The sequence below is a fragment of the uncultured Fluviicola sp. genome, from assembly GCF_902168135.1.
GTDB lineage: Bacteria > Bacteroidota > Bacteroidia > Flavobacteriales_D > Crocinitomicaceae > Fluviicola.
This window is the reverse complement of sequence record NZ_CABHOL010000021.1, coordinates 1-57,671: the sequence shown is the minus strand read 5'-3', so window position 1 is coordinate 57,671 and position 57,671 is coordinate 1. Positions and strand designations below refer to the sequence as shown.

Below are 57,671 nucleotides of genomic sequence, written 5' to 3'. Positions count from 1 at the left end.
GTTCTTTCCATTTCCCAGTAAGAAATTATTGTTCTTCGTTCGGAAAATCTGAAGGATCAAATTGTCTTCGAAGATGGGGCTTAATTTGACTTTTGTAAATGGTTCGATACTGATTTTAGTGATTCCCTGCGAAGTATTCATCCAATAATCACCCGAATTGTCAATGAACAAATGGTAAATTACTCCAAGTTCTTTATTGTAATTGGGAGCAATCCGTTTCAGGTTATCTCCTTCAATGGAAAAAAGCAGCTTGTCCGAATGGCTGAAAAAAATACGATTGTTCCTGGAGGCAACATTATCAATCGGAGCCTTGGAAAATTCAAAACCAGTTGCTTCAACGGTTTGCCTGAAAATGCTTCCGTTATTCGAAAAGTAATAAGTGTATTTGTTTTTCCCGCTTTCATCGTAAAGTATCAATTTCTTTTGGTGATAGCAAGCTATTCGAAAGTTCACACCAGGTGAATTGACCCATTTGTTCAAAGGAATTATTTCACTGGCACTGATGAAATAAGAATCTTTATCTGTAACCAGGATGTTTCCATAAGGAGTTTCCAATAACTGGACACATTTAGTAATGTATCTCGACAGATAAGGTTTTTTCAGGATTAGTTTTCCGTTGAGATCGGTTACGAGGATATAATTGTTGGTAATAATGGACAACCTGTTCTGGCATTTCGAGATGTTTAAAGCTGATCCTTCTGCAACCGGGTTTATTTTATAGAACGAATGGATTCCGTTATTATAATAATTCAGTATTCCTGCATAAAGGGTGGAAAAGTAGATCTCCCCGTTGACAAGTGAAATTCCCGTTACATGATATGGACGGTCAAGGCCTCTGGCGGTATGCATGGATTCAAAGGTGGTCCCGTTAAATCGGACTATCCCGTTTCCATCTGTTCCTATCAGTAAATGTCCTAGTTCATCCTGTGTGGCTGTAAGGGTAGTGGTTATTTTTAGTCCGTCCTGGTGGTTAAACTCCTGAAATGTATACAACTGGGCATTAAGTTGCTGACTCAATACAAATAGTGAGATTACAAAAATAAGTGTGCGCAGTTTCAATTGTTCTTAAATGGGGGTTAAAGGTAGTAATTAAAGCGAAATAATTTTATTTAAGCTTTGATTTTTAATTCTTTAGCAACCATTCTCCCGGTTGTTTTTAATTCGTCCAGGGTAGGTCCGTAAATCGTTACATGCCCCATTTTTCGGAAAGGTTTGGTGGTCTGTTTTCCGTAAAGATGCACACTCACGCCTTCCAGTGCGATTACTTTTTCCAGGTTTTCGTATTTAGCAATCCCTTCATATTCGGGTTCTCCAAGCAAATTGATCATTACTCCCGGAGTAATCAGTTTGGTGGATCCCAAAGGAGCATTAACGATACTTCTCAAATGTTGTTCGAACTGGGAAGTATAACAGCATTCTATGGTGTGATGTCCGCTGTTGTGCGGGCGCGGAGCAATTTCATTGATCAGGATCTCATTGTCGGCAGTCAGGAAAAGCTCTACAGCCAAAATCCCTACCATCTGGAGTGAATCGATTACTTTCAATGCGATCTCACGCGCTTTATTCTCCACTTCTTCCGAAATTTCTGCCGGAGAGAACAGGAACTCGACCAGGTTTGCAACCGGACTGAACTCGCATTCTACTGTAGGATAAACGACGCTTTCACCAGCTTCATTCCTGGAAACTATCACAGAGAGTTCTTTGGTAAAAGGAACTAATTGCTCGATTACATAGGGAGTATCTTTCAACTGCTCGAAATCAGCAGCAGATTTCATGATTTGGACACCTTTTCCATCATATCCCCCCTTACGCCATTTAAGTACATAAGGGAACGGAATATTCTTTGACAGCAATTCTTCTTTTCCGTCTACCAGTGTAAATTCCGCTGTTGGCAGGTCGTGCTGCAGGTAAAACTGCTTTTGGAGGCCTTTATCCTGAACAATTGCCAGTACATTGGGCTGAGGAAATACTTTAACCCCCCTGTTTTCAAGCTCGCGTAATGCTTCCACATTGACATGCTCTATCTCAACGGTAATTACATCCTTGTCATTCCCGAAATTCACGACAGTCTCGAAATCCAGCAAAGAACCATGTTGAAAAGAGGTGGCCAGGTGTCTGCAGGGTGCATCTGCATCCGGGTCCAAACAATGTACATGGACATCATAATTTAAAGCTTCTTGTATAAACATGCGTCCCAATTGACCGCCGCCGAGCATTCCGACCTTATATGAATTTCCGTTCCATTGTTTTTTCATACTGCAAAGATAGTTCGTTTAGAGATATCTGATTTCACCGGCGGTGTGATTTAACGGGATCTATGGTGGATCATTTGTGTAAGATTCAACGAAATAATCCAAATAGCAGGATTTCTTTACCTTCAAAACCAATAATTGGCGTAAAAATCTTACTTTTGCACATAAAATTAGACGACAAAGTGCTTCAACTCAACGATAAAACATTTGAGATTTTTATCCGAAATGAAAAAATCCAGTCAGAGATTTCGGCTTTAGCTGCACGGTTGGAGCGAGATTATGCAGGAAAGGACCTGGTTTTTATTGCGGTGCTGAACGGCGCGTTTATGTTTGCCGCTGATTTGATGAAACAATTCCGTTCCCCTTGCGAAATTACCTTTGTAAAAATGAGCAGCTATCAGGGAATGCATTCTTCCGGAAGAGTGGATGAGGTAATCGGGTTGACAACATCTGTCAAAGGTAAACACGTGGTTATTTTGGAAGATATTGTAGATACCGGGATTACGATGGAGAAGTTATTTACCTTGTTATCGGTTGAGAAACCGGCAAGTTTGGAGATAGCGACTTTATTATTCAAGCCGGAAGCATTTAAAGGAACACATACCCCAACATATATTGGTTTTTCGATACCGAATAAATTTGTAGTAGGTTACGGCCTTGATTACAATGAACTGGGAAGAAATACCGAACACATTTATCAACTAAAGGGAGAAGAATCCCATTAAAAGAAAACGTATGTTGAACATCGTACTATTTGGCCCTCCCGGAGCAGGGAAAGGAACGCAGTCGGAAAGATTGATCGGCAGATATAACCTGGTGCACCTATCAACAGGTGATATTTTCCGCGCAAATATTAAAGGTGAAACCGAATTGGGTCTATTGGCAAAAAGTTACATGGATCGGGGAAACCTGGTTCCGGATGAGGTGACAATCAATATGTTGAAAAGCGAAGTGTTAAAGCATAAAGATGCAAAAGGCTTCATTTTTGACGGATTTCCAAGAACCAACGCACAAGCACAGGCTTTGGACTCATTCCTGAGCACGATCAATACAGAGATCACGATGATGGTTGGATTGGAAGTAGCTGAAGACGAATTGCGCGAACGTTTGAAAAAACGCGCTGAAGTAAGCGGAAGACCGGACGACGCAAACCCGGAAGTAATCCAGAACCGTATCAATGTTTACAAGAATGAAACAGCGCCGGTAAAAGATTATTACGAAAAACAAGGAAAATACATTGCAGTAGATGGAATCGGAAGTATCGATGATATTTCACAAAGATTGTATACTGCAATAGACAATAATTAATAGAAGAACCAATTGGAACGTTAACCGCATTCGAACAGAGTGCGGTTTTCAAGTCTTAGGGAGGATCGAAAAGTTCAAAAAGTTCAAAAGTTCAAAAACGGTTTTAGTATTAAACTCTATTGAACCTTTTTAACCCTTTGAACCTTTTTAACTAAAGGAAAATTATGGCATCAGATAATTTCGTTGATTATGTAAAAATTCACTGTACTTCCGGAAATGGAGGCGGCGGCTCTGCGCATTTTCGACGTGAAAAGTATATTCCGCAGGGTGGACCTGACGGTGGTGACGGAGGACGTGGCGGCCATATTATCCTTCGCGGAAACAAACAATTGTGGACACTGCTTCATTTGAAGTACCAAAAACATTCGAAAGCAGGCCATGGAGAACATGGTTCCGGCCAATTGCAGAAAGGAGCGCAGGGAGAAGATAAGTACATCGAAGTTCCGCTTGGAACACTTGCTAAAGATGCTGAGACCGGAGAAACCCTTTTTGAAATCACAGAAGACGGGGAGGAAAAGATCCTGGTTCCGGGAGGTCGTGGTGGTTTGGGAAATGATCATTTTAAATCATCAACTTACCAGACACCGCGTTTTGCTCAACCCGGTGAACCGGGGCAGGAACGCTGGATGATCCTTGAAATGAAGATCCTGGCAGATGTCGGCCTTGTAGGAAAACCAAATGCAGGAAAAAGTACTTTGCTTTCCGTGCTTTCCTCGGCTAAACCGGAAATTGCAGACTATCCGTTTACAACGCTCAGGCCAAACCTTGGAATCGTTAAATACCGCGATTACCGCTCGTTCGTAATGGCAGATATTCCCGGAATTATCGAAGGCGCTCACGAGGGAAAAGGATTGGGACTTCGCTTCTTGCGTCATATTGAACGCAATGCCTGCTTGCTTTTCATGGTTCCGGCTGATGCAGATGACATTCATGAGGAATACAAATTGCTTTTGAACGAATTGAAGCAGTACAATCCGGAATTACTGCACAAAGAACGCTTGCTGGCGATCACAAAATCAGATATGCTGGATGATGAGCTGAAGGAAGCTATTAGCAAGGATTTGCCTAAAATCCCATATGTATTCATTTCTTCTGTTGCCCAGCAAGGCCTTGTGGAATTGAAAGATTTGATCTGGAAGCATTTGAACCATGTTTGAGTACCTGGAATCCATTGACAGAAGTATTGTTCTGACAATTAACGGTTGGAATACGCCGTTTTTGGATCAGTTTTTTTGGTATGTTACCAAAACTGCAACCTGGATTCCTTTTTATCTGCTCCTTATTTTCTTTATTTGGAAAAAATACGGGATAAAAACAGCGGGAATTTTCCTGGTTATGGCCATGGTGATGGTTGCAATCGTAGACAGTTCAACGACTTTCCTTTTCAAGGATACGATTATGCGTTACCGTCCTTCACACAATTTGATACTGGAAAAACACCTGCATTACTTTATGGAAGATGGGCATACATACCTGGGAGGAAAGTATGGGTTCTTTTCCTCTCATGCTTCTAACAATGCTGCAGTAGCATTGCTGGGCTGGTTCTTTTTGCGCAAGTTTTATCCGAACTTAAAATGGGTGCTGATTTTCTGTGTTGCATTGATAGGACTAAGCAGGATTTACCTGACGATGCACTATTTATCCGATGTGATTTGCGGAGTTATTTGGGGAATCTTGTGGGCTTTTGTATTTTGGAAGCTGTATCAGCGATTTTTCGCCGCTAAAACAGTGTCTGAATGAATGTGTTTTATGTCTTTCTGGGAGGAGGTATAGGCTCCTTGGTGCGTTTTGGGATAAGTCAGTTAATTCTCAAATTCCCAAAATCTGTTTTCCCGGTTGCAACATTGGTATCTAATCTGCTGGCTTCTTTGTTGCTTGGTATTTTGCTTGTATGGATGATGCGGATGAAACCGACAAGTGCAGAAGCTTTCCAGGCATTTTGGATTATTGGAATTTGTGGTGGATTCAGTACCTTTTCAACTTTTGCAAAAGAAAACCTGGAATTGATGGAAAAAGGACAGTGGATCATTGCCATTTTGAATGTCCTGGTATCGATTGGTTTCTGTATCGGAATGGTGTATTTGGGCAGAAAGCTAGCTTAAAGCATTACTTGAAGTTAAGTATTAGCTATAAATGTTAACTGCATATAATTCAGAATCTTAACATCAAATCTGTTCACAAATTTATGAAGAAATAAATTCATGAATTCTCAAATTTAAATCTCTAAAATCTAGTTTAAAAAATGCAGGTATGCGAGTAGTCAAATAACTGCATTTTTTAATTGTTAAGCAACCGGAATCAGTTTTTTGATGCGTTCTTCCAATTCTGCGCGCTTCTCAACAAATTTGGAAAGATCCACAGATTTCATTTTTCGTTTGATCTGTATCTCTTTGAATTGCTGTGCATATTCATAACTCAAACGCCACAATACCGGGATCATGAAATAATACAAAATACCCAAAGACCAATGAGGAAGATACCACCTGGTAACCAAAATAATAATCGGAATGTTGTAGATAGAACCGGTGATTTTAGCTATCATCATTTTTACGGAACCCCAGAAAACTTTACGTCGCATGATCTTTTCCGTTAGTTTTTTGGAAATAATATACGGGATAAAACCATGGATTGCCCCTGCAATAGCAAAAGGCCACATCAGGATTAAATAGAGCCAGTTATTCAGCGTATTCACTAATTCCGGGCGTTGTTTGGCAACCACAAAACGATCCTGCACCTTCATGCGTTTTTCCAGGTTGAAATACCCGTCCAAATCCTTTTGAAGTGCCAGTATCTCTTCACTTTCATCGGTCACATTTTCGTTGATCCACTTTGCCAGGTTTTTAGAATATTCCCAGCGTTTAACCAATGGAATACGGTCATCGTGATTGGCGTGATTATATCCTTTGCGGGTAATTTGCATAATCCCTTCCAACAGGGAATAACGAGCAGGTTTCGCGATATAAATAATACAATCCTGCATGTCTTTTTCAACGCGTTTGGTCACTTCGTTGATGACTTTATTGGGATTTTCCGCATAAGCTTCTTTATAATCGTTCAGACAGATCTTCGGGCCATTGTCCAATACGAACTCCGATCCGATCGTATTTCTATCTGTATAGCTTATGCCAATTCCGGCAATGTAGATCTTTTTACTCCAGTTAATGGCTTCCAGGGCACCGAATGCCATACGAGCCGGACCTTTCTTTACCGGTTTTAAACCTCTTATCGGTGTGTCGTCTGTAAATCCTTCTCCAAAAATGAGAATGTTACGCCCCATTTTCAGGGATTGGTTGACTTTTTTGAAAACATCCGTGTTTTTCCCTTTCATATCTCCGCCGTCGTGCTGGCGGTAGATCGGAGTCATGTGTGCCGACCACAAAATGGGTTTCAGCCACCAAACGAATACATCTGATCGCGTCATAAAGTGCACAATGGGATGATTTAGGGCTCCGATCATTATCGGGTCCATGAATGAGTTCGGGTGATTACTGACATAGACTGTACTGCCGAATAGCTTTTTGTGTTTACGCAGTACAATGAAACGTTTGTAGAAGAGTCTGAATGAAATATTTAATGAGACCTTTAATAAGAAATAAAACGGACGCATAGTATGTAAATTTTGTACAAAATTAGCAATACTTGAAAATTAACATTTATTCTTCCGGCTTAACTTCTGCCGGAGGAGCCGGATTTACCTTTTCGTCCTGTTTAAACTCTTTTTCCAGATTCCTTTTGTGCCCGAAAATGAAGCCCAAACGGATTTCGTGCGAAGTATTCCCGAATTTTTCAGTTACCCCGTTCCCGAATTCAAAAGAATAAGAAACATTGAAGCGTGCCAGTAAATTAATCCCGAAACCAACCCCGATAGCAGATTGTCTTCTGTAAGAAAGGCTGACCCATCCCATACGCATGTAATGAAGACGCATGGCAACATCATAACTGATTGGAGCGTTTTTCACAGATTTGAACTGAACGATCGGTTCCAATCCGTAGTTTTTCCCCAAATCGAACCGGTAACTTCCCAAAACGAATAAATGAGGCTGGAAGTTACTTGCTGTGTTCACATCGCTCAAACGTGTTTTGTTATTAAAGATCTGGCTTCCGCTGATACTTACTAATAACCGGTCATTATAGACAATCAGTCCGGCCTGGGCATCCAGGTAATTTTGTGAGGCAGAAATACCGATATAATTGGTGTATGCTTTATCGTTTGCAGTTCCGAGAGTCACTTTGGAATTATCTATTCCGAAATTAGACCAGCCAACTCCCAATCCGATACCTGCATTCAATTTTTGGGACAATGGAATATGCACTCCGAAGTTTGCCTTTACATTGGTGCGGGTAAAAGGTCCGATAACGTCGTTAATGAAAGTCAATCCCGCGATTTGTTTGTACGAAACTGTCCGCTGTGGAGTGCTGTAAAATGTTTGACCGATGGAAGAAAGTTCACTCAATAAAGCTTTTGACTTACGTTTTTTGAAACGAACCATGCTTTGGATTCCTGCAAAAGTGGTCATTGGTCTTCCTTCAATTCCCGCATATTGCAGGCGGTTTCCAACTACAACTTCGGCAACATTCATTAATCCGCCCGCTGCAGGATTGATCAAAAATGGAGAAGAAGCTGTTTGGGTAAATTGAATGTCCTGTTGTCCGAATGCTAATCCTGCAACTGAAACAAATGCTGTAAATACGAATTTTTTCATGACTAATGGGATTAACGGATAATACTGATTGAACCTTTGATTGCTTTAAAATCATTGTTCGGTGAAACGACTTCATAGAAATAAGTCCCGAACGGAAGATCATCTCCTTTAAAAGTTCCGTCCCACGGCTCATCATATCCCGTTGATTCAAAAACTTTAGATCCCCAGCGGTTGATAATGGTGACTTTACAGTCAGGATATGTCTCATGCAGGTTCGGAATGAGGAACAAATCGTTGTCCCCGTCATGGTTCGGTGTAAACACCGTTGGAACATTAAATTCAACTTCCCCGCAAATCGTCAATTGAATTCGCAGCGTATCCTGGGTTGCCCCGCAAAAATCATGTACGTGCCGGTAAAGAAGAATCAATTCTCCGGGAGCACCGCCCGTCAATTGCGTATTCGGATTGTATTTATTGGTTATAGTACCTGTCCCGCCCAATTCAATCCAATAAGTAGCCTGATCGCTGCCCGGTTGGTTTCCGTAGATATTAAACGGTAACTGGTTCAGGCAGATAGATGTGTCCGGAGTAAGGACCTGTGCTGCAATCGGAGCATAAATGATACTGCTGTCAACCGTACTCGGACATCCGTTTGTAGAAATTGTCCAATAGATGGTGTGGTATCCATCCGGAATAGACAGGACAGTTGCTACGGGTGCATGAATATTATTGAAAGTAATGCCTGAATTACTGGACCATGTTCCCTGCGCACCGGTTCCCGGGTTATTTCCCTGGATGATAAAGTTGGTTGTAGCACAAGCATACATTGAATCCTGGAGAACCGCCTGCGGAGGAGGCATATTTACCACAATTCTTACCGTATCTCTCCTGGAACCACAAGTCGGTGAAGTTACCACCCATTCAAACGTATTTGATCCCAAAGAAAGGTTCTGTACAGTCGTCTGCAATGCATTCGGGTTACTAATCGTTCCACCTCCCGTCAGCATGTTCCAGGAGCCTGTTCCTGATTGGATTGCCTGTGCCTCAATGTTTGTAGTATAAGTATCGCATAAATAGATCAGGCTGTTCGGAATGAATGCTGTATCCGGGTATTGCAGTACCTGAACGGTAAAAGAGCAGCTATTGGTATTTCCGGAAGAATCTTCGATCTGGTAAGTTTGTGTCGTGGTTCCAATCGGGAAAATATCACCGGAAGAAAATCCGGAAACGTCCGTTTGGGAAATCGTGAAATAACAATTATCCGTTCCAACAGGCATTCCGTAATTCACCAACGGGTTACAGGTCGAAATATTTCCCGGACAAGTAATCGAAGGAGCCTGAGTTTCGATGATCGTGAAAGTGGTGTTGCAGGAAGAGCTGTTACCTGCAAGGTCTGTTACTGTAATTGTTACTACATGTGTTCCGGAGATCAGGTTTGTTCCCGGAGCCGGCTGTTGGGTTAAGGAATACCCGGTACAGTTATCGGTCACTGTAGCAAGCGAAGTAAGGTTCGGAATCAATGCATAGCAAGTTACACCATTGTTTACAGATTGCCCGGAAGGACAGGTAATTGTCGGGTTAACCGATTCGATTGGAATGGGTTGCGTGATACAAGTACCGATATTTCCGGAAGTGTCGGTGTACGAAATGACAATCGCTACCGGGCTTGTAACAACCGTTCCTGCAGGCGGATTTTGCGAGAAAGTAAGCAAGTTGGAAGGTGAACAATTATCCACGGCGCTGTGTGTACCGGCAAGGTTTGGAATAGTCATGGAACAGGTTCCGGAAGTTGAAAGGCTGGTGTCGCTCAGACAAGTTACAATTGGGTCTAATGTGTCAACAGCAGTAACGAAAATAGAACAGCTTCCGATATTGCCGCTTAAGTCGACAGCTGTCATCAAAACAGTAATAGAATCTGAAAACAACAAGGTCTCCGGCTTGTCCTGGGCAAATACCAATTGGCTGCTTGCAGTGCAGTTGTCGGTTGCAGAAACCAATGGAACCAGGTTTCCAACCAATGCCAGGCACTGATTGTTTACCGGAACAGAAACGGTAGCCGGACAATTGATAACAGGCAGCGTACCGTCCTGGACTGTTAAGTTGAATTGGCAGACCTCTGCATTTCCTTCCTGGTCAATAGCCTGGATCGTAATACTTGTTATACCGGTTGGCAGGGAATTTCCAACTGCCGGACTTTGATTTAATAAGAAAACGGTTGAACAGTTGTCCGTAACGGTAGCTTGAGAAGTGAAACTTGCCACATCGTAAGTACATCCGTTGTTGGTGGAAACAGTTTGGTTGGCCGGACAGGTTATCTGGGGTGAAATGGTATCAAAAAGAATAACATGCGTGAAACAAGTGCCTGAATTTCCTGCCAGATCGGTCACGGTCACAAATACGTTTTGAGTAGCTGTGATGGTTGTTCCGGCTGCCGGATTTTGACTGAAGACCAATGAAGGTGCAGGTGTGCATGCTTCGTTTACAGTAACTGCAGGAACAAGGTTCGGCACAATCGCATTACAGGATGCTGTTGCATAAACGCTGTCTAAGGCCGGACACGTTGGTTTTGGGATAACGGTATCCAATACCGTTAGTAAAAAGTTACAGCTTGCAGTGTTTCCGGAAGGATCCACCGCCTGGATGGTGATGGTCGTATTGGCGCTGACTGGTGTTCCCGGCGCAGGACTTTGAATAGTTGAGACCATTCCGCAGTTGTCATTGACAGTTGCAAGAGCCCCGAAATTTGCCAAAGTCAGCTGGCATAAAAATTCATCGGTGTAATCGGTAGAAGGTGAAGGGCAGGTAATTGTTGGAGGTGTTACATCGTTTGAAGTTCCCTGGATACGGAAGTTGTCGACAGCCGGAGCTTTGTTCCCGATATTTGAGTTGTTGTAGGTAAAACGAAAGCCAAGCCAGAAAGTCGTATTATCATAAGCTCCCGGAAGTAATTGGCTAAACCCGGAATAGGAAGCATTTGCAACGAACTGTGTAGAAACAGGGATCCATGTTGCACCAAAATCCGAACTATGAACCAATTCCAGGTAATCCAGTCCGCTTTCCCCTTCAATCTGAATATCTGCAAGTACAGTCATCGCGCTGTAGCAGGATGCGTCGATTTCCCTGTAAACAATAGCTGTTTCCGTTCCGGTACCTGCATTCGCATAGCCGTAATGGGTAATTCCTGTCGGAGTACAATCATTGGTCGTACCGCCTGAAGTGATATATAAAGCTGAATTTCCACCATTATTGGTGCAGGAACCTTGAATCCACTGGTTTGGACCGGAGGTACTTACCGTATTCCAGGAAAAAGGTCCTTCAAAATTATCAGTTATAAAAGTGGTTTGAGCCAGTAGCAGCGAACTCCATTGAACAAGAATGGCGCACACAAAAATGGGTATTAGTTTATTCATAGATGTATGTTGGACGAGGCCCGAAATTAAGAGAAAATTCAATAAAAACAGGTGAAAGTACTTCACATTAGACGAATAGTTTTCAACGATTGTCGAATATTCGTTAGATTTGCAGACAAAATTGAAAGAAATGGTTGGGATTATCATGGGCAGCACTTCAGACCTGCCGATTATGCAAGATGCGGCGGATATTTTAAAGGAATTTGGAGTACCTTATGAACTGACCATTGTTTCGGCTCACCGAACTCCGGAACGCATGTTCGAATATGCCAAAACAGCTTCCGAAAGAGGAATCCAGGTGATCATTGCCGGTGCAGGAGGAGCGGCTCATTTACCTGGAATGACTGCAAGTCTGACACCGCTTCCGGTTGTAGGAGTTCCCATCAAATCCAGCAATTCCATCGACGGATGGGATAGTTTGTTGTCCATCGTTCAAATGCCCAATGGTATTCCGGTTGCAACGGTAGCTATCAATGCTGCAAAAAATGCCGGAATCTTAGCTGCAAAAATTCTTGGGGCAACCAATCCGGAGCTTCAGAAAAAACTGAGTGCCTACATGGAATCGATGAAAGAGACCGTATTGGAAGGTGCTAAGAAGGTGGAGCAGAGCAGCAAATAATTGTTCTCCCCCTTGCGTCCCCCTCCAAAGAGCGATTTCCTATTATAAGGCACACTTGTTTTCACAATTGAAAGAGGATCAGAATAAAGGGCCCTTACGCGAAGAATCGTAGCAAACAAGGGAATGGAGCGAAAAAAGCATTCTTTGTTTGAAGTCCGAACCGTCTTAGCGGTCGGACAAGTTTCGAATGCTTTCGTGTAAAGACCCGTAGTTTGCAGATTCTTTAGTACTACTTGTCCCGATATTTCGGGAGGCCTAGACCTTTTTGTTACTTTTTGGGGCGATGCCAAAAAGTAAGATTGATCAAGTAAATGAGCTTTGTGCTGTTTACTAGTCAATGGCCCTCCGAAGGGGGAATTGACTCGAATCCTCCCCTAAGCAGAGTTTATCGAACAATAGTTCTAAAAGTTAGGTTAACCCTTGGTTTATGAGTTGTTTTGGTTGGTGGAAGCCGGTGCAGCCAATGCGTCTGGGTTTCATCTTTCATAACCAGTAAACTTCCGTGTTCCAGAATCAGCGAAACAGTTTCTTTGGTTTCTTTGTGTTTGAAGGCGAATTTGCGTTCGGCACCGAAACTCAGGGATCCGATGGCGCCATTCTTTTTCAAATCCTTTTCCGCATCACTGTGCCAGGCCATTCCCTCATTGCCGGAATGGTACAGGTTTAGCAGGCAGGAATTGAATGTTTCACCCGTTTTTTCTTCGATGATTTGCTTCAAATCCAACAATTCTTTGGTCCAGGGAAGCGCCTTTTTGGTCCTGTTTGAGTAAGTGTACTCGAATTCCCGGTCGCCATACCAGGCCACTTTTCGTTTGGTTAAAATCAATTTTCCGAATATAACCGCTTCGTCGTTTTTCCATTCGATGGTATTTAACAGAACATCCCGGTAAAAATCGGCTTCTTTCCTTGAAAAAATTGCTCCATAGTAGTTAACCGTCCCGTCTTTGGGGAGCAGGTTTGTCGATTCGTTTGTTTTGTTAAATAAATCCATTTTTCCAATTGAGGTATTGGGTTTTCATACAGTGTCCGCAAGGCCGGAAACCGTTTTGTAAAGCTTCATCTTCTGAAAAAAAGAAGACCCGGTTTTCTCGTTTCATGCTCTTTCCGGATGAGCAGTTTAACGTTCCGTAGATCTTTAGTTTTCGATTACCGCCCAAACAAATTTCGCCGTTTTTTAGTTTGGTTCGCAGTTCAGTGTCCGATATTTTTTGATGCTGGATCATAGTTGCTTTTAAATTTAGATTCATCTGCGGGCAATAAAAACAGAATGGGCTTCACGCACCATCTGCTCAGATCAATCCATAAAGCACTAACTCAAAGCGTCATGAAAAATGATTCCCAGTGTATACCTTTCACCGGAGAGCACTTCACTGACACCGTGTTTCATGTTGACCCGGTAATATCCTTTCGAGCCTTTTACAGGTCGGAAGTTCGTTGTAAAAATCAGAGCATCGCCTTTCCTTGGTTTCAACACAATTGCTTTCGATTGGGCACGCGGGGTTTGCTGAGTCAAAACAAATTCACCTCCCGTAAAATCTTCGTCCGGCTCGTTTAGGAAAAGTACCAGTTGAATGGGGAAATATATGTCTCCGTACAAATCCTGGTGCAGGGTGTTGAATCCGCCCTCTCCATATTTTAAAATCAAAACGGTTGCTTTGAGCTGATTATTGTTACTGCATTTTTCCAATAATTCTGCGTGAGTTTCCGGAAAAACCAAAGGAATATGGAGTGCTTTCATCCAGGTATTGGCAATCGGTGCCAGTTTCGGATAAATCGCTGTTCGAATGTCCTGAATGAGATCCGGAAGCGGATATCGGAAGTATTTATATTCACCCAGTCCAAAACGATGACGTTCCATAACAACGGTTTTGCGGTACAAACTTTCAGTAGGATATTCAGACTTTAATTGTTCGCATTGTGCGTCGGTTAAAAGGTTTGAAATGACCGAGAATCCGTTTTCGTGCATAGACTCGGTAATGCTTTCCCAATTTTGAGAAGCAATTTTAGATTGGATATTTTGCATGAATGTGTGTTTGTATCAGTGATTTGTCTGCGCACCTTCCCAACCGATAATAGCGGTTTTACGGGTATTTCCCCACATATAACCTCCCGGCATTCCGGAAGACCGGATTACGCGGTGGCATGGAATCAGGAAGGCAACAGGATTGCTTCCGATTGCAGTTCCAACAGCACGTGATGCATTGGGTTTTGCAATTTGATGTGCGATAGAACCGTAAGTGGAAAGCTGTCCCATCGGAATTTTCAATAGTGCTTCCCAAACTTTCAGTTGAAAATCAGTTCCTTTTAAATGGAGTTTTATTTCGGATAATTTATTCCAGTCGTTCTGAAAAATAAATAAGGCATTTTGCTGCAGCAAATCCAGTTTTCTTGAAAAACGGGCATTTGGAAATTTCTCGTGCAGTGCCCGAAAACCGGCTTCGTCATCCTCTGCGAAAGCCATAAAACAAACTCCTTTTTGGGTAGATGCTACAATCATATTCCCAAACGGACTTTCGGCAAAGCTATAATTGACCGCAAGGTTCTTTCCTCCGTTTTTGTATTCGGCAGGCGTCATCCCTTCAATAGTTACAAACAGATCATGCAAACGGCTGGTTCCCGAAAGTCCTGTTTCAAAGGCCGTTTCTGAAATAGTTGCCTGATTTTCTTTGAGTAATTTTTTAGCGTGTTCCAAACTGATATATTGCAGAAATTTCTTCGGGCTTGTGCCGGCCCATTCACTGAAAAGCCGCTGAAAATGAAACGGGCTCAAATGCACTTTTTCAGCAACTTCATCCAGGTTGGGCTGGTCTTTAAAATGATCCCTGATATATTCAATAGCCTCAGCGATACGGTTGTAATTGATGGTTTCCTGTGTGTTCATCGTCCTTCCATTTTATACTGCAAATATCAATCGGTTCTTAAAGGTATAAAATCCGAAACTTGCTGAATTGGTTTAGTAGTATCTGACTTCCGGAAATTGTAACTTTGTACTATGGAAAACCTGCAGCAAATCTCTGAATTTCATTCTTCGCCTGAATTGGTGAAGAAACTGAACGAACATGGTATCACCAAAAGCTACAAAGCCGGGGAGATCATCCTGAATGAAAACTCCTATATCCGTTCCATACCAATCGTCATGAAAGGAATGATCAAGGTCATCCGGACGGAAGAAGACGGAAGGGAAATCCTGCTGTATTATATCAAAGCGGGCGAAAGCTGTATCATGTCTTTCCTGGGAGGAATGCACCGGGAAACCAGTAAAGTGAAAGCTGAAGTGGAAGAAGATGCCGAGATCCTGTTTCTGCCTGTCGACAAAGTTTCCCTGTTTATCAAAGAATACCCGGAATGGCTTGATTACATTTTTCGCTTGTACCACAAACGATTCGAAGAGCTGTTGGAGATCATTAATGCAATTGCTTTTAAAAAGGTAGATGAACGCCTGATGACCTTGTTGCGTAAAAAGGCAGAACTGACCGATAATCCGGTGATTTCCATTACACATGAACAGTTGGCAAATGAATTGGGAACCGCACGTGTGGTAGTCTCAAGGCTGCTGAAGCAGTTGGAAGAAAACGGAGCTGTTCACCTGGGGAGACACAAAATCACACTTGTGTAACCAAAGTAACTGTATCCTGAATTGATTAAGTGCATTTTTGCAGAATCAATAGCAGCATCAATGGACATCGCAGGATATTTGGCATCCGTATTTATCGGGATATTTTTAGGGTTAATCGGAGGCGGAGGAAGCATTCTTACAGTTCCTGTACTCGTTTACCTCTTTCAGATAGATACGATTCTATCAACCACTTACTCGCTTTTCGTGGTTGGAATTACCAGCCTCATCGGTGCTTTTTTTTATTTCAAACGCGGACAGGTCAACCTTAATACTGTTGCTGCATTTGGTCTTCCCTCCATAGCAGCCGTTTTTTTAACAAGGATTTTCCTCATACCGGTAATCCCCGAAACACTCTTTCAGATCGGTTCATTTGTGCTCACTAAAAATGTTTTTTTCATGATATTGTTCGGAGCTTTGATGATAGCTGCGGCATATAGCATGATACGCAAAGGAGCTGCTGAAGGATCGGAAGAAAAAACAGGGAAGCCTAAAAACATACTTCTGGTTCTGCAGGGAATGTTTGTTGGATTAGTTACCGGATTAGTTGGGGCCGGAGGTGGCTTTTTAATCATACCTGCACTGGTAAATTTCCTGAAACTTCCCATGAAAACGGCCATCGGAACGTCCCTGGCAATTATCAGCATCAATTCGCTGACGGGTTTTTTGTTTTCACTGAAAGCTTCCGATATTCATTGGAATTTCCTGTTGTCAATAACTGGTTTGTCTGTTGCGGGATTGTTCATAGGAATGGTACTCTCCAGGCGAATCAACGGCTCAAAGCTTAAACCGGTTTTCGGATGGTTTGTATTGATAATGGGCGTTTACATCCTCTTTCGGGAAATTAGTTAAGACCAAGCTAAAACCAGTTCCTTGTGTAACCAAAGTAGCTGTAGGAACGAAAAGAGTGATGCAATTTTGTATCATCAGACACAGTAAAAAAACAGACACATGAAAGTAGAACAAATTTATACCGGATGCCTGGCTCAGGGAGCTTATTATATCACATCAAACGGAGAGGCGGCAATCATTGATCCGCTCCGTGAAACTCAACCCTACATAGACCGGATGGAACAAGACGGGGTGAAGTTGAAATATATTTTTGAAACACATTTCCATGCGGATTTTGTAAGCGGGCATCTCGATCTGAGCCAAAAGACGCAGGCACCGATTGTATACGGACCTACGGCACAACCGGCTTTCGAAGCAATCGTTGCGGAAGACAACCAGGTCTTTTCATTGGGGAACGTATCGATCAAAGTACTGCACACGCCGGGACATACGCTGGAAAGCTCTTGTTTTCTATTGATAGATGAAAATGGAAAGGAAACAGCACTTTTTAGCGGAGATACCCTGTTTTTGGGGGATGTAGGAAGACCTGACCTGGCACAAAAAGCGGCTCATATGACACAGGATGAATTAGCCGGCTTGCTTTATGAAAGCCTGTATACTAAAATTCTTCCGCTTGCAGATGACATTACCGTTTATCCGGCTCATGGTGCAGGCTCAGCTTGCGGAAAGCATATGATGGAAGAAACGGTAGACAGCCTTGGAAACCAGAAGAAAATAAATTATGCGCTGAATCAGCCGAATAAAGAGTCTTTCGTGAAAGCGGTTACAGATGGTCTGCTTCCGCCTCCGGCTTATTTCGGGATGAATGTTGCCATGAATAAACAAGGATACGAGCGGTTTGAAGAAGTGCTTACTCATGGAATGCGGGCATTGTCACCGGAAGCATTTGAAGCACTGGCGGAAAGTGCTCACGCCCTGATATTAGATACCAGAAGTAATACCGATTTTGCCCTGGAATTTATCCCGCAATCCATTAACATCGGTTTGGATGGGGATTTTGCGCCATGGGTCGGAGCATTGGTTGTAGATGTTAAGCAGCCTATTTTGTTGGTAACTGAACCCGGAAGGGAAGAAGAAGCTGTTACGCGTTTGAGCCGCGTGGGATTTGATCAGGTTCTGGGGCATTTGGAAGGTGGATTTGATGCCTGGAAAAAGTCCGGTAAAGAGACCGACCATGTAAATCGTATCTCAGCCGAACAATTTGCTGTCGAAGTAAAAATGGGTACAGATAAAGTCATCGATATCCGCAAAGAAGGTGAATACGCAAGCGAACATATAGAAGATGCGTATAGCCGTCCGTTGGCTTATATCAACAATTGGATGAAAGACATTAACCCGCAGGAACATTTTTACCTGCATTGTGCCGGAGGTTACAGAAGCATGATCGCAGCCAGTATTCTGCAGGCAAGAGGTTATCGCAATTTTACCGAAATCGAAGGTGGATTCAATGCGATTGCTAAAACCGGAATTCCTAAAACGGATTTTGTTTGTCAGAGTAAATTATAAAATGGATTGACCGCTTTGGACACCTGAGGAAAAGGTAGCGGCAGCAATTGCAATAAACAATTAAAGACAATAGGTCATGGTCATTATAGAAGCTCTTTATTCGATGTTCACAAATAAATGTACACGATGCCACAAAGGAGATATCTTTGAAGAAAAGAACCCGTATAAGCTGGGAAAAATGTTTAAAATGCATGAAACCTGCAATCATTGTCATTTGAAGTACGATAGAGAACCCGGATTTTTCTACGGGGCGATGTATGTTTCCTATGCATTGACAGTGGGATGGTTCATCATTTGGTTTGCCTTACAGAGTTACGTTTTTCAATGGAGTACAACGGTCTTTTTGACTGCATTTATAAGCTTTTTGGTTTTGAGTTCTCCTCTAACACTGCGTTGGTCGCGAATCATTTGGCTGAATATATTTTTTCGGTATCACAAAGAGTATGACCGGAAGGATGCTGCTTATTCCGATGATTTAAAGGAGACTTGTAAATGAAATTTTTTGCAAAAAACTGGCTATGGCTGGCAGGAGGAATAGCAGGTGCTTTCGCCGGATTTCTTTACTGGAAATATGTTGGATGTAGTTCGGGAAGTTGCCCGATTACATCCAAGCCTCTAAACAGTAGTATTTACGGCTCTCTGTTAGGAGCACTTTTCTTTTCCCTTTTTAAAACAGGTAAACGTTAACAGGTAAACCTGTTTTCTAAAGCAGTTAAAGTTTACCGGTATATCAAATACTTCTGACGTGTCTTCAAAAACGACTGGATTCCTGTTTTCCAGGTTTCCTTGATCTCTTTGGCACTTAACCCGGCTTTTAGTTGTGAACGAAGTTGCGTTGTTCCTGCAAGACGGTCGAAAAAGTTGCGTTGATTGATGAAATCAATACTATCGCTCAGTTGATCCCGTGCATTGATCAGCCAGTTCAGGTTGATCTCATACATGCGTTTATTCTGACTTGCTCCCAGGTTGTAACCATTACAGGTGCGGTTCTGCCACAGCGGATCTTTAGCCCCGGTTGTAGGCATCGGTACAAAAGTAAAACCGGTATTGCGGAAACTCGGATGGCCATACATTTCAAATGGTCGTTCGGTACCTCTTCCGACACTAACTGTTGTTGCTTCGAAAAAACACAAACTCGGATACAGGTTAATTGCCTGATCTGTGCGTAAGTTTGGTGATGGCGGGATTGCAATCTCAAATTTCGTTTTGTGCGTATAATTGCGGCAGGGAACAATATACATCTGACAGGTCACATTGTTGTGCAGCCAAAATTCTCCGTTAACCATCAAAGCATATTCGCCGATTGTCATTCCGTAAACAATTGGAACCGGGTGCATCCCGATGAATGAAGTTTGGTCTTTTTCCAAAATCGGTCCGTCTACATAATGAGCATTCGGATTCGGTCGGTCAAGCACGATCAATGGTTTGTTGTTTTCAGCACATGCTTCCATCACGTAGTGAAGGGTGGAGATATAAGTATAAAATCGAACACCAACATCCTGAATGTCGAACAATACGATGTCTACGTCGTATAATTGGTCGGCACGTGGTTTCTTATTACTCCCATAAAGTGAAACAATCGGAAGGCCGGTCACCGGATCATTGTGGCTCCATACTTTTTCACCGGCATCTGCAGTTCCTCTGAAACCGTGTTCCGGTGCGAAAACCTTTTGGATCTGAATTCCCAAAGACAATAAAGTATCCACCAAATGATCTTCACCAAGAATGGAAGACTGATTGGCTACAACAGCTACTCTTTTTCCCCGCAATGAATCCAGGTAAAGGTCCATTCGTGCATTGCCAAGCTGCAGGTTCGGCAGTTTTTCCATGCCATAAGCATCGTATTTGATTTCGTCATCAATGGGCTGGATTACCGGATATTCTTTCGGTTTATCGGGATTCTGGTCAACAGGAGGATGCTTGAGCAATTTTTTATTTGTGACACATGAAGCCAGGAAAAGCAAAATAATACTTTTCAACGCCAAAAGCTTTATGTACTTTCGTATTCGCATGAGCAATAATTGGAATTATATCTATTTCATCGCTAAAAAACTTCAACGTAAGCAATCGGTTACGGATGATTCATTGCAAGGCAATAAAAAAGCAGCAAAACCAATTACTAGAATTGCTATTTTGAGTATTTCGCTGGCAATGATCGTAAACATTGTTACAATTGCAGTGGTTGAAGGATTCCAACAAGAAGTGAGCCGTAAAGTTATAGGTTTTGGTTCACATATCTCCATTCAGAAGTCGGGAGAAATTTCTTTAATGGAATCTGCACCTTTAATGAAGAGCCCGAAGCTGGAAAATGCCCTGTCCCGCATTGAGGGTGTAACTCATGTTCAATCAGTGGCTTATAAACCCGCATTGCTTCAGTCGAGGGGAGATGTTACCCAAAAAGAAATCCTGGGCGTTGTTTTAAAAGGTGTTGATAAAAATTACGACTGGTCCTTTTTTAAAACATACCTGAAGGAAGGAAAACTTCCTGATTTTAAAGATCCTGCTTCAACCGAAGTGCTTATTTCAAAACGTATTGCTTCCGATCTTCACTACCAGCTGGGAGATACTGTGAATGCTTATTTTGTAAAACAAAAACCTATTCAGAGACAGTTCCATATTGTTGGGATTTATGAAACCGGACTGGAAGATTTTGATAAAGAATTGGTGTTTTGTTACCTGCCCCAGGTACAGCAGTTAAATGATTGGGGAATCAGTGCAGAACTGGTTGTGGAAGATTCGCTTTATTTCGGAAATTTAATCCTGCGGGCCCAGGTCTCGGGAGGAAATGGTAATTACCGTTACGATTGGGGCGAGGGGTACGAAAACACTCCTGTCATAGCGATCTATCCGCAAAAAGATACCACTATCCGGCTGATTGTTGCAGATTACTGGACGTTCATGGATGAACCGACAGGAAGTCCCGATAATCCGAAAAGTGAAACGGCTATTCCGGATACAACCTGGTTGAAAATCAAGGTAACCGGAGATAAAGCGGGAACAAGTCCTTTCATACTGGATTCGGAAGGAAACCTGAAAAAACGTTTCTTGAGCAGTGATGGGCTTCATTACGAAGTAAAAGCCGGGGCAAAAACCGTTGACCTGGAATTTTTCCCGGGACATGGCTCCTTCCGCGAGTACGTCGGATCCTATGAATTGAGTGTAGTGGATTTTTCAGACATTGAGAACCAAAAGAAAAAGATTGAGAAAGCGGTGGAATTCAACCCGGATTTCAGGCAGCAGGTAAAGGTGAACAGCATCAGGGACAACCAGCGCGACCTGTTTATGTGGCTGAGCTTCCTGGATGTTAATTTGGCTATCGTCCTGATCCTGATGTTAGTCATCGGAATTGTAAATATGGGTTCGGCACTGCTTGTTCTCATTTTGGTAAGGACCAATTTTATAGGGATTTTGAAGGCGATGGGTGCAAATAATTTATTTGTCCGGAAAGTTTTCCTGGTCCACACCGGACAACTCATTCTCAAAGGAATGATTTGGGGAAATCTGATCGGGATTGGTTTTTGCTGGCTTCAGTACCAGTTCCACATCATTCCGCTCGATCCGAAAGTATACTACCTGAATACTGTTCCGATCGAATTCAGTATCTGGAAAATAGGCGCTCTGAATATTATTACCCTGGGTGTTTGTTTGCTGGCACTTTTTATTCCTTCGCTTCTGATAAGCAGGATCAATCCGGCCAAGTCGATCCGGTTCAAATAATCCGTTTAATCGATAATTCACCCATTTCCCGATAATTTGACGTTAGAGCGGGGATAATTCCTTATTTTTGAGTGACTATAAAAACATGAGAAATTCTTTTTTAATTGCTTTTTTGATCGGTTTCAGTTTTCTGGGATTCGGGCAGAGAAATGTTCGCGACAGCGCAATCGCGACTCCATGGATTGCAATTCACTACGGATTGAATGCACCCGGAGGAGATCTGAAAGAGCGCTTCGGGGTAATTAATCATGTGGGAGCAATGGCCGGATATAAAACTTCCAGGAATTGGGTTTACGGACTGGATGGCAATTTCATGTTCGGGAACAAGGTGAAAACCCCGGATATGTTTGCAGCTATAACCAATTCATACGGCTATATTCACGATGCAAACGGAGATGTGGCGATAGTCGTTGTAAATATGCGCGGGTTCAATGTCAATGCCATGGTTGGTAAAGTATTCCCGGTACTTAGTCCCAATAAAAATTCAGGGTTGTATGTTCATGCCGGATTGGGTTATGTGCAACACAAAATACGCGTTGAAACACAAGACCAGGTTGTTCCCACATTGGAATTAAAATACCGCAAGGGATACGACCGTTACACAACCGGATTGAATTTTCATCAATTTGCCGGCTATGCTTTTATGGCTAACCAGGGATTTGTGAACTTCTATGCCGGGTTTTACATCCAGGAAGGTTTAACCTATAATCGAAGAGATATCTTTTTTGATCAGCCGGATGTGCCGGTTTCTAAAGCACAAAGATTAGATTTACAATATGGATTTAAAGTCGGATGGTTTGTTCCTGTTTACAAGCGCAAACCGAAAGACTATTACTTTGAGTAAATGAGAATATTCTACGGATTTGGGATTCGGGCTTTTTATGCCGTCATGTGGCTTGCATCCTGGTTCCATCCCAAAGCAAAAAAATGGATTCTTGGCCGGCGTATTCCGCTTAGCAGCTACAAGGTTCCGGACAATAAACAAGTTGTTTGGTTTCATTGCGCTTCATTGGGGGAATTCGATCAGGGACTTCCGGTTATGAATGCTTATAAAAAAGCCTTTCCCGAATCATTCCTTATTGTGACTTTTTTCAGTCCTTCGGGAATGGAATTTTACAACAAAAGAGATCACCGGGTTGATCTGGCGCTTTATTTACCGCTCGACACAAAAATTAAGGCCCGCAAATTCGTTGACCATTTTAATCCCCGGATGGTGTTTTTTGTCAAGTACGAATTTTGGTACAACCATTTGAAATGTGCCAGAAGAAATGGGGCTGGAATTTATGGGGTAAGCAGTTTGTTCAGACCCGGTCACCGCTTCTTTAAATGGTACGGTGGTTTTTTCCGGAAAGCACTTCGTTTGTTCGATCATTTTTATGCACAGGACCAACGCTCAAAAGATTTGCTGAACAGCATCGGGATAGATCAGGTAACAGTAACCGGAGATACGCGTTATGACCGGATGATCGCTGTGAAGGAACGTAGTACCGATAATGAGATCATTCGCACCTTTGCGGAAGAGAAACCGGTACTTATTCTCGGAAGTTCCTGGACAATTGACGAAGAGATCCTGGTGCCCGCATTGTTTGAACTGCGCCGGAAATTCAAGATTATTATCGCTCCACACGATATTTCGGAAAAACATATCGAACAAATTGCCGCGGAGTTTGACAATGATGTGGAGCGTTATACAAACTTTCTGAACCTGGGAAAAGACATTCTCATCCTGGACACAATAGGTCAGTTGACCAATGCATATCAATATGCAGATTTGGCTTATATTGGTGGAGGATTTACGGGAAAACTCCACAACATCCTGGAACCCGGAGCTTTTGGTATTCCAATCTTTTTCGGTCCCAAATTTTCAAGATTCCCGGAGGCTCAATTGTTCCTCGACCACGAAGTAGCATACACCATTGAGGACAGTTTCAGCTTTGAAAAAGCAGTCGAAGAAGCTCTTGGAAGGAGAGCCCAGATCAATGAACGATTATCACAGATCTTTGCCAGGAACCAGGGAGCAGCTAAGAAAATTATTAGTTCTTTGAGCTGATTCTATAGTTTCTTAGAAGTCCTCCCGGGAGGATACAAAATCAGTTAGAAGTTCGGGCTCAGATCGTGTGTTTTGTAGAAATCTTCAATATACTTTACAGCCTCATCCGACGTATCAACGATCGTTAAGAAACGCATGTCATCCGGAGAGATGTTATGCTCCTTTTCAAGCATTACCTTCTGTACCCATTCTACCAGTCCTGTCCAATAATCCCTTCCGACAAGTACTACCGGTCGTTTGGTAATTTTCTTGGTCTGGATCAGGGTAATGGCTTCGAATAATTCATCCATGGTTCCAAATCCACCAGGAAGGACGACAAAACCTTGAGAATATTTGACAAAAATGACTTTTCGGACAAAGAAGTAGTCAAAATTCATGAGACTTCCTCTGTCTACATATTTGTTGTGGAATTGTTCGAAGGGCAGATCAATATTCAATCCGACAGACTTCCCGCCTCCCTGGTGTGCACCCTTGTTTCCGGCTTCCATGATTCCCGGTCCGCCGCCTGTTATCACACCATAACCGGATTTCGCCAGTTTTTCACCGATTTCAACACTTAATTGGTAGTATTTGTTATCTTCTTTAGTTCTGGCTGATCCGAAAATGGAGATACACGGCCCGATTCGTGCCATGCGTTCGTAGCCTTCCACGAATTCAGACATAATCTTGAAAATTGCCCAGCTGTCATTTGTTTTTATCTCGTTCCAGTCCTTCCGTAATGCATTCATTTGATTCGTTTAAGTGAGCGAAATTGCTATTTCAGTAAAAATAAAGCTCTTCAGCTAGTATACCGTCCGTAATTCTATTTAATTATGAACGAAGGGTCGTTTATAAGGGTTTTGGAGATGTAAATCGCAAATAAAAACAGTCATATTTTTTTCAAACTATTTTTAACAGTCAAAAAATTGATTTTCAATAATTTAAATATCTAACAACATCGTTTTATATTCACAAAAAATCGACGAATCATTAAATTTAATCGTTAAAAATTTGGATCGTGTTAAATTTTTTCATAAAGTTGGATAACCTTATTACGACTATTTACATCTTCTGAATCTTACCACGTGCCGTTTAGGAGTGCGAACGGCTAATAGGCTTAAAACTATTTATTATGACCGTTATTTACTCGAATCGAGCTAGGATTCTTATGTCCATCGTGTTCAGTTCCCTTTTCGTTGCAAATTCCACTGCGCAATGTCCGGGAACAACAACCGGATATATCAATCCTCAAGTTAGCTTAAACAATGCAGCGGGAGGAACCGATCCATGGAACAATCCCGGAAATGCAGTAACTGACAACAACAGTTACGCAACTATGTCGAACGCAGCCCTGCTTATCGGAGGAACAGTCAGGAGCTCCAATTTCCTGGTTCTCAGGAATCTCAATTTAAACATCCCGATAAATGCCCAGATTTGCGGTGTACAGGTGGAAATCCGAAAGGCAAGTTCTGACAATACTAGTTCAAACTGGACCCGGGATTTGGATATCCGGTTGTTGAAAAATAACCAGATTACAGGTACAAACCATGCAAATACCGGAGTTAACTGGCCTACTACTGAAACGGCATTTACGTATGGTACAAATGCGGATCTTTGGGGAACAACCTTAAATGGAATGGACGTAAGCAGCAATGGTTTTGGAGTAGCAATTGCCATTGAATCACGTGCTGCCGGCTTACTCTTGCCAACAGTTATTTCCTACATCGATGCGGTTCGTATCAGGGTTTACTACTATGTTCCGACTACCGATTCGGATAATGACGGTATCCCGGATGTTTCCGATATTGACTGGGACGGTGACGGAGTGGCAAACAATGCTGAATTGCTGCCTTGTACAGCAACTGCAACGCTGCCTTTAACTGCTCAGACCGATCCGACACTTTACTATCCTTCTGTCTCAGGAATTACAGCAAATGTAATCACACGCAGTACAACAGGTGCCGGGGTGGTTAATTTCAATATTTCCGAAAATTTCTCAGCCGTTACCGGATTGGAGATTTACACCGAACAAGATGTCGTTGCAGCCATTGATCAATCCATACAGGTAATGCGTTTCAGTCAGCCGGTTAGTGATTTATCTTTCAAATTACAGGATGTGGACATTGCGGCAGGGCAATTCCAGGATCGGATTGCCGTGAATGCATACTCTTTTGGTCAATTGTACCAGCTTACAGCTGCAGATTATACCATTGGCAGCGGAAACTTCAATTCATTCATCGGCAGTAACCGCTTCCAGGGATTGGTCGCTATGGACAATGTCGAACTGAATGGGACGATTACAGTAAATATTCCTGTTTTGGTAGATTCTGTGCGTTTTGTATACGATAACGTAGATGCAGGTCTTGGAAACCAGGGCTATGGAATCGGTGAAATCAAATTCTGCTCTCCGCTTGCATCGTCACAGGATTTTGATAACGATGGAAAAGTAGACTGGAAGGACCAGGATTCCGATAATGACGGAATTATGGACTTGTATGAATATCAAACTTCAGCCGGATTTATTCCTCCTGCTGGAGCGGATTCTGACGGTGATGGACTGGATAATGCTTACGACGTCAGCACGGGAGGTACAACAATTACCCCGGTCAATACAGATGGTGCGGACAACCCGGATTATATCGACCTGGATTCCGATAATGACGGGTTTTCGGACCAGCTGGAAGGAAATGATGCCAATTACAATTGTGTGGCTGATTTCAATTTGTTGAATATTGATACCGACAATGACGGACTGGATAATGCATACGATCCGAATAATGGGGGAACGCTTGCCCCAAGACAAGATGCTGACGGAAACGGTCTTCCGGATTGGAGGCAAAATACGACTCCAACCACCGCAAATGCCGGAAACGACCAAAGCGGTTGTGGGACAACATATACAATGGCAGCAAATGTACCGGTTATTGGTATGGGATACTGGACTGTTACTTCAGGTGCCGGAACTTTCTCGAACATCAATATGGCAAATGCAACAGTTTCAGCATTGAACAATGGAACGAATACATACGCCTGGACTATCTACACGGACGGCTGTCATGCTTCTTCGGACCAAATTTCGATCAATCAAAGTACTCCGATCTCTACCCCAAGTGCCATGAGCAACGGACCTTTATGCGAAGGAGCTACTTTGAATTTAACAACACCGACTGTTTCGGGGGCAACTTATTCCTGGACCGGCCCTAACGGTTTCACAAGTACCCTGCAAAACCCATCGATCTCAAATATTACAAGCGCTGGCGGGGGAACATATGACGTCACCGTTTCGATTTCCGGATGCAGCTCTGCTGCAGGGAGCACAAATGTGGTTGTGAATCCGGCTCCGATTGCACCGGCTGTTTCAAGCAATTCTCCGGTGTGCGAGGGAGCTCCGATCAACTTAACTGCTCCTCTGGTTTCGGGGGCAACTTACCAGTGGTCAGGACCGGCAAGTTTTAGTTCTACAGTACAAAACCCAACAATTGCTTCTGCAGCTTTAAGCAATGCAGGAACTTATTCGCTCCAAATCACGGTAGGTGGTTGTGCGTCTACAGTTGCCGGGACAACCAATGTGATTGTAAATCCAACACCTACCGCTGCAACGGCATCGAGTAACACACCGGTTTGTCAGAATGCTGCCATTAATTTATCAGCGACAACCGTTTCCGGTGCCACTTATTCCTGGACAGGGCCAAATTCATTCTCGAGTACGGACCAAAACCCGATTATTCCGAATGCACAGGCAGCAGATGCAGGTTCTTATTCGGTGACAACGATTGTAAACGGATGTTCTTCAACGGCAAATTCCACTTCAGTTGTCATTAATCCGAGTCCTGTAATTGCTGTTGGAACTGTTGCAAATCCGACAACTTGTTCTTCAACGGATGGAAGCATCCAGGTAACAGGTGCTGCGACTGGTAATTTATCCTGGTCGGGCACTGCTTCGGGTACTCAGATGGGAGTCACACTTCCTGCTACGATACCGAATTTGGGTTCCGGAGCTTACAACATTACTTTGACTCTTGCTTCCGGCTGTACCTCGAATACTTTAGTACAAACTCTTACGGGACCAAGTGCACCGGCAACTCCGATCATTACTCCGGGTGGACCAACGACTTTCTGCTCGGGTGGTTCGGTTACTTTGACTTCATCCGCTGCCAGTACTTATTTATGGTCCACTGGTGAAACAACACAGTCCATTTCGGTTTCTGCCGGCGGATTTTATTCCGTAACAGTTGGAAATGGTTCAGGGTGCGTTGCGGCATCGGCTCCAACAACTGTTACAGTGAATCCTTCACCGGGTGTACCGGTAATTGTGACAAACGGACCAACTACTTTCTGTACAGGCGGATCCGTAACATTGACTTCTTCAGCTCCTACAGGAAATACCTGGTCTACAGCTGAAACAACTCAATCAATCACTGTTTCTACATCAGGAACCTATACCGTAACTGTTTCAAACGGAACGTGCAGTTCAACAAGTGCAGGTACAATAGTTACTGTAACTGCTCCGCCGGCAACTCCGACGATTGCGCCAGGCGGGCCAACGACTTTCTGTACGGGCGGTTCGGTAACATTAACATCTTCAGCTCCAACAGGTAATACCTGGTCAACCGGAGAAACAACGAATTCAATAACAGTCTCAACTTCCGGTTCTTATACAGTAAGTGTGGGTGGTGGAAGCTGTATGGCCACCAGTGCACCGACTATAATTACCGTAAATCCGACTCCGACAGCAACAATTACCCCAGGCGGCCCAACTTCATTCTGTGCGGGTGGCTCGGTTACCTTAACAGCTTCTGCAGGAGGAAGTTATTTGTGGTCAACCGGAGAAACTACGCAATCAATTACTGCTTCCACTTCGGGTTCATATACAGTGACGGTAACAACCAGTGGCTGCAGCGCAACCAGTGCACCAACCACAGTTACGGTGAGTACAATTCCGTCACCACCGACAATTACTCCGGGCGGACCAACAACGTTCTGCTTGGGCGGTTCGGTAACATTGACCTCTTCTACCGGAGGATCTTATTTGTGGTCAACCGGAGAAACAACTCAAGCTATTAGCGTAACGGGCTCCGGTTCTTATACAGTAACAATTACGACTACCGGCTGTTCGGCTACCAGTACACCGACTACTGTTACAGTAAATCCTACTCCGGCAACACCAACAATAACAGTAGCAGGTCCGACGAACTTCTGTGCGGGTGATTCCGTTGAGTTGATAGCTTCTGCCGCAGCGGGATACTTATGGTCGAATTCAGCGACTACCCAATCCATTTGGGTGAGCAATACCGGAACATTTACAGTAAGTGTTTCCAATGGAAGTTGTTCTTCACAACCTTCTGCACCGGTGAACATGACCATGATTGATTGTAACCTGGATTCGGATGGTGACGGATTATCTGATTTTGATGAGGTGAATAATTACGGAACTGATCCGAATAACCCGGACACTGATGGTGACGGTTACAACGATGGAAATGAAGTGACAATCGGTTCGGATCCTTTAAATCCATGTGATCCGAATCCAATGAATCCGGTTTGTGACCAGGATGGCGACGGATTAACGAATGCCGACGAAGCTACTAACGGAACGAATCCGACCAATCCGGATACCGATGGTGATGGAGTATTGGACGGAGAAGAGGTTCTCGGGACAGATGATCCTTCCACCCCTTACGTTCCAACAGGTACTTCAGATCCGCTGGATGCCTGTGATCCGATCAATACAAGTCTTGCTTGTGATACGGACGGTGACGGCTTAAATAACGGTGATGAAGCTACGAACGGAACTGATCCGAATAACCCGGATACCGATGGCGACGGATTTAATGATGGTTATGAAGTCACGAATGGTACTGATCCGCTTGACCCATGCGATCCGAATATGATGAGCATCTCATGCGACATGGACGGGGATGGTTTGTCGAATGGAGAAGAAGCAACAACCGGAACAAACCCTAACAACCCGGATACCGATGGTGACGGAGTTTTGGACGGAGAAGAAGTTCTTGGAGTGGATGATCCTTCTACACCTTATGTTCCAACCGGAACTTCTAATCCGCTTGATCCGTGTGATCCGCTGCCAACCAGTCCTGCTTGTGACGGTGATGGTGACGGAGTTTCTGATGGGGATGAAGCTACCAATGGTACGAATCCGAATAACCCGGATACCGACGGTGATGGAGTACTGGACGGAGAAGAAGTGTATGGAACGGATAACCCTTCTACACCTTATGTTCCAACGGGAACTTCCGATCCGCTTGATCCGTGTGATCCACTGCCAACCAGCCCTGCTTGTGACGGTGACGGTGATGGAGTCTCGGATGACGATGAAGCTACGAACGGAACAAATCCAAACGACCCGGACACGGATGGTGACGGTGTAAATGACGGAGAAGAAGTATATGGAACGGATGACCCTTCTACACCGTATGTTCCAACAGGAACTTCCGATCCGCTTGATCCGTGTGATCCGCTTCCGAATTCAGCTGCTTGTAACGGTGGCGGAACAGGAGTTGAAAGTATTGATGTTCCGGAAGGATTCTCTCCGAATGGCGACGGATCCAATGAAACACTCGTCATACCGAACCTGGATAATTTCCCGGAAAACGAATTGAAAGTATTTAATCGCTGGGGAGTTGAGGTTTACAAGGCAGCGCCTTACAAGAATGACTGGGACGGAACCATGCAGGGTAAAATGGCAGTTGGAAATGATGTGCTGCCGGAGGGAACTTACTTCTACATCCTTGATTTGGGAATCGGACAAGACAAAATAGTTAAAGGTTACATCTACATAACAAGATAGCCATGAAAAATAGATTGATCATATTCGCATTGATTGTTTTAGGGATAAATCAACTCCATGCACAGCAACAGGCGGCGTATACACATTACATGTACAATACCCTGGCCATAAATCCTGCCTATGCAGGAAGCAGGGACGCGCTTACATTCACTGCATTGGGCAGATTCCAATGGGTTGGGTTTAAAGGTGCACCGACCACGCAAACATTCACAGTCCACACGCCGGTTGCCAAAAAGAATATCGGTTTGGGACTAAGTATTGTGAATGATAAGATCGGGCCAACGAACAATACGGCAGTGAACGTAGATTTCGCCTACCGACTGAAACTTTCTGAAAAAGCACGGTTGTGCTTCGGTGTTAACGGGGGATTCAACAGTTTTTCGGCTGAAGTCAATAATTTGACATTAGCAGATCCTTCTGATGCGGCCTTCCTGGAAAACAGAAGAGGAAAAATGCTCCCTGCTTTGGGAGCGGGAATCTATTTCCAGCTGCCTAATTTTTACGTAGGAGCATCTGTTCCGTCTATCCTGGAAAACAACCTCTTTGCAACTGGAAACAGCAATGTGGTAGATATTTCCAAGGAAAGAAGACACTATTATTTCATTGCAGGAGCAGTGTTTACGATTTCGCCCTCTGTGAAATTCAAGCCGACCATGTTAGGGAAACTTGTGCAAAATGCACCTTTCCAGATAGATGTTACCGGGACCTTTCTGTTGAGAGAAGTCGTAGATCTCGGAATTATGTATCGAAGCGGGGATGGCGTAGGCGCATTGGCCGGGGTTCATATTTCCAAACAGCTTCTTTTCGGTTATTCCTTTGATTGGTCGACCGGAGTGCGAACGGGAAAATTTAACGGAGGAAGCCACGAGTTGATGCTTCGCTATGACCTGCTCTTTAACAATGATGGTAAAATTAAATCACCAAGATACTTCTGATATGAAAAGAACATTGCTATTTGCTGTTTCGTGCATCCTGATCGGATGGGTTTCAGCACAGGAAAAACACGAAATTATCGGTACGAACCAATTGAATGAGTACGATTATTTTGCATCGGTTAATTCGCTTGAAAAGGTGAAAGATAAAGATGCCGGCGTACTTCGTAAATTGGCTCATGGCTATGATATGATTGGGAATTATCCCAATGCAGAAGCTTGTTATGCTACTATTTGCAAGCGTCCGGACAGGATTGCGAACGATCACCTTGAATATGCCCGGGCATTGATGAAGTGCCAAAAATATGTGGAGGCAGAAGATCAATTAAAGATCTATTCTCAATTGGACCCAAAAGACAGTGAAATGGAACGCTTCAAATTATTGAATGAATCACTGTCGAAATACGCCGCCCAGGCCGCTACCATTAAGATTCAAAACGCCCCGTTTAATACGGAGCAGGAGGATTTCGGCCCGGTTATCTATAATGGGAAGCTGCTGTTTACTTCTTCCAGGAAAAAAAATGAAGTAGTGATCCGCAAATGGCTTGGAAACAGGCTTTCTTTCCTTGATTTGTATGTAGCAGACATCAATCCTTCGACTAATGAAATAACCAATATCCAGCCTATCCCGAGCAAAAAGGTCAACAAGAAGTACCACGAGGGCCCGGTAGCATTTTCCCCGGATGGAAAGCAGGCATATATTACCCGGAATAATTACGAGGAGAAAGCAATCGACGGAACACGCCATTTTTCTTTATTTGTTTCCAACCTGGTAGGAGAAACCTGGTCCGAACCGGAGCCGATTGTATTTAACAGCAATGATTATAGTGTGGGACATGCAACGCTCTCCCCGGATGGGAAAACCCTATTCTTTGCTTCTGATATGCCGGGAGGAAAAGGCGGAGTAGACATTTACCGTTCACATTGGGAGAATGGGACCTGGTCTATTCCGGAAAATATGGCTTCCATCAACACCAGCAGTGATGACATGTTTCCGTTCTTCCACGAATCCGGAGTTTTCTTTTTCTCTTCGGAAGGTTATCCCGGATATGGAGGATTGGACGTATTTATTTGCCAGTACAAGGATGACGATTTGAGACAAATCCGGAATGTGGGTGCACCTTTTAACTCCCCGGGAGATGATTTTTCGGTTTGGATGAATAAAGATGGTGTAACCGGGATGATTTCTTCAAACAGGGCAGGAGGTAAAGGGAATGATGACCTGTATACTTTTACGATGGAAAAACCTTTTGCCTTTGCACGTAATATTCGTGTTTTAGCCAAAGATGAAAAAGGAAACAGGCTGCCAGGTGTGCTGATCAAAGTAAAGGATCAAAACGGAAAAGAACTGGCAACATTGACAACCGACGCCGATGCGGAAGCTACTTATGAAACTTCGGAAACGGGAGCTTTCCTGATAGACGGATCAAAGAAAGATTATTTTGAGTCGAGTGAAAAAGTGGTAGTCACGGATGAATCCCCGGAGAACCTTCCTGCCGATCTGGTGTTGGAAAAAGATCCGGGGTTCATGATTCTGGTAAAAGTACTGGACAAAAAATCGAGTGCTGTACTGGATAGTGTGAAAGTGACGCTGATCAATAACATGACAGGGAAAGAGGAAGGAGTCTTCTATACCAATAAGGATGGTCAGATCAAACGCCCGATTTACGACAAGAAGCTGAACGATCGGGTTTCCTATAATATCCGCCTGGAGAAGAAAGGATATTTACCTAAAGGAACGACTTACAACAAAGAGTTGACTGTGCCCGGAGTTTATGATGTTTCAAAAGATCTGAACTTATCCATTGAGAAAATGGAAGTAGGGACTGATCTTGCAAAAGCCATTGATCTGAAACCGATTTATTTTGATTTGGCGAAATTCAATATACGCCCGGATGCGGCCGTTGAATTGGATAAGATTGTAGCAATCATGAACGAGTTCCCTACCATGGTGGTTGAGTTGGGGGCCCATACAGATTGCCGGGGAACGGCTTCGAAAAATCTGGAACTTTCCCAAAAACGAGCAGATGCTTCGGCTGAGTATATCAAATCCCGCATCAAAGATCCATGGAGAATTTCCGGGAAAGGATATGGTGAATCCAAAATATTGAACGGTTGTACCTGTGAAGGACCAAAGAAACAACCGAAGTACACGGAAACACAGCATGCCGTGAACCGCAGAACTGAATTTTTAGTGGTTAAGATTTAAAAGTGTGAAATAACAAGCGATTATGTTTCACGAAAAAACCCCTTCGAATGTTGTTCGAAGGGGTTTCTGTTTTCCGTGACAGATTACCTCCGGGATCAATTCGCGAATAAATATGTATGAATTTGGTCGTTGGATTGGGCTTTTTAAATGATTTGGTTTCACTCGTTTTAGGAAGAATTCATAAAGCATGCAGCATTTTTAACACAAACAGATGTTAATTATTAAACAGTATTTATTATATGATGTGAATTTTAAACACATTAAACATGATTGATACGTTAATAAAAATCACCTGAAATTCAGTGTTTTAGGGGGTTTAAATCGTTTTAGCTTGATTTCTGTTCAATGGCGGGTTTCAGCCATACCCTTGCAAGGGTATCTTGAATGCACTATATTTCATTTCAGATACTATAAAAATAGGTTAAAGCACGCAGATGACTTGATTTGCCACGATGCAATCAATGAAAAGATAATGAGTAAAAAGCTTGGTTTACATCGTAAAAACAGGCCTTGCTCGAAAGAAGCTCTTACGCAAGAGTTAGTTAGGTTAAGTTGTAGTAGAGAAGCCCTCGGATACTAGTAGTCCGAGGGCTTCTTTTTGGGATATATTTCCTGTTTTTTTATTTTTTCAATTGTTTCCTCAGTTTCTCCATGTGCTCCATTTCCATTTTCAGGTATTTTGCAGTGTGGGAAATTTCGGTATGCTTCTTAATGATTTCTTCCGGTGTTCCGGTGCAGACAATGTTTCCGCCGCCTCTTCCACCTTCCGGACCCACATCAATGATGTGATCGGCTACTTTCACGATGTCGAGGTTGTGTTCGATGACCAATACCGTGTTTCCATCGTCTACCAGGCGCTGCAATACTTCGATCAGCATGCGGATATCTTCAAAATGCAATCCGGTGCTCGGTTCATCCAGGATGTAAATGGTATTTCCTGTTCCGCGTTTGGTGAGCTCTCCTGCCAGTTTGATACGTTGCGCTTCACCACCGCTTACTGTTGTAGATGGCTGACCAAGTTTGATGTATCCCAGACCAACAGAGTTTAGTGTTTCCAGTACACGGTGGATTTTCGGCACATTTTCAAAGAATACCACCGCATCTTCGATGGTCATTTCCAGAACATCGTTGATTGATTTCCCTTTGTAACGTACTTCCAGTGTTTCGCGGTTGTAGCGTTTCCCGTTACAAGTTTCGCATTCTACATAGACATCCGGCAGGAAATTCATCTCAATGACTTTCAGACCTCCGCCGCCACAGGTATCACAGCGTCCTCCAGCTACGTTGAAAGAGAATCTTCCTGCTTTATACCCACGGATTTGTGCTTCAGGAAGTGCTGCGAACAAGGAACGAATTTCCGTAAACACATTCGTATAGGTTGCCGGATTGCTTCGTGGTGTTCTCCCGATCGGACTTTGATCGATCTCGATTACCTTATCCAGGAATTCCAATCCTTCAATTTTCTTGTAAGGCATTGGTTTCTTCACGCCGTTGTAAATGTGAGCGTTCAGAATCGGATAGAGCGTGTGATTGATCAACGTAGATTTTCCGCTGCCTGAAACTCCGGTTACACATGTCAACGTCCCTAATGGAATCGTCAGGTCAACATTTTTCAGGTTATTACCGCTTGCACCTTTGAGAACTAGCTTTTTTCCGTTCCCTTTGCGGCGTTTTTTCGGAATTTCAATTTCCAGCTCACCATTCAAATACTTGGTTGTGATGGAATCGGTTGAAACCAGTTCATTAAACGGAGCGGCATTAACGATTTCCCCGCCGTGAACTCCGGCTCCCGGACCAATGTCCACCACGAAATCCGCAGCTTCCATCATCTCGCGATCGTGTTCCACAACAATCACCGAATTTCCTCCGTCTCTTAATCGTTTCAGGGAGTTGATCAATCGTGTATTGTCTCTTTGATGCAAACCGATGCTCGGTTCATCCAGGATGTACAAAACGTTCATCAGTTCTGACCCGATCTGGGTTGCTAAACGGATACGTTGTGCTTCTCCTCCAGACAAACTTCTTGCAGACCGATGCAGAGTTAAATATTCCAGTCCGACTTCCAGGATGAACCGCACGCGGGCACGGATCTCTTTCAGGATTTCGGTTCCGATTACCTGTTGTTCGCTGTTCAATGAATCTTCGATATTTTCCAGCCAAAGTGCCAATTCCTGGATATCCAGTGTGGCAACTTCTCCGAGTGTTTTTTCATTCACTTTGAAATGAAGTGCTTCTTTTTTCAAGCGTGCACCATGACATTCCGGACAGATGATCTTGTTCATGAAACTTTGTGCCCAGCGCTGGATTCCGGCCGTACTTTCTTCGGCATGTCGTGCCATGAAGTTTCCAAGTCCTTCAAATTGGATTGCAGCTTCTTTACCACTTTGTTCCAGGCCTTCGTTCCCATTCAGGATAACGTGTACCAAATCGTCCGGAAGATCCGAAATCGGTGTGTTGATGGTATAGCCTTCCTGTTGTAAAAAAGCTTCAATGCGGTCAAAAAACCAGTTTCTCTTATATTCACCGATCGGGGCAAGGCCACCTTTTTTGATACTCAGTTTCGGGTCCGGAATTACTTTTTCACGGTCAATCTCTGAAATTTCTCCTAATCCGACACAAGTAGGGCAGGCACCGTAAGGAGAGTTAAAGGAGAATAAGTTCGGTTCCGGCTCCGGGTAGGAAATCCCTGTCGTCGGACACATTAACAAACGTGAAAAGTGACGTACCTGGTTTGTCTCAAAATCCTGGATCATCATGCTCTTCCCACCATGCTTCATGGCCGTTGTGATCGAATCGTATAAACGCTTGCGGTCGTCCGATTTCACCTGGATGCGGTCAATCACAATTTCAATATCGTGTATTTTGTATCGGTCCAGGCGCATTCCTTTTGTAATCTCCTGAATCTCGCCGTCTATACGCACCTTGGAATAGCCCATTTTCCCGATTTGTTCGAACAATTCGCGGTAATGACCTTTTCTTCCTTTGATCTTCGGTGCAAGGATCAGGACTTTCTTTCCGTCAAACTGCTCAATGATCAGATCTGTGATTTGATCGTCGGAATATTTGACCATATGTTCACCCGTTTCATAGGAATAAGCCGTTCCGATACGCGCATAAAGTAAGCGCATGAAATCGTAGATCTCGGTAATAGTTCCAACGGTAGATCTCGGACTTCTCGAAACCGTTTTTTGTTCGATGGAAATTACCGGGCTCAGGCCGTTGATCTTGTCCACATCCGGACGCTCCATTCCTCCCAGGAATTGCCTGGCGTAAGACGAAAATGTTTCGATATATCTTCGCTGTCCTTCCGCGAAAATGGTATCAAATGCCAATGAAGATTTCCCGCTTCCGCTCAAACCCGTAAAAACTACGAGTTTATCTCTTGGAATCTCTAAATGAATATCTTTTAAATTGTGTTCCCTCGCTCCGTAAACTTCAATTGTTTTTGTTTGTTCGTCAAGACTCATGTCAGAATATGTGTAATCTTTTGTTTAATATCAATTCATCCAGGTGGTTCAAATGGTTGAAAAGGTTCAAAAGTTCAATAAAGCTTGAACCTTTCAACGGTTGAACTTGCTTTGGTTATTGCAGAAAATTTCAAATCATTACCTTTCATATAGACGTTATTACTTATACGCATTATATGGTTTCAGATTTTCGGATGCTGCCGGCAAAAGAAGGGTGAATTTTTTTCCTCCTTTTACGGTCAGTTTGGTTGTTTTCAACCAGGGATTTAATTTACGAAGAATTTTAATATTAAAACCCTGTTCATTTGCCCAAAGTGCCAGGTTCGGAATACTTTCTTCTACTATTACTTTCTGCACGCGGAATGGTTCGTACAACTCCATTTTATCCGGGTAAAATCCGTAAGCTTCCGGGTTCTCATAAATCAATTTGGTAGCTAAAAGCCGGAAAACGTACCTTCCTGTTTCGCTATTTTGGTAGGTGTCGAAATAATGATCGGTTTTCTGCCATTCCATGTCCTCGATCACACCGCCTACTCCACGGTTGTAAGATGCGGTTGTCATAACCCAGTCATTGAGTGTGTTGTGTGCATCTTTCAGGTACTGACAAGCCGCGTGTGTGCTTTTTTCGATATTCAGGCGTTCATCAATTTCATCGTTGATCTGTAGATTGTACAATTTGGCTGTTGCAGGCATAAATTGCCAGAATCCCTGTGCGCCAACCGGCGAAATCGCTTGCTGCAGGTTACTTTCAATAATTGCCAGGTACTTGAAATCATTGGGAACTCCTTCTTCTTTCAAAATGCGTTCTATTTCCGGGAAATAGCGGTTCGCTCTTTTAATTGCACCTATCCATGCACTTTGATAGTAGGCTGTCATAAGTACTTCACGGTCCAAACGTTCACGCAGGTCCTCGTCGCGCAGGTCGATTTTCGTTCCGGCAAATTCCATGCTTTGTGGCAAATCCGGGAAAACAACAGCTGACGCAGCAACTACTTCCTGGTGCCTGGCTTCTTTTTTTTGCTCTTTAGCAGCTTCACTCTGACAGGAAGCCAGTAGAACCAGTGATAAGAAAAGGAAAATGTATTTCATGTAATGCGATTAAAGCAGTACAAAATTACATATTCTAATGCGAGTTTGAGATAAGAATCTCTTCAGAATTCTCAAAAAAAACGGGAAGCTACTTCTTGTGAATAAGCGTGTTACGGTAGAGAACAAAAAACACGGCAAAAAAGTAGACTGTGAGGAAGAATGCCATCCATGGATTGCCCATTTTTGCAAACACAACTGCGAGAACAGTCACCAAAGTAGCCATTAGACCGATTCCCATGAAAACGAGCCAAACCTGCCGGTCGTTCAACCCGGAATAAACCAGGTGATGGGTGGTATGGTCTTTTCCTCCGACCATCGGGGATTTTCCTTTCCGAAGGCGGTTGATTACCACTGTCAGCGTGTCGGAAATAGCAGCGGTGAAAGCAATTAATGTAATAGCACCTCCCGTTAAAGGATTCAACTGCGTATGATTCCCGATATTCCACAATTCGTGGATGGAAAAGAAGGCAACAAACAAACCGATAAACTGGCTTCCAGCATCACCCATGAACAACTTGGAAGGATAAATGTTGTATCCCAAAAAACCGATTATCGCACCGATCTGAATAAGCATGGTTAATGTCCAGATATTCATGTTCCAATCGAACAAAATGACATTGCTTGCTAAACAGGAAAGCAGTATGAAAAGGGAAGTGGTTCCTGTAATCCCATCCATGTTATCGAGCATGTTCAGGGAGTTCATCATTCCTACAACCCAGGTAATGGTGATCAGCGCATTTACCCAGCTGATTTCTGTCAATTCGATTGTATTGTTGGTGTAAACGAAGATTGCTCCGCAAAAAATCTGCACAAACAATTTTATAAACGGCCGGGTATTGTAGGCATCATCTGCGAGTCCCATGATGAACGAAATGGTTCCGGCTGTCATTAACCCCACAAACTGGTGGTTCTGGAAGATATTCTCGTTATTGAAAATGATGGAGTAGGCGACTGTTCCGAAGAAAAAAGCAACAAAAAAACCGATCCCGCCCAGAGAGGGCTTCGACTCATTGGCCCAGCGTACAGTAACATCATTCTTGTTGCGTATCCCGAGACTTTGAGAAAAGCGCAAAAGTATTCCATTTGAGACATAGCTCATAACGATTCCCATAACCAGGAACCCAATACATGCCAAAATTATTTCAACTGTCATTCTTAAGCTATTCAAATGGGGTAATAAAATCTGCCAGAAGGATTCCCGTTTTATCTTTTGCAGATAAAATAGGGTTTTGTTCTTCCCATTGGATCGTTAACGCAGGATCATTCCAAAGGATGCTTCCTTCACTGGAAGGATTGTACCAATTGGTGCATTTGTATTGAAAAATCGTATGATCCTCCAGGGTCACAAAACCGTGCGCAAATCCTTCCGGAATGTATGCCTGTGTTTTGTTCTGCTCACTTAAAACAAACGAAACATGTTGTCCGTAAGTCGGAGAGCTTTTCCGAATGTCCAAAGCAACGTCCAGCACACTTCCTTTCACAACCCGGACCAATTTTCCCTGTGCATGCGGCGGTGCCTGGAAATGCAGACCGCGCAATACACCTTTAGAAGATAAGGATTCATTGTCCTGCACGAAAGAAATTTCAGAACCGATAAAATCATTGAATTTCTTCTGATGGAAGGACTCAAAGAAATATCCCCTGTCATCTCCAAAAATAGTGGGTTGTATAAGTATTACATCAGCAATGGCTGTACGTTTAAATTCCATTTAATTTTCAAATTTTAATTCTTCTTTTCCTTCAGCTTATCCTTCCGTCAGTTGACGGAAGGAGCTTCAGTCTTTCTGCTGCGGCAGACTATCGCTTCCATCGGCTTTTCCGTCTTGTGGGACGGAGCCTCAGTCTTCATCAGCTATCACTGATTCTTCTTCTTTTTCTTATCCTCTTCCTCATAATAGCCATGCCCATAGCCGTAGCCATAACCATATCCATAACCATATTTCCCCTTAAATGCTTTCGTACCATTCAGGATGATATTCAAATGTGTTATCTGGTTCATCTCAAACAATTCACGTACCCGTCCTGCAAAGATACGCTTTGAATAATGCGCTTTGAATATATAGATCGGAACATCTGACTTAGCCAGTATCTGTACGCCATCCGTAACCAAACCAACCGGTGGATTGTCAATAATTACGACATCGTATCTTGATTTCAAGGCTTCCAGGATCTCAAAGAATGAATCGCTTAATATTAGCTCGGACGGATTCGGAGGAATTGGCCCCGCACTGATAAAGTCGAGGTTCTCAATTTCCGACTGACGGATACATTCTTCCAATACAGCCTGCTTGATGATCAGGTTGCTGATCCCTTTGTCATTTGCCACGTTCAGTCCCAAATGGACTTTTGGTTTTCTGAGATCCAGGTCGATAACAATGGTTTTCTTACCTGAAAGTGCAATAATTCCAGCCAGGTTGAGAGCTACAAATGTTTTTCCTTCTCCGGAGATCGAAGAGGAAATGGCAATTACCCGGGCGTTCGAATTTACAAAACTGAGGTTCGTACGAATATTTCGCATCGATTCCGCCAAAATGGATTTCGGGCTGTTGTGGATCATCAACTGGCTGAACTCTGAGTTTTCCTTTAACTGCGGAATATTCCCAAGGATCGTTATTTTGTCGGGAAGCAGCTGTTTCAAATCTTCGATCGTATTGATCTCATTGAAGGTAATGTACTTGAAGAACAACAAGGCAAATCCGAAGATAAATCCGATGAATGTGAAGCTGGCATAAACGAGTTTTCTGTTCGGACTAACCGGGTCGGTATTTAAAGAAGCATCGTTCAGTACCCGGTTGCTGGAAGTATACCCGGCGTTGGAAATGGAATACATGACTTTTTTCTCAGTTAAAAGCGTATAGTATTTTTCATTCAGGTCCCGGAGCGATTTTAAACGGTTGTATTCCATTTTCTTTTGAGGAAGCTTCAGGTATTCACCTTCTATCGCTCCGATTTTCCCATTGATCGTATTTACCTGTGAACGAATGCGCTCCTGGATAACTTCCACGCTTCTGCGGATTGATTGAACCTTCGACTGAATTCGTGAGTTCAGGATTTTAAGTTCCGAGTTATTTTCGGAGACATTGGTCAGCAATTCTTCCTTACGTTCCAATAAAGTATTCAGGTCCGAGATTTGTTTTGTTAGTGACTGCTCGAAACTTTTTCCCAGCATTTCGGGAATAAGCCTGTAAATATCCAGGCGGTTGGGTTCCGATTTTAATTTGGAATTCACCATTTTCAGCGTTGCAAGTTCATTTTCCAGTTCGAAAAGCATGTCCTGGAATTTGTCCATATTTTCAGAAAGGGAACTCCCCGAGTTTTCAGGGTCCGTTAAACCCGTTTTCCGCTGGAAATCAGTGAGACTGTCTTTGGAATCTTTTAATTCTTCTGAAATGGAGTCTAATTGCAGTTGGATAAATGAAAGGATGTTATCGGCACTCTTTCGCTTCATTTCCTCATCGAAATTGAAGAAAGTAGTGGCTACGGATTGAATGATATCTTTGCACATATCCGGATTATTTCCACTATACCGGAGTTCAATCGTCTTAGCATTCACATCAACCGGATTCACCTCCAGGTTTGCTATCAGGCGGGAAGTAAGTGATTTTTGGTTATTGAAAATGAAATAAAGCCTGTTTGCCTCATCATCCTGCTTTAGTACGTCCCAGTTCTCTACTTTGAATGCGATGTCAAAATGTTTGGTACGGATGGTTTTATTGATATCGGAAGTTTTTGAATACATTTTCCCATTTGCCATATAGCTGAGCTTCACCCGGTGATTGTCGATCGTTTCCACTTCAACCGGAACATCACACAAACTGCTGTCGCGAAGCGCATACGGAAGAATGGTGAACGTACTCTGATGGTATTTTTCTTCGGTAAGGATTTTCCCTTCCGCAAAGATCGAAACGTTCATATTCATTTTTGAAATAGCCATTTCGAAAAGCAATTGTGACCGGAGTAATTCTATTTCGGATGAAATGTCATCGTTCTTATTGATATTATCGATTTCGAGTAATTCCTTAGCCTGGTCTTTTTCCACCAATTGTATGATCATACTCGAATCATATATCGGCTTGGTATATCTCAGGTAAACAAATGCAATGCAAAGGAAAAAAAGTATCAATAGCAATACCCACCACCAATAGCGGCGAAGGATTACGCTCACAATGATGGGATTGTAATCTTTATTGATAAATATGGAGGTGTTTGGACTATTCACGTTATTTCAGTGTTGAGAAAACAGTAATGATAACAAGTGCACTTGATACCAGGGAAATAATCGGGGCCGCCACTTTTAAGGTTTCCTGCCCGATCTGCTCTTTCGGTTCAATATAAATATAATCATTAGCCTGGATAATCATATCGGCATATTGCAGGTTCTCAATTTTCGAAAGGTCGACAACATACATGGTCCGGACGTTGTTTACTACCCGCATGATTTTGATCTTGCTGGCTTTTCCCCGTTCGGCAATCCCGCCTGCCAGTGCAATTGCTTCCATGAGAGTCGTGTTATTGTTTTCGAGCGGAACAACCTTTGCCGCACTTCCGTTTCCGGGAAATACAATGACGCGCTGGTTGGTGAGTTTTACCTGTACGAATGGTTTGTTGTAACCATTTTTCTGCTCGAACAATTTGGCAAGTGTATCTTCGCATTGCTTGACGGTAAATCCGGCAATCGGAGTAGACCCGAGAATGGGAAGGTCTGCTTTTCCATCGGGCCTCACTACATACTCGATTTCTGTTTTTGGGCTTGCGTCCTTATTCATCCCTGCCATTTCATTCACAATTCGTTCTCCTTCATTCGTATAAAGCATGAATGTGAATTTATCGTCTCTTGCAATTTTGTATTCTTCAGCAGGTTTTAAAGGAATGCTGTCTCTTACTTCGTTGACTCCTTTGGGAGTTCGGAACATGAGGTTGCTGTTGATCCCGCAGGATTGAACCAGGAATAAACCCGTCAATAAGGAAAATAACAAGCCTTTATTTCGCATTTTTTCTAGTCTTTTCAATGAGTTCAGCATAATAATTTTCCATGTTTTTCACCAAAGTAGTGTAATGGAATTTATCTCTTACGAAGTTCCAGCCATTTTGTGACATTTTCGTGCGAATTTCTTTGTTTTCGATCAGGAGCTGCAGTTTTTTGCCGAATGCATCCGGATCTTTTTTAGGAACAACAAAGCCGGTATTTTCCTCGTCCAAAATATCTTTTACACCGCCTACATCTGTTGCTATGACCGGAACTCCACTCGCCTGGGCTTCTATTAAACTTACGGGCGTTCCTTCATTGTCCGAGCTCAAACAAATAATATCCATTCCGGCATTAAAAGTGGCAATGTCTTTTATCCAGCTCGTTAACTCAATCTTCAAACCATATTGATCCTGCAGTTCTTTTACGCGCTTTTCAATCATCGGTTTTTCCTGTCCGTCACCAACAATGAAGTACCTGGCCCGAACGCCTTTTTCAGCCAATAACGCAACGGCATCTAAAAAGAGTCCGTGATTTTTAATAGGAGCCAATCTCCCTACGATTGCTACCGCAACTTCATCTTCCTTCAGGTTCCAATTTTGGCGGGTTGTCGCTCTTTTTTCAGCCAGGTTCTCCCGGAATTTCAGAAGATCGAAACCCAATGGAATGACTTTTATTTTATCCGGACTGCAAATGCTGTGAACGGAACTCAGTTCTTCTTTTTGAATGGGACTGATAGCAATAATCCCGGTAGAAATTTTCGCCAACCTTCGTTCGATGATTTTGTACAGCAGCGTTTTTGCCTTTCCGAAATAGGAGTGGAAGACATGGCCGTGAAATGTATGTACGATTACAGGAACGCCGCAGGCTTTTGCTGCTTTTCTGCCAAGCGCTCCGGCCTTTGCTGCATGTGTGTGTACAATGTCGGGCTGGAATTCTTCAATGATCTGTTTGATCTTGCGGTACGCCTCCCGATCCGATTTAAAATTGGGAATGCGTTTCATTTCCGGGATTAACAAAGGCTTTACCCCGTAATCTTCCAAAATGTGCAGGGAATCCGATTCGTCCTGCTCGGGTAAACCTCCAACCAATAAAGTCTCGTAATCTTCCGAGATGAATTTCGTTAAGAAAGCAGCATTGTAAGTCGGTCCACCAATATTGAATCGATTAATGATTCGGAGCACTTTTGGCATTAATTCCTGAAAGTTTAAAGTTACTAGAGTCAAGAGGCAAGATTTTGAGAGTCAGGACAGAAATCACCGTTTTTAGCTTTTCAGCTCGGACTTCTATTCAAAATATTATTTCTCAGTCGTGACCCTTGTCTCTAAATGTCTTGACTCTTTTCAATTCTCAATTGAATCAGTCCAAAAGTACGGAATATCTTACTAAAAGTTTTGTAAAATGATAATCGGAACCCGCGAAATGGAAACTTTCCTAATTGAACTGTTCAAAAGTTTTTAAGTGGCAGAAATTTTGCATGCCGATAAACCAGAACTTTACGTTATGATTCATTTCAAATTGATATCACGCATTTTTTTGCCTGGATTTGTTGTTCTTTTTGCCGGAAGTTTTAGTTTTTCGCAAAATTCAATTCAGACCGCGATTGATGCCTTTTCCTCCAATGCTTATTTTGCGAATGCATCCATTAGTTTCGAAGCAATGGATTGTGCTACAGGTCAGGTGCTGGCTGCCAAAAATCCTTCCCTGGCACTTCCGCCGGCTTCTACCACCAAATTATTTTCAACAGCTACGGCTTTTCAATTATTAGGAAAGAATTACGCACCGCAAACACGGATTTACCTGGACGGAGAACTAACCGAAGAAGGTGTTTTGAACGGGAATCTTTGGATCAGGGGAGGTGGAGATGTTGCACTCGGAAGCCGCTATTACAACGGAGAGGGAAGAGAAGACGAATTCATGGAAAAATGGGTAGATACACTTGTGAAACTGGGAATCAAAAAGATCAATGGTGCCATTGTAGCGGATGCTTCCGAATTTGGCTACGAAGGCGCTCCTGACGGTTGGAATTGGGGTGACATGGGGAACTATTACGGTGCCGGTGCTTCCGGTCTGCCGATTTACGATAATATGCTGCGCTACCATTTCCAGGTAGGAGCTAAAAGCGGTACAAAAACCACCTTTTTGGGAACCACTCCGGTTGTGGAAGGATTGAAATACGCCAATTACGTTCAAACCGGTGGATCAGGAGATAATTCCTACATCTATGGTGCTCCCTATTCGATGGACCGTTTCGGGACGGGAACACTTGGAGCCGGTTTGGGAAGATTTACCGTAAAAGGAAGTCTGCCTGATCCTGAGTTGACTTTCTCACAGGAATTCACCAGGGTTTTAAAAGCAAAAGGAATTGAGGTCAAAAATCCCGCGCTTGCCGCACGAAATTTAAGCATCACCTCGGCAAGTACGCGCTATGCAGCCATGAAATTATTCTTTACTTACAAAGGAAAAACTTTGAATTCCATTGCCTGGTGGACGAATATGAAATCCGTGAACCTCTTCGCAGAAGAAGTGTTGTGCTGGGTGGGCTACGGAACTTCCGGGAATGGTTCTATAGACAACAGTATTGCACGCATGATGAATTACTGGTCGGGAAAGATCAACACCATCGGACTTTATATCACCGACGGTTCCGGTTTATCGAGAAGCAATGCTATTTCGGCAAACCATTTTTGCGAGATGCTCAAATACATGTCAACAGCGAAAGAATTTGATGCTTTTTATGCCACATTACCGGTTGCCGGAGTTTCCGGAACACTTTCCTCGGTTTGCAAGAACCAGCCGGGAGAGGGGAAGATCCATGCAAAAAGCGGGACGATGAAGCGCATTAAAGCATATGCAGGTTACGCGGAAACCAAATCCGGGAAAAAGATCTGTTTTTCATTGATCATCAATAATTTCAACTCTTCTTCCGAATATGCGGTGGGACAAATGGAAAAGGTGTTTAATGCGATGGTGCTTTCCGAGTAAGATACTCAAATAGTAAACCACATAGGACACAATAGATCACATAGTTTATAAAACTGACACAAATGTTCTATGTGAACTATGTATCCATGTGTTTCCAATTAATTCACCGCTTTTATTAATTTTGTAGGAATAGAATAGTTTTAAGTAATCTCCATAGATTAAGCACGTGAAAAAAATTCAAATGGTGGACCTGGCGACTCAGTACCAGGCAATAAAATCCGAAATTGATTCTGCAATACAGGAAGTTTTAGATTCGTCTGTTTTTATTGGCGGACCGGTTGTTCAGCGTTTTCAAAAATCATTGGAATCGTATTTGAATGTGAAGCACGTGATACCTTGTGCAAATGGTACGGATGCTTTGCAGATTGCCATGATGGCCCTGGGACTGAAGCCCGGAGATGAGGTCATTACTCCTTCATTTACTTATATTGCAACAACGGAGGTGATCGCTTTACTTGGTTTGACACCGGTTTTCGTGGATGTAGACCCGAAGACTTTCTGCATTGATCCATCAAAGATCGAAGCGGCAATTACTTCCAAAACAAAGGCGATTGTTCCGGTTCATTTATACGGTCAGGCTTGCGATATGGATGCAATCATGGAAATCGCACAAAAGCACAGCTTGTTCGTGATCGAAGACAATGCGCAGGGGATCGGATCGGATTACTATTCTGGAAATGGTGAGACAAAAAAATTAGGAACGATCGGAGACATCGGCTGTACCAGCTTTTTCCCATCCAAGAATTTGGGTTGTTATGGAGATGGCGGTGCTATTTTCACCAATGATGATGCATTGGCAGAACAACTGCGAATGGTTGCGAATCACGGACAGAAAGTAAAATACCAGCACGATGTAGTCGGATGTAATTCCAGGCTGGATGCAGTTCAGGCAGCAGTTTTAAATGTAAAACTTCCGAAGCTGGACGAATATGTGGCTGCAAGAATAAAAGTTGCCGATTATTACGACCGTGTTCTGGGAGCTTCCGATAAGATCCAAACTCCGCACCGCGATGGTAAATCCAAACATGTATTCCATCAGTATACCGTTCAGTTGAAAGGTGTAGATAGAAATGCTTTACAGGAATACCTGGCTTCAAAAGATATTCCTTCGATGATCTATTACCCGGCTCCGGCACACAAACAGGGAATGTTCGCATCTTTCAACCTGGGAGATCTGGACCTGCCTGTAACAGAAGAATTAACGAAACACGTGATATCTTTCCCAATCCATACTGAAATGACGGAAGAACAACAGAGCTTCATTTGTTCTGAAATTCTCAATTTCGTAAATGCACACTAAATCATGAAAAAAATTACCATTGTTGGAACCGGTTATGTCGGTTTAGTTACCGGAACATGTTTTGCAGAAACAGGGAATCAGGTTGTCTGTGTGGATATAGACAGTCAAAAAGTAGCGCGGATGCGAAACGGGGAAGTTCCGATCTATGAACCGCACCTGGATGTGCTTTTCGAGCGAAACATTAAGGCCGACCGCTTGTCGTTTACAACCAACCTGGAAGAAGGAATTAAAGATGCGGAGATCATCTTTTTGGCTTTGCCGACACCTCCGGGGGAAGATGGTTCGGCTGACCTGAAATACATTTTGGGTGTAGCAGATGAGTTGGGGAAACTATTGAAAGACTATAAAGTAATTGTAGATAAAAGTACGGTTCCGGTGGGAACTGCCGAGAAAGTGCATGCTGCGATCGCGAAACACGCAACCGTGGATTTTGATGTGGTTTCAAACCCGGAATTTTTGCGCGAAGGATTTGCAGTAGATGATTTTATGAAACCTGACCGCGTAGTTTTGGGAACTTCTTCCGAGCGTGCCGAGCGAATCATGGAGCAGTTGTACAAACCTTTCGTTCGACAGGGGAACCCGATTATATTCATGGATGAGAAATCTGCAGAGCTGACAAAATATGCGGCAAACGCTTTTTTGGCGACCAAGATTACCTTCATGAATGAGATCGCCAATTTCTGTGAATTGGTTGGTGCCAATGTGGATAAGGTACGGATCGGGATCGGTTCGGACGAACGTATCGGTAAACGCTTTTTATTCCCGGGTATCGGTTACGGGGGATCATGCTTCCCGAAGGATGTGCAGGCTTTGTATAACTCCGGAGCTGAAAACCAGTTTTCTTTTGAGATTCTAAAGGCGGTTATGTCCGTAAACGAATCCCAAAAGACCATTCTCTTCCCGAAAATGAAGAATTTTTTCCGCGGAGATCTTTCCGGTAAGAAGATTGCTTTGTGGGGCTTGGCTTTCAAACCGGATACGGATGATATTCGTGAAGCACCGGCATTGTACATGATCGAAGAGTTGACCAAAGCGGGAGCACAAATTACGGCTTATGACCCCGAAGCAATGGAAAATGTGAAAGGAGTTATAGGAGACAAAATTTCCTATACACAGAATGAATACGAGGCACTGCAGGATGCAGACGCTTTGCTGATCTGCACGGAGTGGGGAGTTTTCCGCAACCCGGATTTTGATAAAATGAAGTCGCTGATGAAAGATGCCGTTATTTTTGACGGAAGGAACTTGTTTGAGATTTCAGAAATGAATGAAAAAGGATTCTATTACAGTTCAATCGGTAGGTCCGTAGTAGCACAATAATATGAATACAGGCAGAAAACGCATATTGATTACCGGTGCAGCCGGATTTTTAGGGTCGCATTTGTGTGATCGGTTCATTAAAGATGATTACCACGTGATTGCGATGGATAATCTCATCACCGGCCGGTTGAAGAATATCGAGCATTTGTTCCACCTGGAAAACTTCGACTTCTACAACCACGATGTAAGCAAATTTATACACGTTCCGGGAAACCTCGACTATATCCTGCATTTCGCATCGCCGGCAAGCCCAATCGACTACCTGAAAATCCCTATCCAGACACTTAAAGTAGGGTCTTTGGGAATTCATAACTGCCTGGGATTGGCACGCGTGAAAAATGCACGGGTACTGATCGCAAGTACTTCTGAGATTTACGGTGATCCGACGGTTCATCCGCAGACAGAAGAATATTGGGGAAACGTGAACCCGGTAGGGCCGAGAGGTGTTTACGATGAGGCGAAACGTTTCCAGGAAGCTATTACGATGGCTTATCATACATTCCATGGAGTTGAAACACGCATTGTACGGATTTTCAACACCTATGGACCACGCATGCGCCTGAACGACGGCCGTGTACTTCCTGCTTTTATCGGGCAGGCACTTCGCGGAGAGGATCTGACTGTTTTCGGAGACGGTTCTCAAACACGTTCGTTCTGTTATGTAGACGACCTGGTAGAAGGAATTGTGCGATTGCTGCACAGCGATTGCTCGGATCCTGTTAATATCGGGAACCCGGATGAAATTACCATCAGTCAGTTTGCAGAGGAAATCATCAAATTGACGGGAACAACCCAAAAAGTGATTTACAAAGACCTTCCGGTGGATGACCCGAAACAGCGTCAGCCGGATATTACCCGTGCGAAGAAACTGTTGAACTGGGAACCGAAAATTGACCGGGCAGAAGGGTTGAAACGCACTTACGCTTATTTTAAGAGTTTAACAAAAGAAGAATTGTACCAATCGGATCACATTGATTTTGAGAAGTATATCGTAAGATGAATTATTAATTGAAAGGTGGTTGAATGCTTACGCTAAAGCTTCAGCATAAGCGTAGCGGAGTCGAAGCCACTTTTCACTTTTCAATGGAAGATATGGGTTATTTTGCACACGAAACAGCAGTGGTAGATCCGGGCTGCACGATTGGTGAAGGAACGAAGATCTGGCATTTTTCGCACATTATGCCTAATTGTGTGATCGGTGAGAAATGCAATATAGGGCAGAACGTGGTGGTTTCACCCGAGGTTATTTTAGGGAACAACGTGAAGATCCAGAACAACGTTTCAATTTATACCGGAGTGATCTGTGAAGACGATGTCTTTTTGGGGCCGTCCATGGTTTTTACCAATGTGATGAACCCGCGTTCGGCTGTAAACAGAAGGGACCAATATTCCAAAACGGTTGTAAAAAAAGGGGCTTCTATCGGTGCGAATGCAACCATTGTATGCGGGAACGATATCGGTGAATATGCATTTATCGGTGCGGGATCAGTTGTAACGAAAGAAGTGCTTCCATACGCATTGGTAGTTGGAAACCCGGCACGCCAGATTGGCTGGATGAGTGCTTTCGGACACCGCCTGACTTTTGATGAGAACGGTTTTGCGGTTTGCCCGGAGAGCAACGAGAAATACGTCTTAATAAATGGCCGCGTGACCAAAGCATAAAAATGAAAGGTGCTCACCGGAGAGTAGTGAACACCTTTCGCATTTCAATGGAGAAATGGTACTTACTTTTTAATCACTCTGGTTACATACGTTTTTTTACCGTCGTTTAATTGAAGCAGGTAAGAACCTTCTGACAATCCGTCTATTGAGATGTCGCCTTCCGGGATTGCTCCGGATTTTACCTTTTGTCCCAGGTTATTCAGCAGGATATATTCCCCATTGTTCACACCACTGATCGTTAATTTATCGGTTGCAGGATTCGGATATACTTCCGCCTGTAAAATTTCATTGTTATCAAGTCCAAGGAATGATTCCAAAATCACCTTGTCCAATACATGTACCACTCCGTTGTCGGCTTCCACGTCTGCCATAGTTACTGTTGCATCATTGATCTTAACACCATTACTCAAATTCACAATGATGTTTGCTCCGTTCAAAGTAGCTACCGGCCCATTCATCAGATCAGCTGCATTCACATTTCCGCTTACCACGTGGTAAGTCAGGATGTCAGCCAGGTTCGGCAGGTTCAGGATTCCGTTTAAATCCGTACCTAAAGTTGTTGCTAAATTGTCGAATGCAGTATTAGTCGGCGCGAATACGGTAAATTCCTGGAAAGGATCAGACAATGCCGGTACCAATTCTGCTTTTACTACCGCGCTAACAAGCGTTGAGAAATTGTTATCGATGGCTACATCCACAACAGTATTCACAGGAAGAACTACTTTGTCGATCACGTGAACTACTCCGTTATCAGCCTGAACATCCGCCGTTAATACACTTGCATGATTGACAAACACAGCGTTTGCAGCAGTTTTAGTCAGTTTCAGGGAATTGGTAGTGCTTAACGGGTTTACCACCGCACCGTTTGTTACTGCACTTGCAACTACTTCTGTTCCCAATACGTGGTATTTCAACACATCATCCAGGTTCGGAAGTGCCAGTAATCCGGCAATGTTTGTGTTCAGATCAGCAGCCAGACTGTCAAATGCAGCATTATTCGGTGCGAAAACTGTGTACTGTGCGAACGGGTCGGAGAGTGCCGGGATCAGTTCTTCCTGTATTACGGCTGTTGCCAGCGTTGTAAATCCGTTATCCAGGGCCACATCAACTACGGTATTTACCGGAAGAACTACTTTGTCGATCACGTGAACTACTCCGTTATCAGCCTGAACATCCGCCGTTACCACACTTGCATGATTGACAAACACAGCGTTTGCTGAAGTTTTAGTCAATTTTAGAGAGTTTGTAGTGCTTAGCGGGTTCACCACCGCACCGTTTGTTACAGCACTTGCAACTACTTCTGTTCCCAATACGTGGTACTTCAACACATCATCCAGGTTCGGAAGTGCCAGTAATCCTGCAATATTTGTGTTCAATGAAGCAGCCAGGTCGTCAAACGCCGTGTTGCTTGGTGCAAATACGGTGTACTGAGCGAACGGATCCGAAAGTACCGGAACCAATTCCTCCTGTACAACGGCTGCAACAAGTGTTGTAAACCCATTGTCCAGCGCTACATCAATCACCGTTTCACTACTCATGAGTACCGCGTCAATTGAATGCACAACACCATTAGCTGCTGTGAGATCCGCAGCGGTAACCATTGCATGGTTAACATACACGTTGTTGGAAGCGGTTTTTGTCAGCTTCAGTGTGTTCCCTGTAAACAACGGCGTAACAATGGCTCCATTGGTAACTCCTGCAGCGTTGACAGTAGTTCCCAGAACGTGATAGGTTAAAATGTCTGCCAGGTCAGGCAGGTTTAACAGATCGTTGACAGTGACCCCAAGTTGGCTGGCCAGGTCATTAAAAGCATTGTCGTCCGGCGCAAATACTGTTAATGTGGCGGCGTTGTTCTGGAGGTCGTCGTCCAGGCCTGCAGCAATAAGAGCTGCTTCTAAGTGCGTGTGATTGGGACTTGCAGCAATCACATCATCAAACACATTTGTTTGTGCATTTGATGAAAAGGAAAGGATACCCATAAAGGCAGCTCCTGCTAGTCTTCTGACCAATGTTTGAGAGGATTGATTTTTCATTTTGTTTAATGTTTTTATAAATTAGTTAAACAATTTGACGGAAAATTACGGCAGACGGTTCGATAGTTGGATCGCTATTAACTTAATTTAACACGAACTATTTTTAGCTTTTGGCACTTAAATAACTGGTAATAAGAATGTTAAATAGGTATAATTAATCTATCGAATAAATAGTCTTTTAACAGCATTGAGATTCATTAGGATTCTCAGAAATGCTTTTTCAGCATCAATGAATCGGACAACCTGATGGAGATAGGGTTGAAAGTTTTGACAAAAAGGATGGGTTTTACCTCAATAAGTTTGCATGCCCGGTAATGACTTTCTTTTCGGTGGTGTTTTCCGCTTTGTATTCCAGTTTCCACCCGAAAACACCTTCTTTTGCGGGAAGTCCGTGATAGGAGCCATCCCAGCCCGTTTTGGAGTCCAAAGATGTAAAAACAATCTCTCCCCAGCGGTCATACACATCAAAACGGTATTCCAAAGGATCGTATCCACAGACAAAAACCGGGTTAAAGACATTGTTGTGTTCGTCACCGTTTGGGGTGAATGTGTTGGGAACGTAGTAGATGATTTCGTCCAAGACACGGTTTAATTGCAGATTATCCCAGAAAATATCAAAAGATACTATTTGAGGGAAATCGCAAGATCCGCCCAACATGATGGAAGAAATGTCTTCTTGTGGGGTAAAGTACAATTCGATAGTGCTCCATTGATTTTGAATCGGGTAAGTATATCTTCCAATTTCCGTATAACCCAAACCTTCAGGACAAAAAACAGTCTGAAGTGGGAACATATTACATTTATTGCTTCCAAATAAAACAATATCAACGAGAGCCCCAGGGTAGCTATCTTGACCATCATAAGTATCGGCAGCGATATTAAATTTAAGTAGGTAGGTTTGACCACTAAGCAGAGGTCCGTTCAAACAGGTGCCCAAATAATCCATAATACTCGGGCCAAAAGTACTGGACGCACAATTATTCCCATCCGGAATCGGCTGAGGAACCATGTCTGGCATAAAACCATTGGTCGAAAAAAGTTCAGGGGTGCTTAAAGTTGCTTGTTCCCAACCTTCAGCACAGTTTAATTGACCATTACCAGTAGGTATACAATTGGTATTCTCAAAAGAAGCATTTGTAATCAGGGAAATTTTAAAATTATCTGCTCGTGTACACGGGCAATCCTCTAAGTCATATTGATCAATCAGGCGGTCACCGTCATCATCGATGTTGTTGTTGCAGATTTCCTGCCCGGATGAAAAACCGCTGCCAAAAAGGAAGAATGTAAGTAAGATAAGTGAATGTCTGATCGGTTTCATGAATGGGGATGTGTTACGCTCAAATATAATTAATCTTCTCACAAATTGCGCATAAATGTAAAAAAATAATATTTTAATACTGTTTTACTGCAATTTGCTTGCAGTCACAAGCGTAATAAGGTGTTACATCTGAAATATAGTAATTGATCTTATTAAAGCGGAGTCTAATTGTATCGTTGTTCCAGTTATTATAATAATCAGAAATTCCGGCACTTACTTTCCATCTTTTGTTATTAGAATCGTACAAAGTATCCCCGCCCCCAATTCTTACATACATAGGAATTGAGCTGAATTCTACTTGAAGAGCTGAAAAGGTAAATTCGTCGTCAAAATTTTGAAAACGTATAGAATCTTGATTTTCTGATTCATTGTACAAATGAACTAAATCCATGTCGTACAGATACACACCGATAGTATCAAATACTTTGTAATGCCCGGCAATCTTTTCCCATTTGGTGGGTTCGGGAATAGTGGGTACCGGTGTTTTTTTCTTGGTACAGGAAAGGATATTCATCCCTGCTGTGAAAACCAGTATGAGTGATGAATATTTTAGAAATGTAGCATTGTTTAATGCTGCTTTACACCAATACATTTAACCGTTCGATTTTCATAAGGTCTTACATCTTCTATATAATAGAGAATATTTTGAATTTGGTACCTGATATAAATTGTATCATTGCTAAATCTCGCCTCATAACCATACAGTTGCCATCGATCATTGTTTGAGTCATATAGTGGTTGATGAGATCCTATATAAAAAGAATGCTTGGGCCAATTGCTGGGATTAACCTCTGGTTGAAACTCTTTGAATATAAATTGACCATCGAAATTGTTAAATTGAAAAGTATCTCTTTGTGCATTTTGTTCATTGAAACTTGTCCAATGAGAGATACTCATATCATTTAAGTAATTACCCAAAGTATCGTACATCTTGTAAGTTCCGGGAATTAACTCCCAGTTGGTTGGTTCGGGAATAACCGATACAGGTGTTTTTTTCTTCGTACAGGAAAGAATATTTATCCCGGCCGCAAAGACAAGGATGAGCAGTTGGTATTTTTGAATGAAAGGCATCAATTAATGCTGCTTTACGCCAATTTGTTTTATTTCAATGGATTCGTACGGTCTTGTGTCCTCTATGTAGTAAAGTATATTATGCAGCTTGTAAGAAAGATAGATACTATCATTACTGTAATGGGCACTATAAGTCCATAACTGCCAACGGTCATTGTTTTGATCGTAAAGTGGTTGGTGTGAACCAACGTAGAAAAAATACTTAGGCAGGTTTGTAATATTAGCGTCTATTTGAAAGTTTTTGAAGGTGAATTCGCCATAGAAATTAGTGAATTGAAACGTATCCTTTCGATCTCCGTTTTCGTTTATTGCAGACCAATGCTGAATGCTCATATCATGCATATAGTTGCCTAATGTATCATACATTTGATAAGTTCCGGGAATTAATTCCCATTTGGTGGGTTCGGGAACCGGTGTTGTTACTGGAACTGGCACCTTATCTTTTTTGCAGGCAGATAGTAGAATTATGCCGACCAAAGCCGGCATAATCCATCGTTTATATTTTCTTGCTTGTATCATTTTTACAGGGAGCAAGTTACATAACTTTTCAATTCTTTACAATTGTTTTTTCTCTGACAGACTGATCCTCGAAAGTTACTCTAACCTGGTAGTTCCCGGAGCTTAATCCTGATAGGTCTACTGGTTGTTCGAGGTCAACGACCTTTCTGATCAATTGTTTACCATTTGCATCGAGAATCATGATCTCCTTTATTTTCTTTCCGGCGTGAACCCTTATAAAACTTTCAGTGGGGTTCGGAAATACAAAAAAGTGATCTTCAGGAAGGTCATCAGTTTGAAGTTGTGAATTGGTTTCGTCAGTTAATGCTAAATTATTGTTTAACGACTCAACTCTTTCTTTATCTGCTTCGTGTGATTGAACCAGCGCGGGATTTATGTAAACGGATATATTTCCGCTTAAAGTAATTGTTTGACCGCAACCATGAAGATATATGACATAGAAATAGACTCCTTCAGTAACGAATTGTCCTTTCCCCGTCCCAACATTGATTCTTCCATCCCAGTTAATAGAAGATGGTGAAGGAGATAGCGAGGTAAATGGGCAGCATTGGAGTCCTTCGTAAACGACCTGGCTGTAGATGTTCGATTGCCATGAATTTACGATATATAATTCAAAACCAGTTGCTCCAAAAGCACACCAGGGGTGATTATTATCATGAATAAACCAAACATCATTAATTCCGTCTCCATTCGGTGAGAAAATATTTGGAAGAGGAGAGTCGTACGTAAAGCCATTGAATCCGGTACAGCAATCCTGACACCCGGTCACACAAGTTGTTGGTTCTATAACGGCTTCATATACTCCTGAATTGGAATCAAAAAAATCACCCATTTCAATAGTTTCTCCTGCTTGTAAATAAACTGAATTACCACTTCCGATTTGAACAGTAGCATTTAAACCTACTTCAATGCATTTACCTGCCTTTGTTTCAGGAGGAAGAGGGTTATTACTTGGTGTGCGGTCATCATAGCTAATGCAAACAGGACAGTAATCACAGATGACTTTAATGTGGAAAGTATAAGTATTATCCATTACCTGACAGCCGTTGTTGTCCTTTACGTAAACAGTGAAGTCATAAATCCCTGAATAATTAAGTGGAGTTTGCCAACTAAATGACATATTCCCACCATTGGATGTGTTTGGAGGCAGGGATAAATTGAAAGGTGTAGGGATACTCTCACTTGTAAGATTTGCCTCAACTAATTCCCCGCTATTATTTGAAATTAACGAATTAAAGCTAACTGTACCGCCGGATTGAACGTAAACGGTATACTCATTCGTTCCGTTAACGCCATTCATAGTTGGGGCAACTTGTCCGGTTAAGGAATTGACAGTTAAAGTCAACGTTTCCGTATGTGTACAGTTTTCCGGAGTTGTTACCACAACTGTGTAAGTAGCATTTCCAATGGTCGGATTCACTAGTAAAGAAGTTGTTCCCACTCCGGTGCCCAGTGATCCTGAGTTATCGCTCCAGGCATAAGTCCATCCGTTATCTCCGGTAACCTGGAGAGTTATCGGAACACTTTCACAAACAGGGTTGCCATCTGTGATAAAAGAAATATCCGGATTAACAATACAGAAATCGACAGAAGTACTTACTTCACAACCATTATAAACAGTTAAATAAGCCCTGTAACAATGTCCCGGAATTTTATTGACTCCCAGGAGTGCTGATACATCGGCTGTTCCTGCAGTTCCTGTTTGAAATGCTCCGTTATACTTTAAAACTTCAGATCCGCTTGTAATATCATAAATATCCCATTCGTATTCTGTTTCACCCGAACTACTTGCTCCGTTCAATATTATCGGAGAACTTCCGCAGAAATTGGCTGCTATAGGACTGATTACAGCAGTAGGCATAGAACTCACCAAATCAACGGAAATATCATCCAAATAGAATAAAACAGATTGATTGGTCGAAATACTATTTTGCTTGAACGACCCAAACGTCAAATAATGAACCCCTGACTGAGTGGCATTGAAACAGAAAGTTACTTTCTTATAGGTTGTCGAAGTAACTTGTTCAATAATCTGGGGTGTTA

Annotated in this window: 46 protein-coding genes (1 of these 46 running past the window's edge); 22 read left to right on the top strand and 24 right to left on the bottom strand. The window is 42.9% G+C overall.

The features are described 5' to 3' along the window. Both QZT69_RS08030 and QZT69_RS08025 read right to left on the bottom strand, forming a co-directional pair. On the bottom strand, positions 1–1,017 hold the 5' portion of the coding sequence (locus QZT69_RS08030; protein ID WP_294672776.1) for a PAS domain S-box protein. The gene continues 3,186 nt to the left of window position 1, outside the view; 1,017 of the gene's 4,203 nt are visible here — the first part of the coding sequence; its start codon is at positions 1,015–1,017; the stop codon falls past the left edge of the window. A gap of 92 nt (positions 1,018–1,109) precedes the next feature. Next, positions 1,110–2,255: a 5-(carboxyamino)imidazole ribonucleotide synthase gene (locus tag QZT69_RS08025; protein ID WP_294672774.1), complete on the bottom strand. Its 1,146-nt coding sequence runs from the start codon at positions 2,253–2,255 to the stop codon at positions 1,110–1,112. 155 nt (positions 2,256–2,410) lie between these two features. On the opposite strand from QZT69_RS08025, the gene hpt reads away from it, so the two are divergent. The 5 genes from hpt to crcB all read left to right on the top strand — a co-directional run bounded on the left by hpt (position 2,411) and on the right by crcB (position 5,662). Then, on the top strand, positions 2,411–2,977 hold the full coding sequence (gene hpt, locus QZT69_RS19165) for a hypoxanthine phosphoribosyltransferase (RefSeq protein ID WP_367242060.1): 567 nt from the start codon (positions 2,411–2,413) through the stop codon (positions 2,975–2,977). A 10-nt stretch (positions 2,978–2,987) separates the two neighbouring features. Continuing rightward, the gene (locus QZT69_RS19160; protein WP_367242058.1) at positions 2,988–3,560 is read left to right on the top strand and encodes an adenylate kinase; all 573 of its coding nucleotides are present in this window, start codon (positions 2,988–2,990) and stop codon (positions 3,558–3,560) included. A gap of 164 nt (positions 3,561–3,724) precedes the next feature. Next, the gene (gene obgE / locus QZT69_RS08015; protein ID WP_294672772.1) at positions 3,725–4,717 is read left to right on the top strand and encodes a GTPase ObgE; all 993 of its coding nucleotides are present in this window, start codon (positions 3,725–3,727) and stop codon (positions 4,715–4,717) included. Further along, a complete protein-coding gene (locus tag QZT69_RS08010; RefSeq protein ID WP_294672771.1) occupies positions 4,710–5,300 on the top strand; it encodes a phosphatase PAP2 family protein in 591 nt (196 codons plus the stop codon). The genes obgE and QZT69_RS08010 overlap by 8 nt, the downstream gene beginning before the upstream one ends. After that, positions 5,297–5,662, top strand: coding sequence for a fluoride efflux transporter CrcB (gene crcB / locus QZT69_RS08005; RefSeq protein WP_294672767.1), 366 nt, complete (start codon positions 5,297–5,299; stop codon positions 5,660–5,662). The genes QZT69_RS08010 and crcB overlap by 4 nt, the downstream gene beginning before the upstream one ends. 182 nt (positions 5,663–5,844) lie before the next feature. Here the strand turns inward: crcB and QZT69_RS08000 are convergent, their stop codons facing one another. Genes QZT69_RS08000 through QZT69_RS07990 form a run of 3 tightly spaced genes read right to left on the bottom strand, consistent with a single transcriptional unit; the run spans position 5,845 to position 11,613 of the window. Continuing rightward, entirely contained in the window at positions 5,845–7,167 is a 1,323-nt protein-coding gene (locus QZT69_RS08000; protein WP_294672765.1) for a 1-acyl-sn-glycerol-3-phosphate acyltransferase, read from the bottom strand. 46 nt (positions 7,168–7,213) lie between these two features. Next, on the bottom strand, positions 7,214–8,263 hold the full coding sequence (locus tag QZT69_RS07995) for a type IX secretion system membrane protein PorP/SprF (protein ID WP_294672762.1): 1,050 nt from the start codon (positions 8,261–8,263) through the stop codon (positions 7,214–7,216). Positions 8,264–8,274: 11 nt separating this feature from the next. After that, on the bottom strand, positions 8,275–11,613 hold the full coding sequence (locus QZT69_RS07990; RefSeq protein WP_294672760.1) for an HYR domain-containing protein: 3,339 nt from the start codon (positions 11,611–11,613) through the stop codon (positions 8,275–8,277). Between the two features lie 130 nt (positions 11,614–11,743). On the opposite strand from QZT69_RS07990, the gene purE reads away from it, so the two are divergent. Beyond that, positions 11,744–12,232: a 5-(carboxyamino)imidazole ribonucleotide mutase gene (gene purE / locus QZT69_RS07985; protein WP_294672757.1), complete on the top strand. Its 489-nt coding sequence runs from the start codon at positions 11,744–11,746 to the stop codon at positions 12,230–12,232. A 385-nt stretch (positions 12,233–12,617) separates the two neighbouring features. Here the strand turns inward: purE and QZT69_RS07980 are convergent, their stop codons facing one another. From QZT69_RS07980 to QZT69_RS07965, 4 genes are all read right to left on the bottom strand, one after another. Further along, positions 12,618–13,223 carry an alpha-ketoglutarate-dependent dioxygenase AlkB gene (locus tag QZT69_RS07980; protein WP_294672755.1) on the bottom strand — a complete coding sequence of 202 codons (606 nt, stop codon included), beginning with the start codon at positions 13,221–13,223 and terminating at the stop codon, positions 12,618–12,620. Next, complete coding sequence (locus QZT69_RS07975) at positions 13,210–13,455, bottom strand: Ada metal-binding domain-containing protein (RefSeq protein WP_294673234.1); 246 nt, start codon at positions 13,453–13,455, stop codon at positions 13,210–13,212. The genes QZT69_RS07980 and QZT69_RS07975 overlap by 14 nt, the downstream gene beginning before the upstream one ends. An 86-nt stretch (positions 13,456–13,541) precedes the next feature. Continuing rightward, entirely contained in the window at positions 13,542–14,255 is a 714-nt protein-coding gene (locus QZT69_RS07970) for a 2OG-Fe(II) oxygenase (RefSeq protein ID WP_294672752.1), read from the bottom strand. Positions 14,256–14,270: 15 nt separating this feature from the next. Further along, positions 14,271–15,113 (bottom strand): methylated-DNA--[protein]-cysteine S-methyltransferase, encoded by an 843-nt coding sequence (locus QZT69_RS07965; RefSeq protein WP_294672751.1) that lies wholly within the window; start codon positions 15,111–15,113, stop codon positions 14,271–14,273. Positions 15,114–15,224: 111 nt separating this feature from the next. Between QZT69_RS07965 and QZT69_RS07960 the strand changes: the two genes are divergently transcribed. From QZT69_RS07960 to QZT69_RS07940, 5 genes are all read left to right on the top strand, one after another. After that, positions 15,225–15,848 (top strand): Crp/Fnr family transcriptional regulator, encoded by a 624-nt coding sequence (locus QZT69_RS07960; RefSeq protein WP_294672749.1) that lies wholly within the window; start codon positions 15,225–15,227, stop codon positions 15,846–15,848. Positions 15,849–15,908: 60 nt separating this feature from the next. Further along, the gene (locus tag QZT69_RS07955; protein ID WP_294673232.1) at positions 15,909–16,697 is read left to right on the top strand and encodes a sulfite exporter TauE/SafE family protein; all 789 of its coding nucleotides are present in this window, start codon (positions 15,909–15,911) and stop codon (positions 16,695–16,697) included. A 99-nt stretch (positions 16,698–16,796) separates the two neighbouring features. Continuing rightward, positions 16,797–18,203 (top strand): rhodanese-like domain-containing protein, encoded by a 1,407-nt coding sequence (locus QZT69_RS07950; protein WP_294672748.1) that lies wholly within the window; start codon positions 16,797–16,799, stop codon positions 18,201–18,203. A gap of 76 nt (positions 18,204–18,279) precedes the next feature. After that, the gene (locus tag QZT69_RS07945; RefSeq protein ID WP_294672746.1) at positions 18,280–18,699 is read left to right on the top strand and encodes a DUF983 domain-containing protein; all 420 of its coding nucleotides are present in this window, start codon (positions 18,280–18,282) and stop codon (positions 18,697–18,699) included. Next, positions 18,696–18,890 (top strand): hypothetical protein, encoded by a 195-nt coding sequence (locus QZT69_RS07940; RefSeq protein WP_294672743.1) that lies wholly within the window; start codon positions 18,696–18,698, stop codon positions 18,888–18,890. Before QZT69_RS07945 ends, QZT69_RS07940 begins: the two co-directional genes overlap by 4 nt. A 32-nt stretch (positions 18,891–18,922) precedes the next feature. Here the strand turns inward: QZT69_RS07940 and QZT69_RS07935 are convergent, their stop codons facing one another. Further along, positions 18,923–20,215, bottom strand: a complete 1,293-nt coding sequence (locus tag QZT69_RS07935) for a DUF1343 domain-containing protein (protein ID WP_294672740.1) — start codon at positions 20,213–20,215, stop codon at positions 18,923–18,925. Here QZT69_RS07935 and QZT69_RS07930 point away from each other — a divergent pair. The 3 genes from QZT69_RS07930 to QZT69_RS07920 all read left to right on the top strand — a co-directional run bounded on the left by QZT69_RS07930 (position 20,196) and on the right by QZT69_RS07920 (position 23,970). Beyond that, positions 20,196–21,920 (top strand): FtsX-like permease family protein, encoded by a 1,725-nt coding sequence (locus QZT69_RS07930; RefSeq protein ID WP_294672738.1) that lies wholly within the window; start codon positions 20,196–20,198, stop codon positions 21,918–21,920. The two genes, QZT69_RS07935 and QZT69_RS07930, sit on opposite strands and share 20 nt — an antisense overlap. A gap of 85 nt (positions 21,921–22,005) precedes the next feature. Beyond that, positions 22,006–22,764, top strand: coding sequence for a hypothetical protein (locus tag QZT69_RS07925; RefSeq protein ID WP_294672736.1), 759 nt, complete (start codon positions 22,006–22,008; stop codon positions 22,762–22,764). Next, entirely contained in the window at positions 22,765–23,970 is a 1,206-nt protein-coding gene (locus QZT69_RS07920; protein ID WP_294672733.1) for a glycosyltransferase N-terminal domain-containing protein, read from the top strand. It abuts the gene before it with no gap. A gap of 44 nt (positions 23,971–24,014) precedes the next feature. Here the strand turns inward: QZT69_RS07920 and QZT69_RS07915 are convergent, their stop codons facing one another. Further along, positions 24,015–24,698 (bottom strand): TIGR00730 family Rossman fold protein, encoded by a 684-nt coding sequence (locus QZT69_RS07915; RefSeq protein ID WP_294672732.1) that lies wholly within the window; start codon positions 24,696–24,698, stop codon positions 24,015–24,017. Positions 24,699–25,117: 419 nt separating this feature from the next. Here QZT69_RS07915 and QZT69_RS07910 point away from each other — a divergent pair, with 419 nt between their 5' ends. Genes QZT69_RS07910 through QZT69_RS07900 form a run of 3 tightly spaced genes read left to right on the top strand, consistent with a single transcriptional unit; the run spans position 25,118 to position 33,898 of the window. Then, positions 25,118–30,757, top strand: a complete 5,640-nt coding sequence (locus QZT69_RS07910) for a gliding motility-associated C-terminal domain-containing protein (RefSeq protein WP_294672729.1) — start codon at positions 25,118–25,120, stop codon at positions 30,755–30,757. 2 nt (positions 30,758–30,759) lie between these two features. Further along, complete coding sequence (locus tag QZT69_RS07905; protein ID WP_294672726.1) at positions 30,760–31,692, top strand: type IX secretion system membrane protein PorP/SprF; 933 nt, start codon at positions 30,760–30,762, stop codon at positions 31,690–31,692. A 1-nt stretch (position 31,693) separates the two neighbouring features. Beyond that, complete coding sequence (locus QZT69_RS07900) at positions 31,694–33,898, top strand: OmpA family protein (RefSeq protein WP_294672723.1); 2,205 nt, start codon at positions 31,694–31,696, stop codon at positions 33,896–33,898. A gap of 620 nt (positions 33,899–34,518) precedes the next feature. Here the strand turns inward: QZT69_RS07900 and uvrA are convergent. The 7 genes from uvrA to QZT69_RS07865 all read right to left on the bottom strand — a co-directional run bounded on the left by uvrA (position 34,519) and on the right by QZT69_RS07865 (position 44,613). After that, positions 34,519–37,365, bottom strand: a complete 2,847-nt coding sequence (gene uvrA / locus QZT69_RS07895) for an excinuclease ABC subunit UvrA (RefSeq protein ID WP_294672721.1) — start codon at positions 37,363–37,365, stop codon at positions 34,519–34,521. Between the two features lie 159 nt (positions 37,366–37,524). Beyond that, positions 37,525–38,454, bottom strand: coding sequence for a lytic transglycosylase domain-containing protein (locus tag QZT69_RS07890; RefSeq protein WP_294672718.1), 930 nt, complete (start codon positions 38,452–38,454; stop codon positions 37,525–37,527). Positions 38,455–38,542: 88 nt separating this feature from the next. Then, positions 38,543–39,607 carry an MraY family glycosyltransferase gene (locus tag QZT69_RS07885; RefSeq protein ID WP_294672716.1) on the bottom strand — a complete coding sequence of 355 codons (1,065 nt, stop codon included), beginning with the start codon at positions 39,605–39,607 and terminating at the stop codon, positions 38,543–38,545. Positions 39,608–39,614: 7 nt separating this feature from the next. Beyond that, the gene (rfbC, locus tag QZT69_RS07880; RefSeq protein ID WP_294672713.1) at positions 39,615–40,163 is read right to left on the bottom strand and encodes a dTDP-4-dehydrorhamnose 3,5-epimerase; all 549 of its coding nucleotides are present in this window, start codon (positions 40,161–40,163) and stop codon (positions 39,615–39,617) included. Between the two features lie 146 nt (positions 40,164–40,309). Beyond that, complete coding sequence (locus QZT69_RS07875) at positions 40,310–42,619, bottom strand: exopolysaccharide transport family protein (protein ID WP_294672710.1); 2,310 nt, start codon at positions 42,617–42,619, stop codon at positions 40,310–40,312. Positions 42,620–42,674: 55 nt separating this feature from the next. Then, complete coding sequence (locus tag QZT69_RS07870) at positions 42,675–43,445, bottom strand: polysaccharide biosynthesis/export family protein (RefSeq protein ID WP_294672707.1); 771 nt, start codon at positions 43,443–43,445, stop codon at positions 42,675–42,677. Further along, positions 43,435–44,613 (bottom strand): glycosyltransferase, encoded by a 1,179-nt coding sequence (locus QZT69_RS07865; RefSeq protein ID WP_294672702.1) that lies wholly within the window; start codon positions 44,611–44,613, stop codon positions 43,435–43,437. Before QZT69_RS07865 ends, QZT69_RS07870 begins: the two co-directional genes overlap by 11 nt. Before the next feature lie 268 nt (positions 44,614–44,881). On the opposite strand from QZT69_RS07865, the gene dacB reads away from it, so the two are divergent. From dacB to QZT69_RS07840, 5 genes are all read left to right on the top strand, one after another. Further along, complete coding sequence (dacB, locus tag QZT69_RS07860; protein WP_294672699.1) at positions 44,882–46,405, top strand: D-alanyl-D-alanine carboxypeptidase/D-alanyl-D-alanine-endopeptidase; 1,524 nt, start codon at positions 44,882–44,884, stop codon at positions 46,403–46,405. 166 nt (positions 46,406–46,571) lie between these two features. Next, a complete protein-coding gene (locus QZT69_RS07855; protein ID WP_294672696.1) occupies positions 46,572–47,705 on the top strand; it encodes a DegT/DnrJ/EryC1/StrS aminotransferase family protein in 1,134 nt (377 codons plus the stop codon). A 3-nt stretch (positions 47,706–47,708) separates the two neighbouring features. Then, positions 47,709–49,025: a UDP-glucose/GDP-mannose dehydrogenase family protein gene (locus QZT69_RS07850; RefSeq protein WP_294672693.1), complete on the top strand. Its 1,317-nt coding sequence runs from the start codon at positions 47,709–47,711 to the stop codon at positions 49,023–49,025. 1 nt (position 49,026) lies between these two features. Then, positions 49,027–50,025 (top strand): UDP-glucuronic acid decarboxylase family protein, encoded by a 999-nt coding sequence (locus QZT69_RS07845; RefSeq protein WP_294672692.1) that lies wholly within the window; start codon positions 49,027–49,029, stop codon positions 50,023–50,025. 83 nt (positions 50,026–50,108) lie between these two features. Beyond that, on the top strand, positions 50,109–50,687 hold the full coding sequence (locus QZT69_RS07840; RefSeq protein WP_294673230.1) for a DapH/DapD/GlmU-related protein: 579 nt from the start codon (positions 50,109–50,111) through the stop codon (positions 50,685–50,687). A gap of 62 nt (positions 50,688–50,749) precedes the next feature. Here QZT69_RS07840 and QZT69_RS07835 read toward each other — a convergent pair whose 3' ends face one another. The 6 genes from QZT69_RS07835 to QZT69_RS07810 all read right to left on the bottom strand — a co-directional run. Further along, positions 50,750–52,720 (bottom strand): fasciclin domain-containing protein, encoded by a 1,971-nt coding sequence (locus tag QZT69_RS07835; RefSeq protein WP_294672690.1) that lies wholly within the window; start codon positions 52,718–52,720, stop codon positions 50,750–50,752. A 286-nt stretch (positions 52,721–53,006) separates the two neighbouring features. After that, positions 53,007–54,038, bottom strand: a complete 1,032-nt coding sequence (locus QZT69_RS07830; protein ID WP_294672688.1) for a T9SS type B sorting domain-containing protein — start codon at positions 54,036–54,038, stop codon at positions 53,007–53,009. 73 nt (positions 54,039–54,111) lie between these two features. Next, positions 54,112–54,630: a hypothetical protein gene (locus QZT69_RS07825; protein ID WP_294672685.1), complete on the bottom strand. Its 519-nt coding sequence runs from the start codon at positions 54,628–54,630 to the stop codon at positions 54,112–54,114. After that, on the bottom strand, positions 54,606–55,112 hold the full coding sequence (locus tag QZT69_RS07820) for a hypothetical protein (protein WP_294672682.1): 507 nt from the start codon (positions 55,110–55,112) through the stop codon (positions 54,606–54,608). Before QZT69_RS07820 ends, QZT69_RS07825 begins: the two co-directional genes overlap by 25 nt. Beyond that, the gene (locus tag QZT69_RS07815) at positions 55,113–55,544 is read right to left on the bottom strand and encodes a hypothetical protein (RefSeq protein ID WP_294672679.1); all 432 of its coding nucleotides are present in this window, start codon (positions 55,542–55,544) and stop codon (positions 55,113–55,115) included. A 112-nt stretch (positions 55,545–55,656) separates the two neighbouring features. Further along, a partial coding sequence (locus QZT69_RS07810) for a gliding motility-associated C-terminal domain-containing protein (RefSeq protein WP_294672676.1) occupies positions 55,657–57,671 on the bottom strand: 2,015 nt, incomplete at its 5' end.

What these genes read in the sequence shown, in the direction of transcription:
- QZT69_RS07885 (WP_294672716.1), bottom strand. Translation starts at nt 39,607, where the DNA reads ATGACAGTTGAAATAATTTTGGCATGTATTGGGTTCCTGGTTATGGGA.
- QZT69_RS07900 (WP_294672723.1), top strand. Translation starts at nt 31,694, where the DNA reads ATGAAAAGAACATTGCTATTTGCTGTTTCGTGCATCCTGATCGGATGG.
- QZT69_RS08025 (WP_294672774.1), bottom strand. Translation starts at nt 2,255, where the DNA reads ATGAAAAAACAATGGAACGGAAATTCATATAAGGTCGGAATGCTCGGC.
- QZT69_RS07905 (WP_294672726.1), top strand. Translation starts at nt 30,760, where the DNA reads ATGAAAAATAGATTGATCATATTCGCATTGATTGTTTTAGGGATAAAT.
- QZT69_RS07995 (WP_294672762.1), bottom strand. Translation starts at nt 8,263, where the DNA reads ATGAAAAAATTCGTATTTACAGCATTTGTTTCAGTTGCAGGATTAGCA.
- obgE (WP_294672772.1), top strand. Translation starts at nt 3,725, where the DNA reads ATGGCATCAGATAATTTCGTTGATTATGTAAAAATTCACTGTACTTCC.
- QZT69_RS07845 (WP_294672692.1), top strand. Translation starts at nt 49,027, where the DNA reads ATGAATACAGGCAGAAAACGCATATTGATTACCGGTGCAGCCGGATTT.
- QZT69_RS08000 (WP_294672765.1), bottom strand. Translation starts at nt 7,167, where the DNA reads ATGCGTCCGTTTTATTTCTTATTAAAGGTCTCATTAAATATTTCATTC.
- QZT69_RS07870 (WP_294672707.1), bottom strand. Translation starts at nt 43,445, where the DNA reads ATGCGAAATAAAGGCTTGTTATTTTCCTTATTGACGGGTTTATTCCTG.
- QZT69_RS07840 (WP_294673230.1), top strand. Translation starts at nt 50,109, where the DNA reads ATGGAAGATATGGGTTATTTTGCACACGAAACAGCAGTGGTAGATCCG.
- QZT69_RS07920 (WP_294672733.1), top strand. Translation starts at nt 22,765, where the DNA reads ATGAGAATATTCTACGGATTTGGGATTCGGGCTTTTTATGCCGTCATG.
- uvrA (WP_294672721.1), bottom strand. Translation starts at nt 37,365, where the DNA reads ATGAGTCTTGACGAACAAACAAAAACAATTGAAGTTTACGGAGCGAGG.
- QZT69_RS07990 (WP_294672760.1), bottom strand. Translation starts at nt 11,613, where the DNA reads ATGAATAAACTAATACCCATTTTTGTGTGCGCCATTCTTGTTCAATGG.
- QZT69_RS07830 (WP_294672688.1), bottom strand. Translation starts at nt 54,038, where the DNA reads ATGAAACCGATCAGACATTCACTTATCTTACTTACATTCTTCCTTTTT.
- QZT69_RS07835 (WP_294672690.1), bottom strand. Translation starts at nt 52,720, where the DNA reads ATGAAAAATCAATCCTCTCAAACATTGGTCAGAAGACTAGCAGGAGCT.
- QZT69_RS07945 (WP_294672746.1), top strand. Translation starts at nt 18,280, where the DNA reads ATGGTCATTATAGAAGCTCTTTATTCGATGTTCACAAATAAATGTACA.
- rfbC (WP_294672713.1), bottom strand. Translation starts at nt 40,163, where the DNA reads ATGGAATTTAAACGTACAGCCATTGCTGATGTAATACTTATACAACCC.
- QZT69_RS07865 (WP_294672702.1), bottom strand. Translation starts at nt 44,613, where the DNA reads ATGCCAAAAGTGCTCCGAATCATTAATCGATTCAATATTGGTGGACCG.
- QZT69_RS07930 (WP_294672738.1), top strand. Translation starts at nt 20,196, where the DNA reads ATGTACTTTCGTATTCGCATGAGCAATAATTGGAATTATATCTATTTC.
- QZT69_RS07940 (WP_294672743.1), top strand. Translation starts at nt 18,696, where the DNA reads ATGAAATTTTTTGCAAAAAACTGGCTATGGCTGGCAGGAGGAATAGCA.
- QZT69_RS07950 (WP_294672748.1), top strand. Translation starts at nt 16,797, where the DNA reads ATGAAAGTAGAACAAATTTATACCGGATGCCTGGCTCAGGGAGCTTAT.
- QZT69_RS07955 (WP_294673232.1), top strand. Translation starts at nt 15,909, where the DNA reads ATGGACATCGCAGGATATTTGGCATCCGTATTTATCGGGATATTTTTA.
- QZT69_RS08010 (WP_294672771.1), top strand. Translation starts at nt 4,710, where the DNA reads ATGTTTGAGTACCTGGAATCCATTGACAGAAGTATTGTTCTGACAATT.
- QZT69_RS07890 (WP_294672718.1), bottom strand. Translation starts at nt 38,454, where the DNA reads ATGAAATACATTTTCCTTTTCTTATCACTGGTTCTACTGGCTTCCTGT.
- QZT69_RS07970 (WP_294672752.1), bottom strand. Translation starts at nt 14,255, where the DNA reads ATGCAAAATATCCAATCTAAAATTGCTTCTCAAAATTGGGAAAGCATT.
- QZT69_RS07980 (WP_294672755.1), bottom strand. Translation starts at nt 13,223, where the DNA reads ATGGATTTATTTAACAAAACAAACGAATCGACAAACCTGCTCCCCAAA.
- QZT69_RS19160 (WP_367242058.1), top strand. Translation starts at nt 2,988, where the DNA reads ATGTTGAACATCGTACTATTTGGCCCTCCCGGAGCAGGGAAAGGAACG.
- QZT69_RS07850 (WP_294672693.1), top strand. Translation starts at nt 47,709, where the DNA reads ATGAAAAAAATTACCATTGTTGGAACCGGTTATGTCGGTTTAGTTACC.
- QZT69_RS07915 (WP_294672732.1), bottom strand. Translation starts at nt 24,698, where the DNA reads ATGAATGCATTACGGAAGGACTGGAACGAGATAAAAACAAATGACAGC.
- QZT69_RS07910 (WP_294672729.1), top strand. Translation starts at nt 25,118, where the DNA reads ATGTCCATCGTGTTCAGTTCCCTTTTCGTTGCAAATTCCACTGCGCAA.
- QZT69_RS07975 (WP_294673234.1), bottom strand. Translation starts at nt 13,455, where the DNA reads ATGATCCAGCATCAAAAAATATCGGACACTGAACTGCGAACCAAACTA.
- QZT69_RS07960 (WP_294672749.1), top strand. Translation starts at nt 15,225, where the DNA reads ATGGAAAACCTGCAGCAAATCTCTGAATTTCATTCTTCGCCTGAATTG.
- QZT69_RS07965 (WP_294672751.1), bottom strand. Translation starts at nt 15,113, where the DNA reads ATGAACACACAGGAAACCATCAATTACAACCGTATCGCTGAGGCTATT.
- QZT69_RS07825 (WP_294672685.1), bottom strand. Translation starts at nt 54,630, where the DNA reads ATGTATTGGTGTAAAGCAGCATTAAACAATGCTACATTTCTAAAATAT.
- crcB (WP_294672767.1), top strand. Translation starts at nt 5,297, where the DNA reads ATGAATGTGTTTTATGTCTTTCTGGGAGGAGGTATAGGCTCCTTGGTG.
- purE (WP_294672757.1), top strand. Translation starts at nt 11,744, where the DNA reads ATGGTTGGGATTATCATGGGCAGCACTTCAGACCTGCCGATTATGCAA.
- QZT69_RS07935 (WP_294672740.1), bottom strand. Translation starts at nt 20,215, where the DNA reads ATGCGAATACGAAAGTACATAAAGCTTTTGGCGTTGAAAAGTATTATT.
- QZT69_RS07925 (WP_294672736.1), top strand. Translation starts at nt 22,006, where the DNA reads ATGAGAAATTCTTTTTTAATTGCTTTTTTGATCGGTTTCAGTTTTCTG.